The sequence below is a fragment of the Methylibium petroleiphilum PM1 genome (assembly GCF_000015725.1).
Classification (GTDB): domain Bacteria; phylum Pseudomonadota; class Gammaproteobacteria; order Burkholderiales; family Burkholderiaceae_C; genus Methylibium; species Methylibium petroleiphilum.
Window position 1 is genome coordinate 3302742 of the sequence record NC_008825.1, and the last position, 55537, is coordinate 3358278.

At 67.3% G+C, this 55537-nt stretch carries 60 protein-coding genes (2 of these 60 only partly in view); 28 read left to right on the top strand and 32 right to left on the bottom strand.

All coding sequences use genetic code 11. From position 1 onward, the window contains the following. From MPE_RS15660 to MPE_RS15710, 11 genes are all read right to left on the bottom strand, one after another. Positions 1-504: the 5' end (the start) of a glutamate synthase-related protein gene (locus MPE_RS15660; protein WP_011830679.1), read on the bottom strand. It extends 4236 nt beyond the left edge of the window; the window shows 504 of its 4740 coding nt (coding positions 1-504); the start codon lies at positions 502-504; its stop codon lies off the left edge, out of view. Between the two features lie 126 nt (positions 505-630). Next, complete coding sequence (locus MPE_RS15665; protein ID WP_158304626.1) at positions 631-1287, bottom strand: transposase; 657 nt, start codon at positions 1285-1287, stop codon at positions 631-633. 97 nt (positions 1288-1384) lie between these two features. Beyond that, on the bottom strand, positions 1385-2656 hold the full coding sequence (locus tag MPE_RS15670; protein ID WP_036231366.1) for a porin: 1272 nt from the start codon (positions 2654-2656) through the stop codon (positions 1385-1387). Positions 2657-2799: 143 nt separating this feature from the next. Beyond that, positions 2800-3966 (bottom strand): deoxyguanosinetriphosphate triphosphohydrolase, encoded by a 1167-nt coding sequence (locus tag MPE_RS15675; protein ID WP_011830682.1) that lies wholly within the window; start codon positions 3964-3966, stop codon positions 2800-2802. A 19-nt stretch (positions 3967-3985) separates the two neighbouring features. Continuing rightward, entirely contained in the window at positions 3986-5098 is a 1113-nt protein-coding gene (aroB, locus tag MPE_RS15680; protein WP_011830683.1) for a 3-dehydroquinate synthase, read from the bottom strand. Between the two features lie 31 nt (positions 5099-5129). Then, on the bottom strand, positions 5130-5684 hold the full coding sequence (locus tag MPE_RS15685) for a shikimate kinase (RefSeq protein ID WP_011830684.1): 555 nt from the start codon (positions 5682-5684) through the stop codon (positions 5130-5132). Between the two features lie 59 nt (positions 5685-5743). Continuing rightward, complete coding sequence (locus MPE_RS15690; protein ID WP_041929720.1) at positions 5744-7936, bottom strand: type IV pilus secretin PilQ; 2193 nt, start codon at positions 7934-7936, stop codon at positions 5744-5746. Further along, positions 7933-8478, bottom strand: coding sequence for a pilus assembly protein PilP (locus MPE_RS15695; protein WP_011830686.1), 546 nt, complete (start codon positions 8476-8478; stop codon positions 7933-7935). Before MPE_RS15695 ends, MPE_RS15690 begins: the two co-directional genes overlap by 4 nt. Beyond that, complete coding sequence (locus MPE_RS15700; protein WP_011830687.1) at positions 8475-9197, bottom strand: type IV pilus inner membrane component PilO; 723 nt, start codon at positions 9195-9197, stop codon at positions 8475-8477. Before MPE_RS15700 ends, MPE_RS15695 begins: the two co-directional genes overlap by 4 nt. A gap of 10 nt (positions 9198-9207) precedes the next feature. Next, a complete protein-coding gene (locus MPE_RS15705) occupies positions 9208-9852 on the bottom strand; it encodes a PilN domain-containing protein (RefSeq protein WP_011830688.1) in 645 nt (214 codons plus the stop codon). Beyond that, positions 9852-10907, bottom strand: a complete 1056-nt coding sequence (locus tag MPE_RS15710) for a pilus assembly protein PilM (RefSeq protein WP_036229403.1) — start codon at positions 10905-10907, stop codon at positions 9852-9854. The genes MPE_RS15705 and MPE_RS15710 overlap by 1 nt, the downstream gene beginning before the upstream one ends. Positions 10908-11169: 262 nt before the next feature. Between MPE_RS15710 and MPE_RS15715 the strand changes: the two genes are divergently transcribed. Continuing rightward, on the top strand, positions 11170-13551 hold the full coding sequence (locus MPE_RS15715) for a penicillin-binding protein 1A (RefSeq protein ID WP_011830690.1): 2382 nt from the start codon (positions 11170-11172) through the stop codon (positions 13549-13551). Positions 13552-13588: 37 nt separating this feature from the next. Here MPE_RS15715 and cyaY read toward each other — a convergent pair whose 3' ends face one another. Further along, positions 13589-13954, bottom strand: a complete 366-nt coding sequence (gene cyaY / locus MPE_RS15720; protein ID WP_011830691.1) for an iron donor protein CyaY — start codon at positions 13952-13954, stop codon at positions 13589-13591. A 15-nt stretch (positions 13955-13969) separates the two neighbouring features. Between cyaY and lptM the strand changes: the two genes are divergently transcribed. Continuing rightward, positions 13970-14149 carry an LPS translocon maturation chaperone LptM gene (gene lptM, locus MPE_RS24990; protein ID WP_148210971.1) on the top strand — a complete coding sequence of 60 codons (180 nt, stop codon included), beginning with the start codon at positions 13970-13972 and terminating at the stop codon, positions 14147-14149. Continuing rightward, entirely contained in the window at positions 14146-15420 is a 1275-nt protein-coding gene (lysA, locus tag MPE_RS15725; protein WP_011830692.1) for a diaminopimelate decarboxylase, read from the top strand. The genes lptM and lysA overlap by 4 nt, the downstream gene beginning before the upstream one ends. A gap of 19 nt (positions 15421-15439) precedes the next feature. Here the strand turns inward: lysA and MPE_RS15730 are convergent, their stop codons facing one another. Genes MPE_RS15730 through MPE_RS15755 form a run of 6 tightly spaced genes read right to left on the bottom strand, consistent with a single transcriptional unit; the run spans position 15440 to position 21302 of the window. Continuing rightward, the gene (locus tag MPE_RS15730) at positions 15440-16435 is read right to left on the bottom strand and encodes an ABC transporter ATP-binding protein (RefSeq protein WP_011830693.1); all 996 of its coding nucleotides are present in this window, start codon (positions 16433-16435) and stop codon (positions 15440-15442) included. Continuing rightward, positions 16432-17421 (bottom strand): ABC transporter ATP-binding protein, encoded by a 990-nt coding sequence (locus tag MPE_RS15735; RefSeq protein ID WP_011830694.1) that lies wholly within the window; start codon positions 17419-17421, stop codon positions 16432-16434. Before MPE_RS15735 ends, MPE_RS15730 begins: the two co-directional genes overlap by 4 nt. A 13-nt stretch (positions 17422-17434) precedes the next feature. Then, the gene (locus tag MPE_RS15740) at positions 17435-18349 is read right to left on the bottom strand and encodes an ABC transporter permease (RefSeq protein ID WP_041929721.1); all 915 of its coding nucleotides are present in this window, start codon (positions 18347-18349) and stop codon (positions 17435-17437) included. A gap of 16 nt (positions 18350-18365) precedes the next feature. Next, entirely contained in the window at positions 18366-19349 is a 984-nt protein-coding gene (locus tag MPE_RS15745; protein ID WP_011830696.1) for an ABC transporter permease, read from the bottom strand. Between the two features lie 54 nt (positions 19350-19403). Next, positions 19404-20195, bottom strand: a complete 792-nt coding sequence (locus MPE_RS15750; RefSeq protein WP_011830697.1) for a DUF3047 domain-containing protein — start codon at positions 20193-20195, stop codon at positions 19404-19406. Positions 20196-20255: 60 nt separating this feature from the next. Further along, positions 20256-21302, bottom strand: a complete 1047-nt coding sequence (locus tag MPE_RS15755) for a porin (protein WP_041929722.1) — start codon at positions 21300-21302, stop codon at positions 20256-20258. A 287-nt stretch (positions 21303-21589) separates the two neighbouring features. Between MPE_RS15755 and coq7 the strand changes: the two genes are divergently transcribed. Continuing rightward, positions 21590-22228, top strand: coding sequence for a 2-polyprenyl-3-methyl-6-methoxy-1,4-benzoquinone monooxygenase (gene coq7, locus MPE_RS15760; protein ID WP_011830699.1), 639 nt, complete (start codon positions 21590-21592; stop codon positions 22226-22228). Between the two features lie 28 nt (positions 22229-22256). Here coq7 and MPE_RS15765 read toward each other — a convergent pair whose 3' ends face one another. Beyond that, positions 22257-22679 (bottom strand): OsmC family protein, encoded by a 423-nt coding sequence (locus tag MPE_RS15765; protein ID WP_011830700.1) that lies wholly within the window; start codon positions 22677-22679, stop codon positions 22257-22259. A 313-nt stretch (positions 22680-22992) separates the two neighbouring features. Here MPE_RS15765 and ilvA point away from each other — a divergent pair, with 313 nt between their 5' ends. Both ilvA and MPE_RS15775 read left to right on the top strand, forming a co-directional pair. Further along, positions 22993-24573, top strand: a complete 1581-nt coding sequence (gene ilvA, locus MPE_RS15770) for a threonine ammonia-lyase, biosynthetic (RefSeq protein WP_011830701.1) — start codon at positions 22993-22995, stop codon at positions 24571-24573. Between the two features lie 113 nt (positions 24574-24686). Beyond that, a complete protein-coding gene (locus MPE_RS15775; protein ID WP_011830702.1) occupies positions 24687-25784 on the top strand; it encodes a nicotinate-nucleotide--dimethylbenzimidazole phosphoribosyltransferase in 1098 nt (365 codons plus the stop codon). A gap of 30 nt (positions 25785-25814) precedes the next feature. Here MPE_RS15775 and MPE_RS15780 read toward each other — a convergent pair whose 3' ends face one another. Beyond that, complete coding sequence (locus MPE_RS15780) at positions 25815-26375, bottom strand: hypothetical protein (RefSeq protein WP_011830703.1); 561 nt, start codon at positions 26373-26375, stop codon at positions 25815-25817. Between the two features lie 65 nt (positions 26376-26440). On the opposite strand from MPE_RS15780, the gene gspG reads away from it, so the two are divergent. The 11 genes from gspG to gspF all read left to right on the top strand — a co-directional run bounded on the left by gspG (position 26441) and on the right by gspF (position 37207). Continuing rightward, positions 26441-26884, top strand: coding sequence for a type II secretion system major pseudopilin GspG (gspG, locus tag MPE_RS15785; protein WP_049820831.1), 444 nt, complete (start codon positions 26441-26443; stop codon positions 26882-26884). 1 nt (position 26885) lies between these two features. Further along, entirely contained in the window at positions 26886-27389 is a 504-nt protein-coding gene (locus tag MPE_RS15790) for a prepilin-type N-terminal cleavage/methylation domain-containing protein (RefSeq protein ID WP_011830705.1), read from the top strand. Then, positions 27376-27771: a type II secretion system minor pseudopilin GspI gene (gene gspI / locus MPE_RS15795; protein WP_011830706.1), complete on the top strand. Its 396-nt coding sequence runs from the start codon at positions 27376-27378 to the stop codon at positions 27769-27771. Before MPE_RS15790 ends, gspI begins: the two co-directional genes overlap by 14 nt. A 2-nt stretch (positions 27772-27773) precedes the next feature. Beyond that, positions 27774-28421, top strand: coding sequence for a PulJ/GspJ family protein (locus MPE_RS15800; protein ID WP_011830707.1), 648 nt, complete (start codon positions 27774-27776; stop codon positions 28419-28421). Beyond that, positions 28418-29416, top strand: coding sequence for a type II secretion system minor pseudopilin GspK (gspK, locus tag MPE_RS15805; RefSeq protein ID WP_011830708.1), 999 nt, complete (start codon positions 28418-28420; stop codon positions 29414-29416). The genes MPE_RS15800 and gspK overlap by 4 nt, the downstream gene beginning before the upstream one ends. A gap of 161 nt (positions 29417-29577) precedes the next feature. Next, on the top strand, positions 29578-30762 hold the full coding sequence (gene gspL, locus MPE_RS15810) for a type II secretion system protein GspL (RefSeq protein WP_237706332.1): 1185 nt from the start codon (positions 29578-29580) through the stop codon (positions 30760-30762). Further along, positions 30759-31265, top strand: coding sequence for a type II secretion system protein GspM (gene gspM, locus MPE_RS15815; protein WP_011830710.1), 507 nt, complete (start codon positions 30759-30761; stop codon positions 31263-31265). The genes gspL and gspM overlap by 4 nt, the downstream gene beginning before the upstream one ends. 114 nt (positions 31266-31379) lie before the next feature. Continuing rightward, on the top strand, positions 31380-32228 hold the full coding sequence (locus MPE_RS15820) for a type II secretion system protein N (RefSeq protein ID WP_231497486.1): 849 nt from the start codon (positions 31380-31382) through the stop codon (positions 32226-32228). A 2-nt stretch (positions 32229-32230) separates the two neighbouring features. Further along, the gene (gene gspD / locus MPE_RS15825; protein WP_148210972.1) at positions 32231-34435 is read left to right on the top strand and encodes a type II secretion system secretin GspD; all 2205 of its coding nucleotides are present in this window, start codon (positions 32231-32233) and stop codon (positions 34433-34435) included. Positions 34436-34445: 10 nt separating this feature from the next. Further along, entirely contained in the window at positions 34446-35870 is a 1425-nt protein-coding gene (gene gspE, locus MPE_RS15830) for a type II secretion system ATPase GspE (RefSeq protein ID WP_011830713.1), read from the top strand. A 122-nt stretch (positions 35871-35992) separates the two neighbouring features. Next, positions 35993-37207 carry a type II secretion system inner membrane protein GspF gene (gene gspF / locus MPE_RS15835; RefSeq protein ID WP_011830714.1) on the top strand — a complete coding sequence of 405 codons (1215 nt, stop codon included), beginning with the start codon at positions 35993-35995 and terminating at the stop codon, positions 37205-37207. Positions 37208-37263: 56 nt separating this feature from the next. On the opposite strand, the gene MPE_RS15840 is transcribed toward gspF, so the two are convergent. After that, positions 37264-37557 (bottom strand): hypothetical protein, encoded by a 294-nt coding sequence (locus tag MPE_RS15840; RefSeq protein WP_011830715.1) that lies wholly within the window; start codon positions 37555-37557, stop codon positions 37264-37266. A 302-nt stretch (positions 37558-37859) separates the two neighbouring features. Here MPE_RS15840 and MPE_RS15845 point away from each other — a divergent pair, with 302 nt between their 5' ends. The 4 genes from MPE_RS15845 (at position 37860) to MPE_RS15860 (ending at position 41261) form a co-directional block, all read left to right on the top strand. Beyond that, a complete protein-coding gene (locus MPE_RS15845) occupies positions 37860-38870 on the top strand; it encodes an AAA family ATPase (protein ID WP_011830716.1) in 1011 nt (336 codons plus the stop codon). A 52-nt stretch (positions 38871-38922) separates the two neighbouring features. Then, complete coding sequence (locus tag MPE_RS15850; RefSeq protein WP_011830717.1) at positions 38923-39819, top strand: 5'-nucleotidase; 897 nt, start codon at positions 38923-38925, stop codon at positions 39817-39819. A 23-nt stretch (positions 39820-39842) separates the two neighbouring features. Beyond that, entirely contained in the window at positions 39843-40136 is a 294-nt protein-coding gene (locus MPE_RS15855; protein WP_011830718.1) for a hypothetical protein, read from the top strand. 153 nt (positions 40137-40289) lie between these two features. Further along, complete coding sequence (locus MPE_RS15860) at positions 40290-41261, top strand: tripartite tricarboxylate transporter substrate-binding protein (protein WP_011830719.1); 972 nt, start codon at positions 40290-40292, stop codon at positions 41259-41261. 70 nt (positions 41262-41331) lie between these two features. Here the strand turns inward: MPE_RS15860 and MPE_RS15865 are convergent, their stop codons facing one another. The 5 genes from MPE_RS15865 to MPE_RS15885 form a co-directional block, all read right to left on the bottom strand. Further along, the gene (locus tag MPE_RS15865; RefSeq protein WP_011830720.1) at positions 41332-41952 is read right to left on the bottom strand and encodes a hypothetical protein; all 621 of its coding nucleotides are present in this window, start codon (positions 41950-41952) and stop codon (positions 41332-41334) included. Positions 41953-42031: 79 nt separating this feature from the next. Next, a complete protein-coding gene (gene dtd, locus MPE_RS15870; protein ID WP_011830721.1) occupies positions 42032-42490 on the bottom strand; it encodes a D-aminoacyl-tRNA deacylase in 459 nt (152 codons plus the stop codon). Beyond that, positions 42487-43377 carry a cation diffusion facilitator family transporter gene (locus MPE_RS15875; protein WP_011830722.1) on the bottom strand — a complete coding sequence of 297 codons (891 nt, stop codon included), beginning with the start codon at positions 43375-43377 and terminating at the stop codon, positions 42487-42489. Before MPE_RS15875 ends, dtd begins: the two co-directional genes overlap by 4 nt. Before the next feature lie 42 nt (positions 43378-43419). Next, on the bottom strand, positions 43420-43881 hold the full coding sequence (locus MPE_RS15880; RefSeq protein WP_041929723.1) for a hypothetical protein: 462 nt from the start codon (positions 43879-43881) through the stop codon (positions 43420-43422). Further along, entirely contained in the window at positions 43871-44161 is a 291-nt protein-coding gene (locus MPE_RS15885; RefSeq protein WP_011830723.1) for a PepSY domain-containing protein, read from the bottom strand. The genes MPE_RS15880 and MPE_RS15885 overlap by 11 nt, the downstream gene beginning before the upstream one ends. Positions 44162-44321: 160 nt before the next feature. Between MPE_RS15885 and MPE_RS15890 the strand changes: the two genes are divergently transcribed. Together MPE_RS15890 and MPE_RS15895 are read left to right on the top strand one after the other, a co-directional pair. After that, positions 44322-44987: a response regulator transcription factor gene (locus MPE_RS15890; protein WP_036229494.1), complete on the top strand. Its 666-nt coding sequence runs from the start codon at positions 44322-44324 to the stop codon at positions 44985-44987. Beyond that, on the top strand, positions 44977-46299 hold the full coding sequence (locus MPE_RS15895; RefSeq protein WP_011830725.1) for a sensor histidine kinase: 1323 nt from the start codon (positions 44977-44979) through the stop codon (positions 46297-46299). Before MPE_RS15890 ends, MPE_RS15895 begins: the two co-directional genes overlap by 11 nt. Before the next feature lie 27 nt (positions 46300-46326). Here MPE_RS15895 and tyrS read toward each other — a convergent pair whose 3' ends face one another. Next, positions 46327-47505, bottom strand: coding sequence for a tyrosine--tRNA ligase (tyrS, locus tag MPE_RS15900; protein ID WP_237706334.1), 1179 nt, complete (start codon positions 47503-47505; stop codon positions 46327-46329). Positions 47506-47784: 279 nt separating this feature from the next. On the opposite strand from tyrS, the gene MPE_RS15905 reads away from it, so the two are divergent. Together MPE_RS15905 and MPE_RS15910 are read left to right on the top strand one after the other, a co-directional pair. Continuing rightward, positions 47785-49167 carry a M23 family metallopeptidase gene (locus MPE_RS15905; RefSeq protein ID WP_011830727.1) on the top strand — a complete coding sequence of 461 codons (1383 nt, stop codon included), beginning with the start codon at positions 47785-47787 and terminating at the stop codon, positions 49165-49167. Positions 49168-49239: 72 nt separating this feature from the next. Continuing rightward, on the top strand, positions 49240-50343 hold the full coding sequence (locus MPE_RS15910; RefSeq protein WP_011830728.1) for an anhydro-N-acetylmuramic acid kinase: 1104 nt from the start codon (positions 49240-49242) through the stop codon (positions 50341-50343). Positions 50344-50423: 80 nt separating this feature from the next. On the opposite strand, the gene erpA is transcribed toward MPE_RS15910, so the two are convergent. From erpA to rplM, 5 genes are all read right to left on the bottom strand, one after another. Next, on the bottom strand, positions 50424-50789 hold the full coding sequence (gene erpA / locus MPE_RS15915; RefSeq protein ID WP_011830729.1) for an iron-sulfur cluster insertion protein ErpA: 366 nt from the start codon (positions 50787-50789) through the stop codon (positions 50424-50426). Beyond that, positions 50786-51238 carry a bactofilin family protein gene (locus tag MPE_RS15920; RefSeq protein WP_011830730.1) on the bottom strand — a complete coding sequence of 151 codons (453 nt, stop codon included), beginning with the start codon at positions 51236-51238 and terminating at the stop codon, positions 50786-50788. Before MPE_RS15920 ends, erpA begins: the two co-directional genes overlap by 4 nt. A gap of 36 nt (positions 51239-51274) precedes the next feature. Then, on the bottom strand, positions 51275-52000 hold the full coding sequence (locus MPE_RS15925) for a DUF6776 family protein (RefSeq protein WP_036229444.1): 726 nt from the start codon (positions 51998-52000) through the stop codon (positions 51275-51277). Positions 52001-52142: 142 nt separating this feature from the next. Beyond that, positions 52143-52535: a 30S ribosomal protein S9 gene (gene rpsI, locus MPE_RS15930; RefSeq protein ID WP_011830732.1), complete on the bottom strand. Its 393-nt coding sequence runs from the start codon at positions 52533-52535 to the stop codon at positions 52143-52145. A gap of 9 nt (positions 52536-52544) precedes the next feature. Next, positions 52545-52973: a 50S ribosomal protein L13 gene (gene rplM, locus MPE_RS15935; RefSeq protein ID WP_011830733.1), complete on the bottom strand. Its 429-nt coding sequence runs from the start codon at positions 52971-52973 to the stop codon at positions 52545-52547. A 288-nt stretch (positions 52974-53261) separates the two neighbouring features. Here rplM and MPE_RS15940 point away from each other — a divergent pair, with 288 nt between their 5' ends. From MPE_RS15940 to MPE_RS15950, 3 genes are all read left to right on the top strand, one after another. Then, on the top strand, positions 53262-53990 hold the full coding sequence (locus tag MPE_RS15940) for a GNAT family N-acetyltransferase (RefSeq protein ID WP_011830734.1): 729 nt from the start codon (positions 53262-53264) through the stop codon (positions 53988-53990). Positions 53991-54117: 127 nt separating this feature from the next. Next, a complete protein-coding gene (locus MPE_RS22855) occupies positions 54118-54837 on the top strand; it encodes a DUF2726 domain-containing protein (RefSeq protein WP_011830735.1) in 720 nt (239 codons plus the stop codon). 87 nt (positions 54838-54924) lie between these two features. Continuing rightward, positions 54925-55537 carry the 5' portion of a serine/threonine protein kinase gene (locus MPE_RS15950; RefSeq protein WP_011830736.1) on the top strand. 404 nt of this gene lie beyond the right edge of the window, so 613 of the gene's 1017 nt are visible here — the first part of the coding sequence; its start codon is at positions 54925-54927; its stop codon lies off the right edge, out of view.

A 55537-nucleotide genomic window follows, 5' to 3' on the forward strand; every position in this document is an offset into this window, starting at 1 on the left:
CACGTCGGCGCCACGGCCGATGAAGATCTGACGGATCACCGGCTCCTTGGCCCGCACCGTGGGCGACATCGGCATGGCCCGGTCGACCGGCACGTCGCGCCAGCCCAGCAGCACCTGCCCTTCGGCGTGCACGGCGCGCTCCAGCGCCTGCTCGCAGGCCAGTCGCGAGGCGTGTTCCTTGGGCAGGAAAATCATGCCGACACCGTACTCGCCGGGCGGCGGCAGTTCGATGCCCTGGAGAGCCATCTCGGCGCGGTAGTACTCGTCGGGAATCTGGATCAGGATCCCAGCGCCGTCACCCATCAGCTTGTCAGCCCCGACCGCGCCACGGTGATCGAGGTTCTCCAGGATCTTCAGCCCCTGGCCGACGATGCTGTGTGCCTTGAGGCCCTTGATGTGCGCCACGAAGCCGACGCCGCAGGCATCGTGTTCATGGGCCGGATCGTAGAGGCCTTCGAGGCGAAGGGTGTCGATGTCTTGCTGGCTTGGGGCGGACGAGGTCACGGCGCTCTCCTGGCGGGAAACGGCCAAGAGATTACGGCAGCGCAGCAAAACTGACAATCAAAAAATTCAGGGTCAGATTCTTATTATTGAGCGCTCGACACTGGTGCGAAATTAAATGGTGACATATCAAATTTGGTGCGCCGGCCGAATCTTCGGTGGTCGGCCTCTGGGCCTCGGCGCGACCGGTCGTGACGAGGCCGAGGCCAGTTGCGCGACGAAACGGTCGGATCCCAGCGCCCAGCCCCCCCGCAGTGCCGCTTCGATGGCCTGCACCTGGCGGTCCGGTAACGCGTGCTCGAGCATGCTGCCGTAGGCCATCTCTCGCTCGAAGGGTGTGTTGCCAAGCGCCCAGTACGCCGCCGGATGCACCAGGAACGGGTCCGCAGCGTGACCGCGGTGGGCCGCTTCGCTGGAACACGGCAGCGACACGGCTGCTGCCGCCTGAGCGCCATGCCCCAGTCGTTCGACATACACCATGCAAGGCAGCAACCACGAGGTCGGTTCGATGACGGCCGCCCGGAAGCGGCCTTCCCACAAGCCGCCAACACGGCCGTGGCGTCGGTTGAAGGCCGACGCATGCCGGCGCGCCACCGATTGCATGACCAGGCTCAGACCACTCGCCTGCTCGGGCGTAGCCACCAGATCGAGACGCGACTCGAGCACCGAGTAGGCGTGGATTGCGACGTGATGCTGCGCCGCCACCTCGCGCAGCAACTGCATCAATGACTGGCGGTCGGTGTCATCCTGCACCATCGTCTGGCCGTGCTGCGCGCGCTGGCTCACCACGTGCGGCAGCGCCGGAACGATCAAGCGGGGCAATCGGGCCATGGCGCGCGAGGGTACACCGCGGCAGCGGCGCGGGCCGCCGGCCGCAGGGGACTCAGAAGCGGTGGCGCAGCGCCAGCGCGATGTTGTGAGCGCCCTTGCCCGCCTCGGAGGTCACACCGCCGAAGAATCCGCCGCCGCCCGGGGCGGCCTGAGCGTTGTCGTCATTGTCGAAGCGGGTCAGCACGAAATTGACGTCGGTGCGCTTCGAGAGTGCATAGGTGTAGACAGCGCCGTAGGACTGAACGTCCGCATCGGCGATGGTGCGATCGTCGTAGTGGTTGTAGGCCACCGTCACGGTGCTCGGGCCGAAGTTGAAACGATAGCCCACGTGGAACAAGCGGGAATCCTGGCGCAACGCACGCTCGAAAGCATTGCCGATCAAGGTGGCGAGCGGCGCAAATGCGGGGCTCGGGTTTTGTGCGATCAAGCCCGCAGTCACGTCCGCGCCAACGCCAGGATTGTCGTCCTTGAAGGTTGCATAGAGCGTCGACAGCTTGCCGGGACCCAGGTCCACTGAAGCACCCAGCAGCACATCCGTCAGAGCCTTGTCGCCGACGGCATTGTTGTTGGTGCCGTAGGCCGCCCCCACCGCGAAGCCGTTGCCCTTGTAGTACGCGTTGGCACTCATGTAGCGGTTGTTGGAGGTGGAATCACCGGTTTCGCCGAAGGCATACATCAGCGTGGCCGTGAAACCATCCTTCTGCAGTCGATAGGCCAGGGCGTTGCTCTTACGGATGTCGACTGCCGCCGGCAGCGTGGCGATCTGTGCGGCCGACAGGCTGGAATCGGTCTGCATCGAATCGAACACGTAGAACATCTCGTAGGCCGGCGTGTACTGCCGACCCGCCAGCACGGCACCGACCGGTGTGACGAGACCGACGAACGCCTGCCGGTCGAAGACGTTGTTGGTCAGGTTCACGCCGATCTGGCTGCCCAGTTGCGCGCCGACCTGGTTCACGACGGTCTGGGTCGTCACGCCCGGGGCCAGCGGGATCAGCGGCACGCCGAGAAACTGCAGATCGAGAAAGCGGTCCGGGACTTGGATGCCCGATGCCGCCCGATTGCTGATGGCGCCGGTGTCGGCCTCGAAACGGCTTTCGAGCACGAAGAGCGCGCGGTAGCCACCCCCTAGATCTTCATTGCCCTTGAACCCCCAGCGCGAGCCTTCCATGATGCCGCTCGCCAATCGCGTCTTGGCGGCGTCCTGACCCGAAACGTAGTTGATACCGGCATCCACGCTGCCGTATAGCGTGACCGAGTTCTGTGCCTGAGCCGACGCGGCGAAAACCGATGTCGCGGCCAATGCGATGAGGGTCTTGTTCATGGGAAACGTCTCCTGCAGATTCTCGAATCGGGCCATCGTGGCGCTGCCTCGACAACCTCTGCAAATGACTGTATCGACGCCCCCCGGAGCCCCGTAGCGGGTCAACACGGGGATGTTGCGATTTGCTCACAAGGGAGTAGAGACTACCCTCCAGACAGCCGTCCGTGGTCTTCGAAGACAGTGCGGCCCGTGATGCGCCGGTGCTCGCTGATCGCGAAGCGATCCGTCATGCCCGCCACATAGTCGGTAACAGCGCGGAACGGCGTGGCGCTTTCGGCCGCAGCCGACGGCAGCTCGGCAGCTCCCGTCACGTAGGCCTCAAACAGTTCGCGTACCACGCATCTTGCGCGGTGCGTCGTGCTCTCGACCTGCGGGTGGCGGTAGAGCTGCGCGAACAGAAAGCGCTTCAGTACCAGGCTCTCGTCCCGCATCGCCGGCGTGAACTGCACCAGCAACGGCGACATCCTCACATCGGACACCTTCTCGATGCGATGCTGCCGCAGCGCGTCGCGAGTGGCATCGATCACGTCGTAGACCTGGGCGGACAGCAAGCGCCGCAAGGTTTCGAACAAGAGCCTGCGGCCCTGGAGGCCAGGATGCTCACGTCGAGCGGCATCCATGTGGGTTGCCACCAAGGGCACTTCGCGAAGCTGCTCGAGACCGATCAAACCCGAACGCACGCCGTCGTCGACATCGTGTGCGTTGTAGGCGATCTCGTCGGCGAGGTTGCACAACTGCGCTTCCAGGCTGGGCTGCGTGCCATCGAGAAAACGGCGCCCGACACCGCCCGGCTCCTGCAGCTCGAGCGCCTGCGCGTTGCGTCTGGAGCAGTGCTTGAGGATGCCTTCCCTTGTCTCGAAACTGAGATTCAATCCTTCGAAGCTAGCGTATCGTTGTTCGAGTCGGTCGACGACCCTCAGCGACTGAAGGTTGTGCTCGAACCCCGAGCCCTGCGGATCGATGCGTCGCAAGCAGCCGTTCAACTCATCCTGCCCCGCATGTCCGAACGGGGTGTGTCCCAGATCGTGCGCGAGCGCGATGGCTTCCGTGAGGTCTTCGTTGAGCTGCAGAGCACGGGCGATCGAACGCGCGAGCTGCGCCACCTCGAGCGAGTGCGTGAGCCGCGTCCGGAACAGGTCGCCCTCGTGGTTGAGGAAGACCTGGGTCTTGTAGACGAGGCGTCGGAACGCGGTGGAATGAACGATGCGATCGCGATCGCGCTGGTAATCGTCCCGGGTCGGTGCGGGCGCTTCGGCGTGAAGGCGGCCACGGCCGCTGGCCGGATCGCTGGCGTAGGACGCGAGCGACATCGTCAGCGCATCGCGGGGATCACGTACAGCGCGAAGCGAGGACCTGACGCAAGGTTGCATCCGGCACGCTGCGCAGCACGGCATGCCCGATGGCGTCGAGCAGCACGAACTTGATTTCGCCGGCTTCCGCCTTCTTGTCGAGGCGCATGAGCTCGAGATAGCGATCCGCCCCCAGGTCCGGCCCCTTCACCGGCAAACCCGCACGATCGATGAGCCGGATCAGGCGCTCCGCGTCCCCCTCGGGCAGCAGGCCCAGTCGCGCCGAGGTTTCGGCTGCCATCGCCATGCCGCAACCGACAGCCTCACCATGGAGCCACTCTCCGTAACCCAGACCTGCCTCGATCGCATGACCGAAGGTATGGCCGAAATTGAGAATGGCCCGCAAGCCGGCCTCGCGCTCGTCCTGACCGACGACGGCCGCCTTGATCTCGCACGACCGTCGCACGGCATGGCGCAGGGTGGCCACATCGCGAGCAAGCAATGCATCCAGGTTGGCTTCGACCCAACCCAGGAAGCTCGCATCGGCGATCGGCCCGTACTTGATGACTTCGGCCAGGCCGGCGCGCAACTCCCGCATCGGCAGCGTGCTCAGCGTCTCCAGATCGACGACGACGCAGACCGGCTGATGGAACGCGCCGATCATGTTCTTACCGCGCGGGTGGTTGATACCCGTCTTGCCACCCACGGAGGAATCGACCTGCGCCAGCAGCGTGGTGGGGACCTGAACGAAGGGCACCCCGCGCATGTAGCTGGCTGCGGCGAAGCCGGTCATGTCGCCGACCACCCCACCGCCCAGCGCATAGAGGATCGTCTTCCGATCGGCGCCTCTGGCCAGCAGCGCGTCGAAGATCAGGTTCAGCGCGGCCCAATCCTTGTGGCTTTCGCCGTCGGGCAACGTGATGAGCTCGACCTGCGCGTGCCTCCCGCGCAGAGCGTCCCGCAGGGACTGCGCATAGAGCGGCGCCACCGTGGTGTTGCTGACGATGACGGCCAACGGGCTGCGCGGGACGCCTGCAAAACTTTCGGGCGCGCGCAGCAAGCCGGAGCCGATGCGTATGGGATAGCTCCGCTCGCCGAGGGCGATATCGATGGTCTCGATGCCGGAGAGAGGAGTCACAGAGATCGATGACATGCCCGAAGTGTACGGGCCCAGTTCGAGCGTCCTAGCGCGGCGGCTCGACGGCGGAGGGCACCCGGTTCGCATCGACGATCCCGGCCAGCTCGAGTTGCATCAGGATCATGCCCACCAGAGTCTGGACCGTCGGCCTCCCCGTCTCGACGACAAAATGCGCAGTCTCGCGGTACAGCGGATCGCGCTCGCGATAGAGCTGCTGCAACCGGGCCCGAGGATCCTTGACCTGCAACAACGGCCTTTGCGTGTCGTGACGCAGGCGCCGGTGCAGTTCTTCCGGCGAGGATCGCAGGTAGAGCACCGTGCAGTCCTCGTGCAGAACGCGGCGATTGACCTCCCGCAAGACGGCACCTCCGCCCGTGGCCAGTACGCCGAGCCGGCTGGCACAGAGCTCGCCGATCACCTGCTGCTCAAGATCGCGAAATCGGCCTTCGCCCTCGCGCTCGAAGTAGGAGCGGATCGGTTCCCCGATCCGCTGTTCGATCACCGTGTCGGAATCCGTGAAACTGACGCCGAGTTTCCGCGCCAGCACGCGGCCGACCGAAGACTTGCCTGAACCGGGGAGCCCGACCAGTGCCAGCCGCATTGCAGCGTCCGGCTGCTGCCCGTCAACGGGCCGTCGTCGGTTTGCCGCGACGCCCTCGATCAACGTGCAGCGGCAGTGCGGTCGGTCACGACCTTGGGCGTCAGGAACACCAGCAGTTCGGTCTTGTTCGACGTCCGGGTCTGGCTGCGGAACAGCGCACCGAGCACCGGCACATCGCCCAGCAGCGGCACCTTGGTGTTGTCGATCTGCTCGGTCTGCTCATAGATGCCACCGATCACCACCGTCCCGCCATTGTCGACCAGCACCTGCGTCTTGACGTGCTTGGTGTTGATCAGGATGCCGGCCGCCGTGGTGGCTCCGGGGCTGTCCTTGTTCACGTCGACGTCGAGGATGATGTTGCCCTCCGGGGTGATCTGCGGGATCACTTCGAGCTTCAGCGTCGCCTTGCGGAACTGGATCGCCGTCGCGCCGCTGGAGGTCGCCGTCTGGTACGGAATCTCCGTGCCCTGCTCAATGAGCGCCTTGACCTGATCGGCCGTGACCACACGCGGACTGGACACGATCTTGCCCTTGCCGTCCGCTTCCAACGCGGAGATCTCGAGATTCAGGAAGCGATTCATCGCCGAATTGAAGATCGACACCGCGAACGTGGCCGCGTCGTAGCCGTTCTGACCGACGGCGGGCAGATTGACGAAGTAGCTGTTCGTCGACGGTGTGCCTGTGGTTAACCCGCTGCTGTTGATCGGAGGCGCCTGCCCGGTGGCGGCGCCGATACCGAGGTAATTGCCGCCGATGCCGGCGTTCACCTTCGACGACGGTGCGACGGTCGCACCGAGCTTGGCTCCGAGCGAGCGGCCGAAGGTATCGGTCGCCTCGACGATGCGTGCCTCGATCAGTACCTGACGGACCGGGATGTCGATACGGGCAATGATCTGCGCCACCTCTTCGAGCTTCGAGGGAATATCGCTGACGAAGAGTTGGTTGGTGCGCGTCTCGTACACGATGCTGCCGCGCGGCGACAGGATGCGACTGTTGTTCGATCCGCCGCCCTGTCCACCGTTACCACCTTGCCCGGCCTGCTGCCCCGTGAGCCCCTTCGATACTTCCTCGGCCTTCACATAGTTCAGCTGGAATGCCTGAGTGCGGACTGGCTCCAGAGACGCAATCTGCGCCTTGGATTCCAGTTCGAGCTTCTCCTTCGTGGCAATCTCATCCTTCGGCGCGATCCACAAGACGTTCCCGCTCTTGCGCACACCCAGACCCTTGGCCTGCAGGATGATGTCGAGCGCCTGATCCCAAGGAACATCCTTCAAGCGCAGCGTGACATTGCCGGTCACCGTGTCGCTGGTCACCACGTTGAAGTTGGTGAAATCGGCGATCACCTGCAGCAGCGCACGAACCTCGATGCTCTGGAAATTCAACGAGAGCTTCTCGCCGGCATAGCCCGGACCTTGCGTCAGCTTGTTCGGATCGATCTTCTGCGGACGCACCTCGAGCACGAACTGGTTGTCGGTCTGGTAGGCACTGTGTTCCCACACACCGGTCGGCTCGACCACCATCCTGACCTTGTCGCCGCTCTGAAAGGACGACACGGTCCGCACCGGGGTGCCGAAGTCGGTCACGTCGAGACGGCGACGCAGGCTCTCCGGCAGGCTGGACTTCAGGAATTCAACCACCAGGTTCTGGCCCTGCTGGCGAATGTCGACACCCACCTGGTTGCTGGGCAGATCGACCACCACGCGACCGGCACCGTCCTGGCCGCGGCGGAAATCGACGGCGCGCAGCACCTGCGGCGCGTCATTGAGGCTGTCGGCAAAATGGACCGGGGCCGCCGTCGCTGGGGCGGCGACGGGAGCGGCTGCCGTGGGCGCGGCCGCAACATTGCCACTGGTCTGCAGCGTCAGCACGAGAGTCTTGCCGTCGAGCGTCGCCGAGTAATTGCCTGGTTGCTTCAGGTTCAGCACGAGACGGGTCCGATCGCCCGCCTGAGCGACGTTGACGGATCGCAGGTTGCCTTGGTTGACGTCGACGCTGGAACGGCCCAGCGCGTTGCTCACCCCCGGAAGATCGATCGCGATGCGCGGCGGCGTCTGGACAGCGAACCCTGCCGGCACGGCCCCCAACGCTTCGCTCAGTTCGATGCGCACCACGTCGGCCGCGCCCTGCTGGCTGCTATTGATCGCCTGAATCGCGTTCTCCGCCCACGCGGACACCGCGGAGAAGAACAGCGCGAGCGCGATGGCTGGTGCTCGCCATTGGTTCATGGTCGTGATCTCCCGAATTTTCGTCATCGCGCCTTCTCCTGCAGCTGGAGGGCAGAGGGACGCTCTATCCATTCACCCGCGGCATCCTGAACAACTTCCCGCACGCCCACCTCGGTCTCAGAGATCTTTGTGATCTTTCCGTAGTTTTGACCGAGATAGTCACCCACCTTGACCTGGTAGAGCAGGTTGTCGACTCGCAACAGTGCGAACTGACGCCCTTGCTTGGACACACTGCCGACCATGCTCATGGAGTCGAGCGGATAGGCCTCCAGCGGCTCCTTGCGGCGGTTCATCTCGCCCGCCAGCAGTGAATTCGGCTGACGCGCCTCCTGCTTGAGGGCCACCGCGAGCTTTTGGCTGCTGAACGGTTCTACCGCACGAGCCTGCTCATAAGGTTGCGGATCGAAGCGCTTCGGTGGGGACAGCGGTGCGATGCTAGGGCGGACTTCACGACGCTGCTGGTCCATCCAGGACTGAAGTTCTTCCTGCTCGGCGCCGCAGGCCGACAGCAGCATCAAGGCTGCCATCGCGGACATCAGCAGCGCAGTGCGTTGCAACGGCCTGGTCATTTGTTTGCCCCCGCTGCAGCCTTCTGGCTGGCTTCCCGCGCCTTGCGCTGAGTCTCCACTTCGCTCGGATCCAGGTAGCGATAGGTGCGCGCCAGGGCGTCCATGCTCAAGTTGCCGGTCCCCGCACTGGCTGCATTCTGCGCGCCACCGGGTCCGACGCCGGAAATGTTGAGGTTGTGCAAGGTCACGATCCGGGACAGGTTTGCCACGTCTGCAGCGAAGGAGCCTATGTCGTGGTACCGACCCGTGACGCGGATCGCGATCGGCAATTCGGCGTAATAGTCCTTGACCGCCACCTGCCCAGGCCGGAAAAGCTCGAACTGCAAACCACGGCCCAGACCGGCCTGATTGATGTCCGACAGCAGCGCATCCATCTCGGCCTTGCCCGGCAACTGCTTCTCCAGTTGCGTGACGTACTCCTGAACCTGGATCTTCTGCTTGCGCAGTTCGCCGAGGTTCACTGCCTGGGCCAGCTTGGCGCGGTAGTCCTGCCGCAGACCTGGTTCGCGGTCGCGCTCGGCCTGCAACTCGTCGGCCGTCGCCGACAGCAGAACGAACCAGGCCACCACCACCAACGCGGCCGCCACGGCCACGAAGGTCACCAACTTGGGCAGCCACGGCCACTGCCCGGGCTCATTGGTATTCAGCCCACGGAACTGCCCGGAAAGATCTTGCAGGACGGAGTTCAGATCGAGTGCGGGGTTCTTTTTCGTTGCCATCTGAGCGTCCTCAGGAACGGGGCACCGACGCGGCCGCCGCTGGAACCGAGGCCCCCGCAGCGCCGGGGACCGCCGATTTGTCCGGCGTCTCCACTTGAGGACGCTTGAGACCGACCTTCACCACGAAATCAAACAATCGCTTCTGCTCGCGGTTGGGCGTCGTCAGGCTGGCCGCCTTGATCTCCACCAACTCCGGCTTCTCGAGCCAAGTCGAGTTGTAGGCAGTGTTGCGCAGAAACTCGGAGACGCGTTCGTTCGTCTGCGCAATGCCGTTGATTGCCACCACCTGACCATCCTGCTTGATCGTGGTCAGGTACACGCCTTCGGGCGTCTGCTTGACGAGTTCGTTCAGAAGGTACACAGGGATGTTGCGATCCGTCTGCAGATCTTCGACGGCCTTCTGACGCGCCTTCAGGCTGTCGATCTCGGCCTTGAGCGTCGCGATGTCCTTGATCTGCTCCTCGAGCTTCTTGATCTCGGCTGTCAGGTAGGCATTGCGCTCTTGCTGGGTGCTGATCATCTGTTGCAGCACCAGGTACCAGAGCGCCGCAATGGCGATACCGGCTGCAGCCGCAACACCCAGCCCGACGAAGAAGGCCTTCTTGCGACGCTGCCGCCGCTCTTCGCGATGCGGCAGGAGGTTGATCAAGATCATTACAGGAACCTCCGCATCGCCAGGCCGCACGCGGTCAGGTAGGCCGGGGCTTCACGGCGCAGCTTGCTCTCGCGCACAGCGGACCCGAGGCGCATGCCTTCGAAAGGATTGACGACCATCGACGCAAAGCCCGTCAATTCGGTCACCCGCTCCTTCAAGCCAGGCAAGGTTGCGGTGCCACCACCCAACATCACGTAGTGCACCTTGTGATGCGGTGTGCTGGTGAAGAAATACTGCAATGCCCGACCGATCTCCTGCGCCAGACTGTCGACAAACGGCACCAGCAGACTCGATTCGTAGTCCTCCGGAAGATCACTGGCCAGCTTCTTCTGCTCGGCCTCTTCGAACGAGAAGCCATACTGGCGCGAGATCATTTGTGTCAGCTGCGACCCCCCGAAGGCTTGGTCACGGTCGTAAAGCAGTTCCTCGTCGCGAAGCACCTTGAGGCTGGTGGTTTCGGCGCCGATCTCGAACAGCGCCACCAACGCGTCACGCCCTTCGTTAGGCAAGGCCGAGACGATGCGCATCATGGCCAGACGAGAGGCATGTGACTCGATATCCAGCACGACCGGCTTCAGCCCGGCGGCCTCGGCGAGGCCCTGGCGATCCTGCACCCGATCTTTCCGCGACGCAGCAATCAGCACCTCGACGTCGCCGACCGAGGACGGGCTCGGCCCGACGACACAGAAATCCAGGCTCACCTCATCCAGCGAAAACGGAATGTACTGATTGGCCTCGGACTCGACCTGGAGTTCGAGTTCCTCGTCACGCAAGCCGGCCGGCAGCATGATCTTCTTCGTGATCACTGCCGACTGTGGCATCGCCATCGCCACCCGCTTGGAACGGGTACCGCTCTTGCTGACGACACGGCGCACCGCGTCGGCCACTTCATCGAATTTCTCGATCTGGCCGTCAGCGATCCAGCCTCGCTCGAAACTCTCGGTGGCAAAACGTTCAAGCACGTACTGGCCCGAGGCGGACTGACCCAGCTCGACGAGCTTGACGCTCGAGGAGCTGATGTCCAGCCCGACGAGCGGCGCTTGCTTGCCTCCCATCAACCCGTCTAGAAAGCCCACACGGTCTCCCGCTCGCCGCTGCACGGCTGTTAAGAAGTTACTTCAATGCTAGCAGTAAAGCCTTTGTGTCCCAATGCTTTCGGGCTGCGCGTCGGCGACCACGCGACAAGCTGACGTTGCAAAACTCACGGTCCGGGCGAGCACCTAGTCCCTCGCACACCGGGCACCGGTGGGCATGCCGGGATGCGATCCATGTCGGTCGGAGCGCATTTCTATAATCGCCGGGTCCTGCTGGAGATTCATGAGCGCCAAAGATCGCAAGCCCTCGCCGACGGCGTCCACATCTTCCCGTGCCGGTTTTCTATCCAACCTGCCCGCCGCGGCCCGGTGGCCCCTGCTGGTCGGCGGGTCAGCACTGGCGCTCGTCGTATCAGGACTGCTGGGTGGCTTGGCGCTGCTGGCGATCGCGTTGGCCGTGGCCTACCCGAACCTGCCCGAGATCAGCAGCCTCACCGATTACCGGCCCAAGCTGCCCCTGCGCGTCTTCTCCGCCGATGAAGTACTGATCGGCGAGTACGGCGAAGAGCGTCGACTGTTCGCGCCGATCGGTCAGATTCCGAAGGTGATGCGCGAGGCGGTGCTGTCGATCGAGGACGCGCGCTTCTATCAACACGGCGGCGTCGACTACATCGGGATCGTGCGCGCGGGGCTCGCCAACGTAGGCGAATCCCGCAGCCAGGGTGCCTCGACGATCACGATGCAGGTGGCACGCAACTTCTACCTGCCGACCGAGAAGACCTTCATCCGCAAGGTGTACGAGATCCTGCTGGCGCTGAAGATCGAAAGCCAGCTCAGCAAGGACCAGATCCTCGAGGTCTACATGAACCAGATCTATCTGGGGCAGCGCGCCTACGGTTTCGCGGCCGCCTCGGAGATCTACTTCGGCAAGCCGCTGAAGGACGTGACGGCCGCCGAGGCGGCCATGCTCGCAGGTCTGCCGAAGGCGCCGTCGGCCTACAACCCGGTCGCCAATCCGACGCGGGCGCGACAGAGGCAGCAGTACATCATCGAGCGGATGTACGAGAACGGCTACCTGACCGAGGAACAGGCCGAGGCTGCCAAGGCTGAGCAGCTCAAGTACCGCAGGGACATTTCGGTCCCACTGCACGCCGAGTACGTGGCCGAGACGGCTCGCCAGCTGATCTTCAGCCAGTACGGCGAGAGCGCCTACACCCGCGGCCTGAACGTCTACACCAGCGTGCGCGCGGTCGAGCAGGAAGCGGCCTACCGGGCGCTGCGCCGAGGCATCACGGACTACGAACGACGGCAGGTGTACCGGGGACCAGAGGGCTATGTGGACCTGCCCGCGGACCCCAAGGCGCTCGACGCCCGGGTCGCAGAAGCGCTTGACGAGCATCCAGACAATGACGAAATCAAGGCGGCGGTCGTGCTCGAAGCCAGTTCCAAGCAGGTCGTGGCCGTGCTGCAGAGCGGCGACACCCTGACGATCACCGGCGAAGGCCTGCGTCCGGCGACCTCGGGACTGTCGCCCAAGGCCGGCCCCAAGGTCCAGATCCGTCGAGGCGCGGTGATCCGCGTCATCAGGGGGGCGAAGGACGTCTGGTCGATCACCCAGGTGCCCGAGGTCGAGGGCGCCTTCGTCTCCATCGACTCGCGCACCGGCGCGATCCGCACCATGGTTGGTGGCTTCGACCATGCGAAGAGCAAGTTCAACCATGTGACCCAGGCCTGGCGCCAGCCGGGTTCGAGCTTCAAGCCCTTCATCTACTCGGCCTCGCTCGAGAAGGGCTTCACACCGGCCACGGTGATCAACGACGCGCCGCTGTTCTTTGACGCGGCCGCTACCGGCAGCCAGCCCTGGGAGCCGAAGAACTACGACGGCACATTCGACGGCCCGATGTCGATGCGCCGCGCGCTGGCGAAGTCGAAGAACATGGTGTCGATCCGCATCCTGGAGGCGATCGGCACCGACTACGCGCAGAACTGGATCACCCGCTTCGGCTTCGACGCCGACAAGCACCAGCCCTACCTGCCGATGGCGCTGGGAACCGGCTCGGTCACGCCGCTGCAGATGGCCGCGGGCTATGCGGTGTTTGCCAACGGCGGCTACCGCGTCAACCCGGTGCTTGTCACGCGGGTCACCGACAACCGCGGCCGCATCCTGGCGCAGACCGAACCGGCACCGCTGGACGAGTCGGCGCGCGTGATCGACGGTCGCAATGCCTTCGTGATGAGCAGCCTGCTGCAGGAGGTCACGCGCTCAGGCACCGCAGCGCGTGCCCAGGCCACCCTGAAGCGAACCGACGTCTACGGCAAGACAGGGACCACCAACGACTCCCAGGACGCGTGGTTCGCCGGCTACACGCCGAACCTGGTGGCAGTGGTGTGGATCGGCTACGACCAACCGCGCAAGCTCGGCGACCGGGAAACCGGTGGCGGGCTGTCCCTGCCGGTGTGGATCGATTACATGAGCGTGGCACTCAAGGGCGTGAAGGTGACCGAACTCACACCTCCGGAAGGCCTGCTCAATGTCGGCGGCGAGTGGTACTACGAAGAATACGGCCCGGGCAACGGCGTCAGCAGCCTTGGGCTCGACACACCTGCGGCTCCCGCGCCCACTGAGGAAGAGCGCAAGAGCATCCTCGACCTGTTCAAGAACTGATCGTCATCCCGGCAGGTGCGTCGCCGGCGCCATGCCGTCAGATCGTCGGCGGCGCGAAGTTCAAGGGTCGGCCCGCCTGCTCGCTCGCGCAACGCGACAGCGTGACAAAGAAGTCCTCCTCGGTCTTGGTGTCGCACCAGGTGCCTGCCACATGGCGATAGTGAAAGCCGCCGCTGCGTGCCGCCAGCCAGATCTCCTGCAAGGGCGGCTGGGTGTTCACGACGATCTTGCTGCCATTCGGAAAGCTCAGCTCGAGCAAACCGCCGGTGCGCGCTGCATCGATATCGACCACATCGTCCTGCAGCCAGCGATCGACCTGCAGTTCGATGCCGCCCAGCACGGCTCTCGTCAGCGCCTGGTAGTCGGCGTCGCTCAGCGCAGAGGCGGGGGTCGCGGTGCTCATTCGTAGAATCCGATGATGTTGAAACCTGCTTCGATTCTAGGCAGCCGCATCTCCGTGATCGCGGTGTGTGCTTTGCTGGGCGGACTGACCCTGGGCGGCTGCGGCCAGAAGGGCGCGCTCTACCTGCCGGGATCGTCGAAGCCCGCGCCGGCTCCCGGCCAGGCCGCCTCTGCGCCCACCGGGGTCGCCCGATGACGCTGCCCGGCGCCCCATTCGTCGCCTACCGCGGCACGGAGTTGTTCATCGACGGTTGCGCGGCAAGCGAGCTCGCGGCACGCTTCGGCACCCCGCTTTACGTCTACAGCCGCCGCGCCATGCTCGCCGCGCTGGCGCCGTACCAGCGGGCGCTGGCCGGGCGGGAGCACCTGATCTGCTACGCGATGAAGGCAAGTTCGAGCCTGGCGGTGTTGCAGACCTTCGCCCAGGCCGGATGCGGCTTCGACATCGTCTCGGGTGGCGAACTAGATCGCGTACTGGCGGCCGGCGGTGACCCGGGCAAGGTGGTGTTTTCAGGGCTCGGCAAGACGCGTGCAGAGATGCGGCGTGCGCTCGAGATCGGCGTGCGCTGCTTCAACGTCGAAAGCGAGGCGGAGTTGGACGTGCTGTCCGAGGTGGCGTTGTCGCTCGGCCGGGTCGCCCCGGTCAGCCTGCGCGTCAACCCCGACGTCGACGCGAAGACCCACCCCTACATCTCCACCGGACTGAAGGGCAACAAGTTCGGCATCGCGCACGACCGGGCCGTCGCGGCCTACCGTCGCGCGGCGCAGCTCCCCGGGCTCAAAGTGGTGGGGATCGACTGCCACATCGGCTCTCAGATCACCGAGATCGCGCCCTATCTCGATGCCGCCGACCGCGTTCTGGACCTGGTCGAGGCGATCGAATCGAGCGGCCTGCGGATCCACCACCTCGACCTCGGCGGCGGCCTGGGCATCCAGTACACCGATGAACGACCGCCAGCCGCCGACGCCCTGATCGGCGCACTGCTGGCGCGCCTCGACGCCCGGGGGCACGGTGCGCGCACGCTGGTATTCGAGCCGGGTCGCTCGCTGGTCGGCAATGCAGGTGTGCTGCTGTCCGAGGTGCTGTACCTGAAGCCCGGTACGCACAAGAACTTCTGCGTCGTCGATGCCGCCATGAACGACCTGATGCGTCCTGCCCTGTACGAAGCGACGATGAGCATCGTGCCCTGCCGACTGCGGGACGGCGTGCCTGTCGTCTACGACGTGGTCGGCCCGGTGTGCGAATCGGGTGACTGGCTGGGCCGCGACCGTGCGCTGGCACTGCAGCCGGGCGATGCCGTCGCGGTCCTCAGCGCCGGAGCCTATGGCATGAGCATGGCCAGCAACTACAACAGCCGCCCGAGGGCCGCCGAGGTGATGGTCGATGGCGACGTGGCCACGCTGATCCGTGAACGCGAACCCGTCGCGGAGCTGTTCCGCGGAGAACATTTGCTGCCCGCTGACTGACGTCCTCCGGCGGGGCAGCTCAAAGCCGCCCTTCGCTCACGGCGTGGCAGGCCACGCGGATGCCGTCGATCGCGTGCCAGGCCGGCCGCTCGCGCCGGCAACGCTCGTCGGCATGCGGGCAGCGCGGATGGAAACTGCAGCCGCTGGGTGGCTGCAAGGGGTTGGGCACTTCACCCTGGACCGGTATGCGCGGCCGCCCGCTCATCTGCAGATCGGGCACCGCATCGAGCAGCATGCGCGTGTACGGATGCCGGGGCCGACCGAACAACGTGCGCTTCGGCGCCAGTTCGACCAGCCGGCCGAGGTACATGACACCGACCTGATCGGCAACGTGTCGCACGACCGCGAGGTTGTGCGAGATGAACAGGTAGGTCAGACCGCGCTCGCGCTGCAGGTCCTTCATCAGATTGAGCACTTGGGCCTGCACCGATACGTCGAGCGCCGAAGTCGGCTCGTCGCACACCAGGAAGTCCGGCGACGTGGCCAGTGCCCGCGCGATCGAGATGCGCTGGCGCTGACCGCCCGAGAACTGGTGCGGGAACTTGCCGGCGTCTGCTGCGGCCAGCCCCACCGACGCGAGCAGCACACCCACGCGCTCGCGCAGAGCCGCGGGCCGGCGTTCCACGCCCTGCTCGATCAGCGGCTCGGCCACGATGGACTGCACGCTCCAGCGCGGGTTGAGACTGGCGTAGGGGTCCTGGAAGATCATCTGCAGGCGGCGCTGTGGCCCGGCCAGCACGCGCGACAGGTCTTCGCCGCCGAACTGCACCGACCCACTACTGGGCCGGTGCAGGCCGACCAGCAGCCGCGCCACCGTGCTCTTGCCGCAGCCCGATTCGCCGACCAACGCCAGCGTCTGGCCACGCTCGATCACGAAGTTCACGCCGTCGACGGCCTGGACGGTCTGTCGCGGGCGGCGCTGCAGCACACGCTCGACCCACGGAGGGGAGACGTCGAAGTGCTTGACCAGGTCACGCGCCTCGACCAGCGGCAATGCCTCGCCCGGTGCGCTCATGCCGGACGCTCCGGGACGGATTCGACCAGCCAGCAGGCCGCCCGCGTGCGGCCCGCGTCCGCCAGCATCGGCCGCTCGGTGCGGCAGCGATCGAAGGCGTGTGGGCAGCGCGGATGGAAGGCGCAGCCGACGGGGATCGCGTCCAGCCGCGGCATGCTGCCGTCGATCTGCGCGAGCCGCTCGCGGTCTTCGTTCATCGACGGGATCGAGCGCATCAGCCCGACCGTGTACGGATGCCCCGGCGCGTGCACCACGTCGCGCACCGTGCCGATCTCGACGATGCGCCCCGCGTACATCACCGCCACTCGATCGCAGGCCTCGGCGATCACGCCCATGTCGTGCGTCACCAGCATCACGGCGGCGCCCTGCTCCCTGCACAGGCGCTTGAGCAGGTCGATCACCTGGGCCTGGATCGACACGTCGAGCGCGGTGGTCGGCTCGTCAGCGATGACCAGCTCCGGGTTCGCGGCCAGCGCCAGCGCGATCACGACCCGCTGGCGCATGCCGCCGGAGAACTGGTGCGGGTAGTGGTCGATGCGTGCCTCGGGCGCCGGGATGCCGGTGTCGCGCAGCAACTCGACGGCACGCGCCCGCGCGGCGCGTGCGTCGAGCGGCAGGTGGGTGCGGAGGGTCTCGACCAGTTGCTGGCCGACGGTGTACAGCGGGTCGAGCGAGGTCAGCGGATCCTGGAAGATCGCGCCGATGCGCCGGCCACGGATGCGGCGCAATGCGGCCGGCGGCAGGTCGTCGATGCGCTGGCCCGACAGGCGGATCTGTCCGCCGGCGATGCGCCCCGGTGGCGCCAGCAGTCCGATGATGGCCGCGCCGGTGAGCGACTTGCCGGCCCCCGATTCGCCGACCACGCCCAGGATCTCACCGGGCGCAATGTCGAACGACAGGCCATCGAGCGCCCGCAGCGTTCCGCGACGACCGGGAAACTCGACCACCAGATCGCGCACCTCGAGCAGGCCGGGCGGCTTCAGCATGGCAGCGGATGGCTCATCTCAGCCTCGGATTCAGCGCGTCGCGCAGCCAGTCGCCGAGCAGGTTCACGCTCAGCGCGATCAGCACCAGCATCGCGCCGGGAAAGAGCGCGATCCACCACTCGCCGCTGAACAGAAAATCGTTGCCGATGCGGATCAGGGTGCCCAGCGAGGGCGAGGTCGGCGGCACGCCGACGCCGAGGAAGCTCAGCGTCGCCTCGGTGATGATGGCCGTGGCGACCTGGATCGTCGCCAGGACGAACACCGGCCCGAGCACGTTCGGCAGCACGTGGCGACGCATGATGCGCACCGGCGACACGCCGATCACGCGTGCCGCCTGCACGTACTCCTTCTGTCGCTCGACCAGGGTCGACCCGCGTACTGTGCGCGCGTAAGGCACCCAGCCGGTCAACGAGATGGCGAGGATCAGCACACCGAAGGCCAGCGCCTCGTGGGCCGCGGGGAAGACCGCGCGACCCACGCCGTCGATCATCAAGGCCACCAGGATGGCAGGAAAGGACAGCATCACATCACACACGCGCATGATGAGAGCATCGACGCGACCGCCGGCGAAGCCCGACACCAGACCCAGCGTCACGCCGACCAGCATCGACAGCAGCACCGAGGCAATGCCCACGGCCAGCGATATGCGTGCGCCGTACATCACGGCCGAAAGGATGTCTCGGCCCTGGTCGTCGGTACCCAGCAGGTAGGCGCTTTTGCCCTCGGCCATCCAGGCGGGCGGCAGGCGCGAGTCGCCGAGGTCGAGCGTCGCGAGATCGAAGGGATCGTGCGGCGCCACGAGCGGCGCCAGCAACGCGCTGAGCAGACAGGCCGCGGCGATGGCCGCCGCCAGCATGGCCACTGGCGAGGCGCGAAAGCTATGCCAGATCTCGCTGTCCACGAACCGATGACGGGCGTCTGCGTTCATCTCACGATCGTCTGCGTCACCCATGCGCGACTTCGCGATCAGGGCGCAGGCGCGGATCGACCACGAAGTAGAGCAGGTCGACAGCCAGATTGATCGCCACGAAGATCAGCGCGACGAGACACAGGTAGGCCGCCATCACCGGCACGTCGGCAAAGCTCACGGCCTGGATGAACAGCAGGCCCATACCCGGCCACTGGAACACCGTCTCGGTGATGATCGCAAACGCGATCAGTGAGCCCAATTGCAGCCCGGTGATCGTGATCACCGGCACGAGCGTGTTCTTCAGGGCATGGCCGAAGTGCACCGCGCGATCGCTCAGGCCACGCGCCCGCGCGAAGCGGATGTAGTCGCTGCGCAGCACCTCGAGCATCTCGGCGCGCACCAGCCGCATGATCAGCGCAAGCTGGAACACCGCGAGCGTGATGGACGGCAGCACCAGGTGCTGCCAGCCGCTGACGGTGAACCAGCCGCTCGTCCAGCCGCCGATGCTCAGCACCTCGCCGCGGCCGAAGCTCGGCAGCCAGTGCAGGCCGACGGAGAACACCAGGATCAGCAGGATGCCGATCAGGAAAGTGGGCAGCGAGACGCCCAGAAGCGACACCGTCATCAGCAGCTGAGACAAGACGCTGCCCCGCCGCAGCGCCACGATCACGCCCATCGGCACGCCGATCCCCAGGGCGAGCACCGCAGCCGTGATCGCAAGTTCCAGCGTCGCCGGCAAGCGCTCGGCGATCAAGGTCGACACCTTGCGTCCCTGGCGCAGGCTCAGTCCGAAGTCACCCCGCACGGCGTTGCCGACGAAGCGCGCGAACTGCCAGGGCACGGAGCGATCCAGGCCGAGGTCGGCGCGCAACTGCGTGCGCTGCTCGGGCGTCGCGTCCTGCCCGAGCAGATGGGTCACCGGATCGCCGACGTGCTGGAACAGCATGAACGAGATGAAGGCCACGGCCAGCATCACGATCACGGCTTGGAGCAGGCGACGAACCAGGAAGGCGAGCATGTTATGGGGTTTCGCGCGGCCATTGTGGCCGCTCGCCAGGCGTGCCGCCGCCGATCAGTTCGGTGTGGAACTCAGCGGCACGCCGCTGAGGCAAACCGCGCCGTACCAGGCGGTGGCCGACGTGCCGGTGTTGTCGGCATCGGTCATGAGCCCGATACCGATCAACGCCCCCGGTGCCTCGCCGAAGGCACGCCGGTAGTCTGCGGAAATATCGCGCTCGTGCTCGCGCCACTGCCGCAGATGCGCCGGGCCGGACTCGACGACGATCTTTCGGATGCGGTCGCTGCGCGGATTGATCACCACGCTTTCGAGCGGCGCGCCGTTGTCCCACACGTACATCAGCGTCGCAAAGGGCGGGCGCTCGCCGGTCACGAGTTCGGCCAGTTCGAACAGCGAGCGGTCCTTCAGCGGCAATACGCCATGATCGCCGTCGAAGGCGAGCACGATGCGCGCCGGTGAGTCCTCGGACTCGCGGCGCCGCACATCGGCGCGGTCGATCAGTGCATTGACACGCCAAGAGAACCGCAGCGTCTGCAACGCGTCGGGCTCCAGGCGCACCCGGTAACGCAGCATGCTGGCCGAGGCATCGGCCCGCGCGCGCACCACGGCCTGTCCGGCGTCGGTGCCGAGGTCGTAGCGTGTCCCGCGCTTGCCGGGAAGCGCGTGCGGTTGCCAGGCCGGAACGCAGTGCGGGGACCACGGCGCACCGGCTGGGGCCTGCAGGACCAGCGGGTCGCGGTTCGGAACCTGCGCGCAGGCGCCGAGGGTGCAGAGCACCCCGAGAGCCAGGCGTCTCATCGGGAGGGACACGGCGGAATTCGGTCGGTCATCGTCGAGCACGGCCATTCTCGATCGGCCAAAAAAGAAGCGCCCCGCAGGGCGCTTCCTTCAGGCGTACAACTCGATTCAGAAGTTGTGGCCGATACCGACCAGGAACTGGTCCTTGCCAGTCAGGTTGAACGTGTCGTCGTTGTCCGACTCGCGGTGCAGGTAGGCACTGTAGATCGTGGTCCGCTTCGACAGCGCGTAACGGAGCGAAGCGCCGTACTTGTCGTTCTTGTTGCTGCCACCCGCATCCAGATCAGCCTTCGAGTGCGTGTACTGGGCACGGAACTCGAAGCTGCCGAACGGCACGAGCACGCCGACGTTGTAGGCATCGACATCATTGATCACAACCGACTCGCCAGCGTTCGAGCCGAAGTCGCTGGTCTTCTGATAGCCCAGGCCCAGCGTCGCGACGCCGAAGTTGTAGCTGCCGCCCGCGGTGAACACCTTGTTGTAGGCGCTGCCACCGCCGCCCGGGGCGTCGTCGTACTCTTCGTACGACAGACCTGCCTTGATCGGGCCAGCCGCATAACCCAGCAACAGACCTTGCTGGCGAGCCGTGGCGCCTTCGCCAGCGGCGACCAGCGCGCGCACCTGGAAGCCACCGAAGCTCGGCGACAGGTAGACGACCGAGTTGTCGACGCGGGTGCCGAAGTTCTGGAACAGAACGCGACCGGTCGGGGCAAGAGCCGTGCCGGCTGCAAAATTACCGTCCACGACCGTGATTTCGCCTTCAGCGGTCAGGTCCGAGCCGTAGCCGAGGTTCAACTGACGGGTCAGCGTGTCGTGACGACCGAGGCGGATTTCGCCGAGGCTGGCCGAGCTCAGGCCCACCCAGGCGGCGCGGTCGAATAGCTTGGCATTACCAGTGCCGTCGTCGGAGTTGAAGCCCGACTCCAGCGTGAAGTTGGCCTTCAGGCCACCACCCAGGTCTTCGCTGCCCTTCAGGCCCCAGCGCGAACCACCGATCGGCTGGTGGTTGTTCAGCGTGAAGCGGTCTTCGGCGATCGTGCTGTCAGTCCAGGTGACAGCAGTGTCCAGACGGCCGTACAGGGTGACCGACGATTGCGCCGAAGCGGCACCGGCGAAAGCACCCAGAGCGGCCAGAGCGAGTACTGATTTTTTCATTGCAACTATCTCCAGAGTTGAACATGTGGTTTCGGTGAAGCCGGAACCTCGGATGCTGTGTGCGACACCCGAAGCTGCTCGCCGTCCCAACTGAGGAGCGATTCCACCAGACCGTTGCGCCCCCCGCCAGCACTGAGCTTGTTCTATGCTTATTCTGTTGCGGGACGACAACTTTGATGCACTTAATTGGTGCATAAATGCCCTGACATACGACTGTCATGGATGGAATCGTTCACGAACAGCGCCCATTCAACCTCTGAAGACCCTCTCACCGCACCGCTTCGACCATGCGTTCACTCAGCCGCACCGATCAGGTGATTTCTTCGCTGGACAAGGCCTTGAGCACGGTGTTCGCAGCTCACTCGGCATCCCGGCCAGCACCCAAGCCCGCCGTCGATCCCGGCTTGGCCATGACTCCACAGGACAAGTCATTGTCTGCGTCGCTGATGCGCGTGAACCATGTCGGCGAGGTCTGCGCCCAGGCCCTCTATGCCTCACAGGCGCTGGGCACGCGGAACGAGACACTGCGAGCCCAGTTCGAACATGCGGCACGCGAGGAGACCGACCACCTCGCATGGACCGAGGCGCGGCTCGCCGAACTGAACGGACGCACCAGTTGGCTCAACCCGCTGTGGTACGCCGGGGCTTTCGGGCTGGGGCTGATCGCCGGGCGACTCGGCGACGCAGCCAGCCTCGGCTTCGTGGTCGAGACCGAACGTCAGGTGGAGCAGCACCTGCTGCAGCATCTCGATCGATTGCCAGTGGCCGATGTCGAGTCGCGGGCCATCGTGGCTCAGATGCGCGAAGACGAAGCCCGGCATGCCGCCGCCGCCGAGCACGCTGGTGCCGCCACGCTGCCGGTGCCGGTGCGGTGGATGATGCGTGGCATGGCCAAGCTCATGACCTCGACCGCGCACCGCATCTGAGCGCGCCGCCCCGGTGATTGCCGACGGGTCAGACCTCGACGATCTCCACCCCGGTCGTCATCGCGGCGGTCTTGCCCAGCATCGCGCTCGCCGAGCAATATTTTTCGTGGGACAGCGCGACAGCGCGCTCCACCGCCGCGGCGGGCAGGCCGCGACCTCGAACGACGAATTGCAGGTGGATCTTCGTGAAGACTTTCGGGTCCGCGGTCGCCCGCTCCGCGTTCAGTTTCACTTCGCAGCCCCGGATGTCATGGCGTCCACGCTTCAGGATCAGCACCACGTCATACGCGGCACAGGCGCCGGTGCCGGCGAGTACCGTCTCCATCGGGCGCGGCGCCAGATTGCGCCCTCCGCCATCGGGGGCCCCGTCCATGGACAACAGGTGGCCGCTGCCGGTCTCCGCGTTGAACGCCATGCCGGCCTCGGGTTGCCAGCGAACGGTGCACTCCATGCCTGAAACTCCTTTGAAAGACGTGCCGATTGTGCCGAGTCGCACAAATCTGGAGCCGTCCCCCTAGAAAAAGAACGCTCGTGCTTGTTGCGGCGCACCATCCTCCGTTGTATGATGACTCATCGATTGGAAGCGTTCTGACCCAATCACCGCTTGTCTCCTCCACCCTCCTCCAAAGGTGGATTCAGCCCAGGGCCTCACGGCCTTGGGCTTTTTTATTGGTGTGTCCGCGACGCCCTTGCTGCGCCGCAGCGATCGACTGTTCGGCGCCGGGGCCTGACTTATGATCGCGCGCTTGTAACAAGGAGACTCCATGGCCCGCGCCGCGCCGCGCCCCGCCCCCCGCACTTCCGTCGCCAAACCCGCTCTCCGCAAGGCTGGGGCCAAGCCCGACTACCTGCAGCGCATCCTGACCGCGCGGGTCTACGACGTGGCCATCGAATCGGCACTGCAGTTCGCACCGCAACTGTCGGAGCGGATGGGCAACCAGGTCTGGCTCAAGCGCGAGGATGAACAGGCGGTCTTCAGCTTCAAGCTGCGCGGCGCCTACAACAAGATGGCGCACCTGAGCCCGCAGCAGCTGGGGCGCGGCGTGATCTGCGCTTCCGCCGGCAACCACGCTCAGGGGGTTGCCCTGTCGGCCCGCAAGCTCCGCTGCCAAGCGACGGTCGTGATGCCGGTCACCACGCCGCAACTCAAGATCGAGGCTGTGCGGGCGCTCGGCGGCAAGGTCGTGTTGCACGGCGAGAGCTATTCCGATGCCTATGCCCATGCACTGAAACTCGAACGGGAGCACGGGCAGACCTTCGTGCATCCTTTCGACGATCCCGACGTGATCGCCGGTCAGGGCACCATCGCCATGGAGATCCTGCGCCAGCACCAGGGGCCGATCGACGCCGTGTTCGTGGCAGTGGGCGGTGGCGGGCTGATCTCGGGCATCGCTGCATACATCAAGGCGGTCCGGCCGGAGATCCAGGTGATCGGCGTCCAGACCACCGATTCCGATGCGATGCTGCGTTCGGTGCGCGCTGGCAAGCGCGTGACGCTGCACGACGTGGGGCTGTTCTCCGACGGCACCGCCGTCAAGCTGGTGGGCGAAGAGACCTTTCGCCTGACGAAGCAGTGGGTCGACGATTTCGAAGTGGTCGACACCGACGCGGTCTGCGCGGCGATCAAGGATGTGTTCCAGGACACCCGCTCGATCCTGGAGCCGGCCGGCGCGCTGGGCGTGGCGGCCATCAAACAGTACACGGCACGCACCGGCTGCAAGGGCAAGACCTTCGTGGCGATCACCTGCGGCGCCAACATGAACTTCGACCGATTGCGCTTCGTTGCCGAGCGGGCCGAGGTGGGCGAGGAGCGCGAGGCGCTGTTCGCCGTCACTATCCCGGAGGAACGGGGTTCCTTCAAGCGCTTCTGCGAGTTGCTCGGCCCGCGCAGCGTCACGGAGTTCAACTACCGCATCTCGGACGCGCAGACCGCGCAGGTGTTCGTGGGCCTGTCCACGCGGGAACACGGCGAATCGGCTCGCATTGCCGAGCGGTTCGAGAAGCAGGGCTTCGCGACGGTCGACCTGACACACGACGAACTGGCCAAGACCCATATCCGCCACATGGTCGGCGGCCGCTCCGAGCTGGCCCGCGAGGAGCGACTGTTCCGGTTCGTCTTCCCGGAGCGTCCGGGAGCGCTGATGCGCTTCCTGACCCGCATGCACCCCGACTGGAACATCAGCCTGTTCCATTACCGGAATCAGGGTGCCGATTACGGTCGCATCCTTGTCGGCCTGCAGATTCCCCGCGGCGCGCAGCGCGCACTGCGAGAGTTCCTGTCCACACTGGATTACCCCTGCGTCGAGGAGACCGACAACCCGGTCTACCAGCTCTTCCTGCGCTGACTCGACCGCGTCGGGGGCTTCTTGGCAACGGTGAGCCCGACCGTCGTCCTCTGTGATTGTCCCGACATCGGCGCAGGGCTCACAATCTCAAGGCACCAACCCACCACGCCGCCATGTCCGTCCAGCGCTCCCTCATTGCTCCCACCGCGCATCCGCGACTCGAAGATGCGCTGCGGCAGAAGCTGCAGCACCGCGCCGAGACGGCCGGCAGCCTGGGTGAACTCGAACCCTTGGCGGTGCGGCTGGGGCTGATCCAGAACTCGCTGAAGCCCCGGCTGAAAAGCCCGCAGTTGGTGGTGTTCGCCGGCGATCACGGGCTGGTCGTCGACGGACTGTCGACGCGCGGTGATTCGACGTCGCAGCAGGTCACGCACCTGCTCGCCGGACGGCTGCCGATGGCCGTGTTCTCGTTCATCCAGGGCATGGGCCTCACGGTCGTCGATGCCGGCCTGGCCGAGACGATGAGCCCCTACCCCAGCCTGCTCCAGCGCAAGATCGGTTTCGGCACCCGCAGTGCGCGGTCCGGCCCGGCGATGTCGATCGACCAGGCGCACGCCGCAATCCGCGCCGGCATGGAGATCGCCGACTCGCTCAGCGGCAATGTCCTGGCCTGCGCCGGCATCGGCGTCGGAGCCCACGAGAGCGCGTCGCTGGTGCTGTCGCGGCTGGCGGACATCCCGCTACGGGACCTGACCATTTCCGGCCCCGATATGCCGCCCGATGCGCTGGCGCAGACGATGGTGGTGCTGCAGAGCACCCAGGGTCGCCACCGCGACGTGACTGATCCGGTCGAGGTGCTGGCCGCCTTCGGAGGCTTCGAGGTGGCGACGATGGTCGGCGCGATGCTGGTCGCGGCCAGCAAGCGGCACCTGATCATGGTCGATGGCCTGCCAGCGTGCGCAGCCCTGCTGGTGGCGGCCCGCATCTCGGCACCGGTGACCGACTATGTCGTGTTCTGCCGCAGCCATGGCCACCGCGGCCTGGACCATGCGCTCAACCTCTTCCGCGCCAGCGCTCTGCTCGAGCTCGGCATGGAAAGCACCGACGGGACAGGATCTACGCTGGCCTGGCCACTGGTGCACAGCGCGGCCGCCCTGCTGACGCAAGTGGCCGAAGGCGAGGATGCAGGTCCAACGCTGCCCTCGACGACCACCCTCCCCACGCTCGACACGCCGGTCGAAGCCGATTTCGGCTCCAGCACGCGACCCTGAAGCGCTGCGAGTCCGTTCGTCAGCGCGGGCTCACTGGCGATTGATCGGGGCCCGCGGTGGACTGGCCGGTGCCGGGGCCATCGGCACCGCCGTTGCAGGCTCGGCGGCCGGCGGCGCCTGAAGCAGGCCGGCGGCCGGTGGCAGGCTGCCGGTGGCGGGCAACGGCAGCGGCGGCAGGTCGAGTTGAACGGCAGGAGCTCCCTGGGAAGGGCCGAGGGTGGCGCTGCGCCGCGCCACCGACTGCAGCACAAGCGCATTGTCGATGCGCGCGCCGACGCGGTAGGCACGGGGCGGTTTCTCGTCGACGGCGATCAGCGCGATGCCCTGATCGTGGCCACGATCGCCGTCCTTCGGTGCCATGACGCCGATCAGCTTGAAGCGGCTGGCGAGTCCCGGCTCGGTCACCGGGGTCGCCGCCGTCGGCACGGCAGCGAACAGCCGCGTCACGTCGCCGCGCAGGCTGTCCGTCGCGGATACCGGTTGCGTCTGGCTCGGTGCCGGCCGCGGCGTCACGAGGATGCGCAGGCCCCAGAAGGCCACGCAGGCCGCGACGGCGGCCCAGACGACGAACGCAGCAATACGGGCTGGCATGACTGACGATTATGATGGAAGCGAATCATCGCCCCGCGACGGTGCACCCCGTCCCCCAAACCCAGATGCCCAATTCCTCCGCATTGAACTCGTCGCCGCGCTCCGCGCGCGGCTTCACGCTGATCGAACTGATGGTCGTGCTCGTGATCATCGGCGTGCTGGCCGCGCTGATCGTGCCCAATGTGCTCGATCGGGCCGACGACGCACGGGTCACCGCGGCGCGCACCGACGTGAACAACCTCATGCAGTCGCTCAAGCTGTACCGCCTCGACAACCAGCGGTACCCGACCGGCGAGCAGGGCCTGCAGGCTCTGGTCGCCAAGCCGAGCGCCAGTCCGGTGCCGCCCAACTGGAAGCCTTATCTCGACAAGCTGCCCAACGACCCGTGGGGGAACGCCTACCAGTTCGCGAATCCCGGCGTGAAGGGCGAGGTCGACGTGTTCAGCTTCGGTGCAGATGGCCGGGCCGGCGGCGAAGGCAAGGACGCGGACATCGGTTCCTGGCAATGACATGAGCGGGCTCACGGCCAGCGGCCGAACGGGCCTGCGCCACGCGACGGACCGGTCGCGCGGCTTCACGCTGATCGAACTGCTCATCGTCGTGAGCCTGATTGCAATCGTTTCGGCCGTTGCCTCGCTGGCGCTGCGCGACCCGGCAGCCACCCAGCTCGAGCGCGAGGCCGCCCGGCTGGGCGCATTGCTCGAAGCAGCGCGTGCCGAGGCCCGAGCCGCCGGCGTGGCGGCGTTGTGGGTGCCCTCCGAGACCGGTTTCCGTTTCGTCGGGCTGCCCAGCGAACTGGCCCTGCCGAGCCGCTGGCTCGCGCCGGCCGGCATCAGCGCAGAGGTGCGGAACGGCCGAGGCCGGATGCAGGCGGCGGTGCTGGGGCCCGAGCCGGTGATCGGGGCCCAGCGCATCGTGCTGCGCCTCGAAGCCCAGACCGTGGCGCTCGCGACCGACGGCTTCGGGCCGTTCGCTGTCGTCGACGACGAGGCCTCCCCAAATGTCGCGCGCTGAGTTCCGGGCGCACTGCTCCGCCAGCCGCAACGTTCGCGGCATGACCTTGATCGAGGTACTGGTAGCGCTGGCCATTGTGGCGGTCACGCTGGGGGCTGGGCTCAAGGCCGCCGGGGCGTTGACCGACAACGCTCAGCGCCTCACCGACGTGACGGTGGCCGAGTGGTGCGCGGACAACCAGCTCACCGCCTTCAAGCTCATGCGGCAGTTTCCCGGTATCGGCGACAGCGAGTTCTATTGCGAGCAGCTCGGTGTGGTCTATCAAGGCAAGATGGTGATCCGCCCGACCCCGAACCCCAATTTCCGACGCGCCGATGCGGTGGTCTTCACCCCCAGCGGCCAGACCATTCTGACGCTGTCGACGGTGCTGTCGAGGTACTGACGATGCGCAGTCTCTCCCGTCACGCCGCACAGGCCGGCTTCACGCTGGTCGAGGTGCTGGTGGCGCTGCTGATCATGGCCATCGTTGCCGCCTTGTCCTGGCAGGGCATCGATGCCATCGTCCGCTCGCGCGACATCAGCAGCCAGCGGCTCGAGCAACAACTTCGACTGCAGTCGGTGATCGCGCAATGGGAGGCCGATCTCGCCGAAATACAGGACAGTGGCATCGTCCCGGCGCTGCAGTTCGACGGCGCGAGTCTGAGACTGACGCGGCGCCAGGCCGCCGGCCTGCAACTCGTCGTCTGGTCGTTGCGCGGGGACAGCTGGACGCGATGGGCCGGCCCGGCGGTGACGCGGGGCGCGGACTTGCGCGAAGCCTGGCTGCAGTCGCAGCAACTGCTCGGCAATGAAGCCGAACAGTTGCGCGCATTGAGCGGCATCGCCAACTGGCAGCTCTATTACTGGCGTGGCAACGCCTGGACCAACGCCCAATCGAGCGGGGACGCCGCGCCGGCGACTGCTGCAACGCCGACGCTGGCGACACGACAGGCGCTGCCGGGTGGCGTGCGCCTGGTCCTTGCCTTCACCGAGGGCAGCGGCCGGGTCGGTGCCCTGACCCGCGACCTGCGCCTGTCCCCGCAGGGCTCATGACTTCGATTCTTCCCAGATGCCGCCGCATTGCCGGCCAACGCGCGAACCGTCAGCGCGGTGCCGCCCTGCTGACCGCCATGGTCATCGTCACATTGGTGGCCACGCTGGCCAGCGCCATGGTCTGGCAGCAATGGCGCGCGGTTCAGGTGGAAGTGGCCGAACGCGCGCGTGCGCAGGCCCTGTGGATCCTGACCGGTGCGGTCGACTGGGCGCGCCTGATCCTCCGGGAAGACGCGCGCACCGGCGGCGCCGACCACTTGGGCGAGCCCTGGGCAGTGCCGCTGGCCGAGGCCCAGCTCTCGACCTTCCTGGCCGTCGATCGCGACAACACCGATGACGCGCCAGAGGCTTTCCTGTCCGGCTCCATCACCGACGCGCAGTCCCGCTACAACCTGCGCAACCTGGTCGAGGCCGGCTCCGGGACGGCGAGCGCCGCCGAGGAACGCGTGCTCCAGCGCCTGCTCGATGCCGTCGGCGCACGCTCCGATCTCGCTCCGATGATCGTGCGCGGGCTGCGCGCCGCCACGCTCGCCAGCGGTCAGTCGAGCGGCGCGGAACTCAGCACCGATCCACCTCTGATGCCGGAGCGCATCGAGCAACTCGCCTGGATCGGACTCGATGCTGAGACCCTGGCGCTGTTGACTCCCTACGTCTCGCTGCTGCCGGTGCGCACCACCGTGAACGCCAACACCGCGCCCAAGGAAGTTCTGGCGGCGGTGATCGAGGGCCTGGACCTGGCCAGCGCCGACCGGCTGATCCAGGCCCGGCAGCGCAATCCGTTCCGCAATGTGGCAGAGCTCGACGCGCTGCTGCCGCAGGGCGTGAGCGCCGCCACCGAGCGGGTTTCGGTGACATCGTCCTTCTTCGAGGTGCGCGGCCGGCTGCGCCTGCAGGACCGCAGCGTGGAGGAACGCGCGCTGGTCGAGCGCCGCAACCTGGACATCGTGACCCTGCGGCGCGATCGGGTTGCGTCGGTCGAGAGCCTCGGCCGATAGAGCACACATCCGGAAACCGCCCCCCGTCCCGAATCCCGGCTGTCGCCGCTGAGCCACACCTACAATCTCCGCGCACCCCTGGCCCCATGACAACGCTCGTCGTCTCCGTTCCGCCGCGTCCGCGTCTGCGTCCCGGCGCCTCAGCGCCCGCTCCGCGGGCGATGGCGGAGTTCGCCTACGCGTTCAGCATCGACGGGTTGACGGTCGATCGCGAGGGCCAGGCGGCGCCCGCACTGTTGCCCAAGGCCGACCAGGTGGTGGCGATGCTCGCCGCCACCGATGTCAGCTGGCACCACATCGTGTGTCCCAAGGCCCCGGCGGCCCGCCTCGGTGCGGCGCTGGCCGGCGTGCTGGAAGAAGCCCTGCTCGAAGACGCTGGCCAGCTGCACCTGGCGCTCGCGCCCGGCGCCAAGGGCGGCGAGCGGGTCTGGGTGGCCGTGACCGACCGCGCCTGGCTGGCCGGCGAGATCGCCACGCTGGAAGCCGCCGGGCAGCGGGTCGATCGTGTCGTGCCGGCGGCATGGCCGGATACACCACCGAACGGGCACTTCACGGCCACCCACGAAAGCGGTGCCGACGGCATCGGGGGACTCTCGCTCGTGCTCACCTGGGCCCATGCCGACGGCGTGGCCAGCTGGCCGCTGCAAGGCGGGCTGGCGAGGGCCCTGCTGCCGCAGCCGCTGCCCTCCGATGTGCGTTTCACCGCCACCCCGGCGGTCGCCGCGCCAGCCGAGCGATGGCTTGGCAGCACGGTGCGGGTCCAGTCGGCTGCCGAACATGCCTTGCAGGCGGCTCGCTCGCTTTGGAACCTGCGGCAGTTCAGTCTGGCACCGCGCCACCGCGGCCTGAACGCCCTGCGGGAGGGCTTGCGACGCTTCCGCAGTTCGGCGTGGCAGCCGGTCCGCCTCGGACTGGCCGCGCTGGTCATCGTGCAGTTGATCGGCCTGAACGTCGCCGCGTGGCAGCAGCGCGGCACGCTCGAAGCCAGACGCCTGGCCATGACCTCGCTCCTGCGCGACACACATCCGCAGGTCCGCGCCGTGCTTGACGCACCGGTCCAGATGCAGAGAGAAACCGATGCCTTGCGAGTGGCCGCCGGCCGACCCGGCGAAGCGGACCTGGAGTCTGCGCTGCAGGCCGCGGCCAGCGCCTGGCCGGCCCAGCAACCGGTGCAGACACTCGGCTACGAGAACGGCCTGCTGACGCTGGCCACGCCCGGCTGGACCGAGCAGCAGGTCGGGGCCTTCCGCAACATCCTGGCGCCGAGCGGCTGGCAGGTCGAAGCTGTCGATGACCGTGTGACCCTGCGTCGCGTAACGGCCGTCGCTGCAGGCCCCCGTACATGAAGACGGCACTGCCGCCGGCCCTGGCCGCGATGAGCGAGCAATGGCGAGCGCGCTGGCGCCGCATGGCGCGGCGTGAACGCCGGCTCATCACTGCAGCCGCCATAGTGGTCGGCGTAGCGCTCGTCTGGATGCTGGGCGTGCAGCCAGCCTGGCGCAGCCTGCGCGACACGCCCGCGCAGATCGACGCGGTCGAGTTCCAGTTGCAGCAGATGCAGCGGCAGGCGGCCGAAGCCCGCGAACTACGCAAGCTGCCCACCGTCAAGCCGGCTCAGGCAGAAGCCGCGCTGCGTGGTGCCACTGAGCGACTGGGGACCAACGCACGACTCACGCTGCAGGGTGACCGCGCCACCCTCACCCTCAGCGGCGTCCCCGGCGAAGCGTTGGCCGCGTGGCTGGGTGAGGTGCGCAGCGCCGCCCGCGCGCGCCCCGACGAAGCCAAGCTCTCGCACGGCCCCAACGGTTACAGCGGCAGCGTGCTGCTTACGTTGCCGCGACCGGGCTGACCGACACGCACCTGCACGCGCACGCACCCCATGGCCCGCTCCTTCTCAGCTTCCCAGTGGCGTCCGTCGACCTGGCGCGTGTCCCTGCTGCGTCGGCCGCGGGATGCCGGGGCCGTGTCACGGACGAGTGAATGGGGCGAATCCACCTACGAGGGGCTGCGCTGGGAACGCGCTCGCCACGCCGGGCGGCGCTGGGCCCTTTGGGGAGCGGTGCTCGGGGGCCTGCTCGGCGTCATCGCCTTTGCGCCGGCCGCCTGGTTCGCCGCCTGGGTGGAGCGCGCCAGCGCCGGACACGTGCTGCTGGCCGACGCGCGCGGCAGCCTGTGGCAAGGCAGTGCCGTCGCAGTGTTGAGCGGTGGCGCGGACAGCCGGGGTGCCCGCTCGCTGCCGGGCCGGCTGCAGTGGACCCTCCGGCCGGCCGGTCTGGCGCTCTCTCTTCAACTGGAGCATGCCTGCTGCCTCAACGGCCGGCCGAGCGTGCGGCTTACACCCGGTTTCGGCACCGTCACCGCGACCCTGCAGGGCTCGCCCACCTGGATCGGCCAGTGGCCCGCCGAGTGGCTGGTCGGCCTGGGAACGCCCTGGAACACGCTGCAGCTCGGCGGCGTGCTGCGCCTGAGTTCACCGGGTATCAGCCTGCAGACGGTGCAGGGGCGCTGGCGCGTGACCGGCCAGGCCGCGCTCGACGTGGCAAATGCCGCATCCCGGGTGTCGACACTGGAACGGCTGGGCAGTTACCGTCTGGAGATCGGCAGCGACCCGGGCAACTCCGGGACCGCACAACTGACCCTGAGCACGACCGAGGGCGCGTTGCAGCTGTCGGGGCAAGGCACGCTGGGTGCCGGAGGCCTGCGTTTCCGTGGCGAAGCAAGCGCCGCGGAGGCCGACCAGCCGGCGCTGACGAACCTGCTGAACATCATCGGGCGGCGCGACGGCGCGCGGTCCGTCATTTCGATCGGATGATCATGAGCCTGACCACTTCACCGAAGCCCGCCCGCCGCGCCACGGCGCTGCGCGCGCTGGCTGCGGCCTGTGCGGTCAGCGTCGCGCTCGGCAGCCTCGCGCCGCCGGCCCTGGCGCAGAAGACCAAGACGCGCGAGCCGGTGACGCTGAACTTCGTCAACGCCGAGATCGAGGGCGTGGCGCGGGCCATCGGCGCCATCCTGGAGCGGCAGATCGTGATCGATCCGCGCGTGAAGGGCCAGATCACGCTGTACAGCGAGCAGCCCCTGTCGCCGCGCGAGGCCTACCTGAACTTCCTGGCTGCGCTGCGCGGCCTGGGCTTCACGGTGGTCGAGGTCGCCGGCCTGCTGAAGGTGGTGCCCGAGGCGGATGCCAAGCTGCAGACCGGCACCGTGTCGGTCGGCAACGTCACGCGCCAGGGCGATCAGATCATCACGCAGATCTTCCGGCTGAACCACGAGAACGCGAACAACCTGGTGGCCGTGCTGCGTCCGCTGATCAGCCCGAACAACACCATCAACGCCAATCCCGGCAACAACTCGCTGGTGATCACCGACTACGCCGACAACCTGCAGCGCATCGCCAAGGTGATCGCGACGGTGGACGTGCCGGCGGGGACCGATGTCGAGGTGATCCCGCTGCAGCATGCGGTCGCCTCCGACATCGCGGTGCTGGTGCAGCGCCTGTCGGACGCGTCAGCGGCAACGGCGGGCGCCCCGGCGACCGCGGCTAGCGGCGGCGCTCTGTCGGTGATCGCCGACGCCCGCACCAACTCGCTGCTGGTGCGCGCCGCCAACCCGGCCAAGCTGGCCCAGGTGCGCTCGCTGGTCGGCAAGCTCGACCAGCCCGGCGCCGCAGGCGCCGGCGGCAGCAACATCTACGTGGTCTACCTGAAGAACGCCGATGCGACGCGTCTGGCCCAAGTGCTGCGCGCGGCCTTCACCAGCAATACCAGCAGCAGCAGCAGCGGCTCGGTCGGCGGCGCGGCGAGTCCGGTCACGAACCTGTCCAACCAGGCGAATGCCCAGCTCGGCAACCAGACCTCGGGCACGGGTGCTGCACCGCAGACGACCAACCCCGTCAGCGGCGCTGCCCAACCGTCGACCGGCGGCTTCATCCAGGCCGATCCGGCCACCAATGCGCTGATCATCACCGCGGCCGAGCCGCTGTACCGCCAGCTGCGCTCGGTGATCGACCAGCTCGATGCGCGCCGCGCCCAGGTCTACGTCGAGACGATGCTGGTGGAGGTCAACGCCACCAAGGCGGCAGACGCCGGCATCCAGTGGCAAGGCCTGATCGGCAAGGACGGCGACAAGACCGGCCTGATCGGTGGCACCAATTTCGGGACCGGCGGGGACAACATCATCAACCTGTCGATCGCCGCGGCCCAGGGCGGCACCGCCGTCAGCGGCAACCTGCCCTCGGCGGGTCTGAATCTCGGCGTCATCCGCCGCTTCGCGGGTGTCTACACGCTGGGTGCGCTGGCGCGCTTCCTGGAGACCAACGCCGACGGCAACATCCTCTCGACGCCGAACCTCGTCACGCTGGACAACGAGGAAGCCAAGATCGTCGTCGGCCAGAACGTGCCTTTCGTCACCGGCTCGTTCACGAGCACGGGGACCGGCAGCGGTGCGACCAATCCGTTCCAGACCATCGAACGCAGGGATGTCGGCATCACGCTGCGCGTGAAGCCCCAGATCGGCGAGAACGGCACCGTGCGCATGACGATCTACCAGGAAGCGTCGAGCGTCGTGAATCAGAACGTCTCGCAAGGCGTGGCCGACGCCACCGCGGGGCTGGTGACCAACAAGCGCTCGATCGAGTCGACGGTGGTGGTGAACGACGGCGACATCCTGGTCATGGGCGGCCTGATGCAGGACCAGTTCCAGGACAACTCCAGCCGCGTGCCGGGCCTGGGCCGGCTGCCCGGCATCGGCGCGCTGTTTCGCAGCGACAACCGCACCCGCACGAAGAGCAACCTGATGGTCTTCCTTCGCCCGCAGGTGATGCGCAGCGCCGAGAGCAGCAATGCGCTGTCGCTCGACCGCTACGATCTGATCCGGGCCCAGCAGCAGAACAGCCAGCCCGAATCGCGCGTGCTGCTGCCGAACTTCGACACGCCGGTGCTGCCACCGCTGCGTCCGCCGCCGGGTGAGCCGATGCAACCCGCGCCCACGCCGCCGGCCTCGCCGCCGCTGCAGAACTGAGCGTTTCGGCATGGCCACCCGCCACCCGCTGCCCTACGCCTACGCGAAGGCCCACTCGCTGCTGCTCGAGGACAACGGCAGCCAGCTCGTGCTGTGGGCCGGCGACGCCGTCTCGCCGTCCGTGTTGAGCGAGGTGCTGCGCCTCTACGCCGTCGACGCCCTCGAGCGCGAAGCGCCGGCCGCACTGTCGCAACGCATCGCCAGCGTCTATGCCGGCGGCGAGTCGAGCGCCGCTGCGGTGATCGGCGAAGTCGAGAGTGGCGTCGACCTGTCGCGCCTGATGCAGGACCTGCCGGCGGTGGAAGACCTGCTCGAGGCCGCCAACGATGCACCCATCATCCGCATGCTCAACGCGCTGCTGACGCAGGCCGCGAAGGACGGCGCGAGCGACATCCACATCGAGCCCTACGAGCGCAGCTCGGCAGTGCGCTTCCGCGTCGACGGCACGCTGCGCGAGGTGGTGCAGCCGAACAAGGCGCTGCACGCCGCGCTGATCTCGCGCCTGAAGATCATGGCCGAGCTCGACATCTCCGAGAAGCGCCTGCCGCAGGACGGCCGCATCTCGCTGCGCATCGGGGGCCGGGCAATCGACGTGCGCGTGTCCACGCTGCCCAGCGCGCACGGCGAACGTGCGGTGCTGCGGCTGCTCGACAAGGGCGACAGCACGCGCTTCACGCTCGAATCGCTGGGCATGAGCGGCGAGACGCTCACCAAGTTCAAGCGCCTCACGGCACAGCCTCACGGCATCGTGCTCGTCACGGGACCGACCGGCTCGGGCAAGACCACCACGCTGTACGCCGGCCTCGGCCAGGTCGACACGCAGACGACCAACGTGCTGACGGTCGAGGACCCGATCGAGTACGAGCTGCCGGGGATCGGGCAGACGCAGGTCAATCCGAAGATCGACCTGACCTTCGCCAAATCGCTGCGCGCGATCCTGCGCCAGGACCCAGACGTCATCATGATCGGCGAGATCCGCGACTTCGAGACCGCGCAGATCGCGATCCAGGCCTCGCTGACCGGCCACCTGGTACTCGCCACGCTGCACACCAACGACGCGCCCAGCGCCGTCACGCGACTGACCGACATGGGCGTCGAGCCCTTCCTGCTCAGCAGCTCGCTGCTCGGTGTGCTGGCGCAGCGGCTGGTGCGCAAGCTCTGCCCGGACTGCAAGAAGCAGGACGACAAGGGGCGCTGGCACCCGGTCGGCTGTCCCACCTGCGGCAGCACCGGCTATAAGGGTCGCACCGGCGTCTACGAATTGATGGTCGCCGACAGCGCCCTGCAGAGCCTGATCCACAGCCGTGCCGCCGAGTCGCAATTGTTCGTCGCTGCGGAACGGGGCGGCATGAAGACGATGCGCGAAGACGGCGAGCGGTTGGTGGAGAGCGGGGTGACATCGCTGGAAGAGCTGTTGAGGGTGACGAGGGAATGATGGGCGGCCCGGGGTGGTTCGAGCGCTCTCGCGACGCGGGCATTGAGCCCGCGCCGCTTGCCGAGCGCTGCGCTGGCCGATCTCCGTAGACGGAGCCTCTCGGCCTTCGCTCCACGTTCTCTATGCCCGCTTACAAATTCGAAGCCCTCGACGCTGCCGGCAAGCCCAAGAGCGGCCTGCTGGAGGCCGACAACGCCCGCGCGGCGCGGGCCCAGCTGCGGCTGCAACAGCTGGTGCCGCTGGAAGTGAAGCCGGTTCTGGGACAGGCGGCGAACAGGGGCAGCTTCCAGCTCGGCCGGCGAGTCTTCAACAGCACCGGATTGGCGATCTGGACGCGCCAGCTGGCCGGCCTGGTGAGCGCCGGCCTGCCGCTCGAACGCGCGCTGACCGCACTGACCGACGAGGCCGAGGACCCACGCCAGCGCGAACTGCTGGCCCACCTGCGTGCCGAGGTCAACGCCGGCTCACCGTTCGCCCGTGCGCTCGGCAATGCGCCGCGCGAGTTCGACGACGTCTACCGGGCAGTCGTCGGCGCCGGCGAACAGACCGGCCAACTGGGCCTGGTGCTCGAGAAGCTCGCCGACGACCTGGAAGAGCGCCAGGAACTGCGCAGCAAGTTGATCGGCGCAGCGCTCTATCCCGCCATCGTGTCCCTGGTAGCGATCGTGATCGTGGTCTTCCTGGTCACCTACGTCGTGCCGCAGGTGGCCAGCGTGTTCGCGGGCGGCAAGCGCGCCCTGCCCTTCCTCACCAGCGCCATGCTGGCGATCAGCGCCTTCCTGCGCAGCTGGGGCTGGCTGCTCATGCTCGGCCTGGCCGGCGGCGTGGGCACGCTGCTGTTCATGCGTCGCAACGAGGTCTTCCGCGAGCGCTTCGACGCCTTCTGGCTCACGCTGCCGCTGATCGGGCGCCTGTCCCGCGGCTACAACGCCGCACGCTTCGCCGGCACGCTGGCGATGCTGGCCGGCGCCGGGGTACCGATCCTGAAGGCCCTGCAGGCGGCCGCCGAAACCCTGAGCAACCGCGCCATGCGGGCCGACGCGATGGCCGCGCTGATCCAGGTGCGCGAGGGTGCGCCGCTGGCCTCGGCCCTGGCCGGCAAGCGACGCTTTCCCGGCCTGCTGGCGATGTTTGCCCGCCTGGGCGAGCAGACCGGCCAGCTGCCCGTGATGCTGCAGCGGGCCGCTGCGCAGCTCGGCACCGAAGTGCAGCGCCGTGCGCTGGCGCTGGCCACCATCCTCGAACCCCTGCTGATCGTGGTGATGGGCGCCGTGGTGATGCTGATCGTGCTGGCCGTTCTGCTGCCGATCATCCAGCTCAACACCTGGGTCAAATGAAAAAGGCCGGCCCCACAGGGCCGGCCTCCATTGCCGAACGACGTCGCTGCGCCGAATCAGAGCACGGTCGCCTTCGACGATGCGCGCTGGTTCAGGGCGCTCGCGTCGCTGAGCGGCGTGCCGGCCTGCTTCAGCGACACGAAGGTCGACGGATGCAACTCGGACAGACGCGACGCTTCGATCTGGCGCACGAAGTGCCAGCCCGAAGGCGTCTTGACGTAGGCAAAACCCGTCGGCAGATCGACGAACACGCCGAAATCCTCGACCGGCAGGGTCGTTTCGGCCTGCGCGGGCAGCAAGGCCGCCGCAACCAGGGACAGGGTAATCAGGGGGCGGAACAGGGTCTTCATGACGAACCTCTAACCAAGCAGTCGATCGACGGCAGCCTCGTAGGTCACCGTCACCGTCGTTTCTGAAGCAGTCGATCGACGGGGTTTAGCCCGTCACCGTCACACTAGGGTAAACCATTATATCCGGATCTGTGTCTGCCTGCACAGAACCTGTTGCAGTGCGGCATCGGCTTGCTCTTCCCGATCCCCCCGGCACGTGGGTTGCATGCGATCTGCTCGGGGTTTGCCCCGTTGATCCGAGGCTGGCTTGCGGCAGGCTTTGCTGCAATGCATCTCAATGGGTTGTCGTCTGGAGGATCTGAATGCCATCCACCGCCACAGAACTCGTGACCGTGCCGACCGGGCTGCCGCGATCAGGCTTGCCCATCGCCCACATGCGCAGCGTCTACCGCCTCGGTGACGTTGAGCGCCGGCTCGAGAAGCTGCCACCCAAGGAACACGAGAGCCTGCGTGCCACCTACGAACGCATGCTCGAAAAGGGCGCGGAGCGCTTCCAGGTCAAGCCCTCGGGCGTGCCGGCGATGGATCATCTCTACGAGCAACTGCCCAATTTCCACGACGTGCTCGACGACGTGAAGCGCCAGCTGGCGCTGTGCCACGACAGCCGCGACGCGCTCGAGATCACGCCGATGCTGCTGTTGGGTCCCCCGGGTGTCGGCAAGACCCATTTCGCGCGCGAGATGGCGCAGTTGCTCGGCACCGGCCTGGGCTTCCTGTCGATGAGTTCCCTGACAGCCGGCTGGGTGCTCAGCGGCGCCTCCAGCCAGTGGAAGGGTGCGCGGCCCGGCAAGGTGTTCGAGACCCTGGTCGACGGTCAGTACGCCAACCCGGTGATGGTGGTGGACGAGATCGACAAGACCGGTGGCGAGCACGCTTACGACCCGCTGGGCGCGCTGTACGGCCTGCTGGAGCACGACACCGCCGGCAGCTTCACCGACGAGTTCGCGGAGGTCGCGATCGACGCCAGCCAGGTGATCTGGGTCGCCACCGCCAACGATGCACGGGCGATTCCCGAGCCCATCCTGAACCGCATGAACGTGTTCGAGGTGCAGATGCCCGATGCCGCCGCGGCGCGTGCGATCGCTGCGCGCCTGTACCGCGGCATCCGCGCCGACCATGACTGGGGCAGCCGCTTCGCGCCGGAGCCCGGCGACGACGTGCTCGATGCGATGGCCGAGCTGGCGCCGCGCGAGATGCGGCGCGCCTGGATGACGGCCTTCGGCAACGCCAAGCTCGCCGGCCGTGCGGCGGTCGAGCCGCGCGATCTGCCGGAAGCGCACGGCCGGAAGGCCGCCATCGGCTTCATGCAGTAGCGCTCTTCGCTGCGGGCCGGCGCAGCGCACGCCGCCCGGCTAGCATCGGTGCATGTCCGTTTCCCTTGCCGGCCAGCTGGTCGTGGCCATCTCCTCGCGCGCGCTGTTCGACTTCGAAGAAGAGAACACCATCTTCGAAGGCAACGACGACCGCGCCTACATGCAGCTGCAACTGCAGCGGCTCGATCGGCCCGCGCGTCCCGGCGTCGCGTTCTCGCTGGTGCACAAGCTGCTCGCCTTCACCACACCTGAAGCGCCGCGCGTCGAGGTGGTGATCCTGTCGCGCAACGACCCGGTCTCCGGCATGCGGGTGTTCCGCTCGGCCCAGCACTACGGCCTGCCGATCCAGCGCGGCGTGTTCACGCGCGGCAGTTCGCCGTGGCGCTACCTGAAGCCGCTGCACGCCAACCTGTTCCTGAGCGCGAACGACGCCGACGTGCGCTCGGCGCTCGAGGCCGGCGTGCCGGCGGCGCGCGTGCTGCCGCATGCGGCGCGCGCCTCGGAGGCGCACCCGAACGAGGTGCGCATCGCCTTCGACGGCGACGCCGTGCTGTTTTCCGACGAGGCCGAGCAGGTGTTCCAGAGCGGCGGCCTCGACGCCTTCCAGCGCCACGAGGCCGATCGCGCTGCCAGTCCGCTGGCCGCCGGGCCGTTCAAGCCCTTGCTGCATGCCCTGCAGCAACTGCAGCAGGCCAGTACCGAGCGCATGCGTCTGCGCACCGCGCTGGTCACCGCCCGCAGCGCGCCCGCCCACGAACGCGCGATCCGCACGCTGATGGACTGGCACATCGAGGTCGACGAGGCCATGTTCCTCGGCGGCCTGCCGAAGGGCGAGTTCCTGCGCGAGTTCGAGCCCGACTTCTTCTTCGACGACCAGACCCGCCATGTGGAGAACGCTGCGCACCACGTCCCTTCGGGACATGTGGCCTCGGGCGTCTCCAACCCCTGACACCACGATGGCCGGAGCCTGCCATGCCCGATGACTTCTTCGCGCCACCGGCGTTCAAGGCCGACGAGGCACTCGCCGCGCTCAAGCGCCGCCTGCGCGAATGGCGGCTCGTCGAGCGCGAGGGCCGTTTCGAACTGCAGGGTCGCGCGATCGCGGAGCTCCAGTTGGAGGGTGGCGCGATCCGCGCGCGCACCGTGCGCATGCCGGCCATGTCGCCCCAATGGGACGAGACACGGCTGCACAACAGTGCCGATGTCCGGCGCTTCAGCGAGGCGCTGCAGCAGCGCCTCACGCGCTGGGCCGACCGCGACGAGTGAGCAGCGACGGCTCGGGGTTTTCCCCCCTGCCACCACGTCATTCCGCAGGCGCGCACGAGCTCGCCGCTGCGCTTACGTAGTTTCCGGCATGGCTGCTGCCGCGGGAGCCTCTAGCATCGCTCACCGTTTGACGTTTCCCCCAAGGAGTTCTGCATGAAGCGCATCCTGCTCACTGCTGCCGCCGCCCTCGCCGTGACCGGCGCCCTGGCCGAGTACCCGGAGAAGCCGATCACCATCGTCGTGCCGTTCTCCGCCGGCGGCCCGACCGACAAGGTGGCACGCGACTTCGCCGAAGCCGTGCGCAAGCCGCTGGGCGGCGCGACGATCGTGATCGAGAACGTCGGCGGAGCGGGCGGAACGCTGGGTGCCGCCAAGGTTGCGAAGGCCTCACCCGACGGCTACACGCTGCTGCTGCACCACATCGGCATGGCCACCTCACCGGCGCTCTACCGCAACCTGCAGTACAAGACGCTCGACGACTTCGAGTACCTCGGCCTGATCAACGAAGTGCCGATGACCCTGATCGGCAAGCCGACGCTGCCGGCCTCGAACTACGCCGAACTGCTGAAGTGGCTGGACGCGAACAAGGGCAAGGTCAATCTCGCGAACGCCGGCCTGGGTGCGGCCTCGCACCTGTGCGGCCTGCTGTTCCAGTCCACGCTGAAGGCCGATATGACCACCGTGCCCTACAAGGGTACCGGCCCGGCGATGACCGACCTGATCGGCGGCCAGGTCGACATCATGTGCGACCAGACCACCAACACCACCGCCCAGATCGAGGGCGGCAAGGTGAAGGCCTATGCCGTCACCACGCCCAAGCGTCTGACGACGCCGGCGCTGGCCAAGCTGCCCACGCTCGACGAGTCGGGCATGAAGGGTTTCAACGTCAGCATCTGGCATGGTCTCTACGCGCCGAAGGGAACGCCGAAGGCGGTGCTCGACAAGGTCAACGCCGCACTGAAGACCGCACTGCATGACGCCGACTTCCTGAAGCGCGAGGAGGCTCTGGGCGCGGTGGTCGTGAACGACGCACGCACCAGCCCGGCCGAGCACAAGAAGTGGGTCTCGTCGGAGATCGACAAGTGGGGCCCCGTCATCAAGGCCGCCGGACAGTACGCCGACTGAGGCAAGACCCGCGGCCACGAAGGCCAAACTCAGCAAGCCACTCCTCGGAGTGGCTTTTTTGCGTCGGCGCTCAGCTGAATCGGCAATGCAGGCTCGTGTCGCCGACCTGCGCCAGCCACACATGCCCGCCCGGCTGCAGCAGCGCGTTGCGCAACACCCAGCCGCCCGCATCGGCCTGCAGGCCCAGGCGCAGCAGGTCGCCCATCACGGCATCGGAGTCGCGCAGCCCGAGCGGCAGGTCGGGCGTGCGCCGCCGTTCCTCGCGCCAGGCCGCGGCGCATTGCGAATACGGCAGCCGGCCCTGCGCCACCGCTTGCGCCAGCGGGCTCTCCGGTGGAGGGAAGGGCCGCAGCGACGCGTCGAAGCACTCGCGTCCGAAGCGGCCGAACTTCGGGTCGCCGTCGAGATACCACTGGCTCAGCAACTTGGCGCGCCGCTGCGGCAGATCGAACACGAACTCCCAGCGCCGGGCTGCGCCGTCCCGGGCCACGCCCTGGGGCGCCAGCACATGCTTCAGCCGCGCGTCGGAATCGAACTGGTGGGCCGTCTTCACGGCCTGCTCCAGCGCGTGCGAGACGAGGCAGGGCACGCCGCCGCCGGGCGGACGCTCGTTTCGGGTCAGTGGCTCGTGCAGGCTGTTGCGATCGAGCCGACGATCGATGCTGTTGAGTAGACGGCGCAGAGCGGTCACGCGGCCCTCCTCGAAAGGGCCCGCGTCGTCACCAGATCACAGCGCTCGCGGCGACGGCAAGGAGAGTACAGGCGGTGCGTCATGGTCTCAGTTTGTCATGTCCGACGACGAGCGGGATCGTCACCGGCCCGTCGTTGACCAGGAGCACTTGCATGTCGGCACCGAATTCTCCACATTCGACCGGGGTGTGCCGAGAACGCGCCGTGGCCAGCAACCTTTCATAGAGCACCCGGCCTTGCTCCGCAGGTGCAGCGCCGCTGAAGCTGGGGCGGTTGCCACCCGAGCAATCGGCCGCCAGCGTGAACTGGCTGACGATGAGCAGACCGCCGCCAGCCTCCACCACGCTGCGGTTCATCTTGCCGGCATCGTCGGAAAACACACGCAGCTTGAGCAGGCGCTCGACCAGCTTGTCGGCCACGGCTCCGGTATCCGAGGGCTCCGCGCACACCAGCACCAACAAGCCCGGGCCGATCTCGCCGACTCGGCGGCCACCGACCTCGACCCGCGCCTGGCTGACACGCTGCAGCAACGCGATCACAGCAAGTCCCGTTCGTCGTCGAAATGCGCCTCGACGTCGCTCGGCAGCAGCTGGATGGTGGCACGCAGGCCCGGCACTGCGCTCATCAGCGCCTGCTCGACCGAGGTGCGCAGCGCCGCAGCCCGGCCCAGCGTCCAGCTGGCCGGCATGTGCATGTGCAGATCGACGAAGCGCCGCTGACCGGCACGCCGGGTGGAGACGTGGTCGAACCGAATGGTGTGATGTCGGAAGCTTTCGAGCACGCCCTCGATGTCGTGCAGCACCTCCGGCTCGAGGGCCTGGTCCATCAGGCCGTCGGCCGAGCGGCGCACCAGCGACGTCCCTTCGCGCAGGATGTTGAGCGCCACCAGGATGGCCATCGCCGGGTCAAGCCACAGCCAGCCGGTCCACTGCACGGCCACCAGCGCGACCACCACACCGGCCGACGTCCAGACGTCCGTGATCAGATGGCGCGCATCGGCCTCCAGCGCCATCGAGCGGTGTTCGCGAGCCTTGCGGAACATGGCCCAGGCGAGCGCTCCATTCATCGCCGAACCCACCACCGACAGCGCGATGCCGAGGCCGATTGCATCGATCGGCTGAGGTTCCAGGAAGCGGTGCGCCGCGGCCCAGATGATGCCCAGCGCTGCCGCGAAGATCAGCACCCCCTCGAAACCGCTGGAGAAGTACTCCGCCTTGTGGTGACCATAGGGATGGTCGTCGTCGGCCGGTCGACGGGCCACCGTGACCATCAGCAGCGCGAACATCGCGCCAGCCAGGTTGACCAGCGACTCCAGCGCGTCCGACAGCAGGCTCACCGAATCGGTGAACCACCAGGCGCCGGCCTTCAGCGCGATGGTGGCCAGCGCAACGGCGATCGAAAGCTTGAGGTAGGTGCTGACCGACATGCGCCGATTGTCGTCGGCTGATCGGTCAGCGGTCGCCGCTCGCTACGGCTGCCGTCTGCGCCAGCGCAGCAACAGTTCGCTGACGGCGTGCAGCCCCAGCAGCCCGGGCAGCGCGCCGGCCATCGCCTCGTGCACGTCACCGACGATGCTGCGATCCCCCCAGGTCGCGTCGCCCAGCAGGACGCCACTGGCAGCGACCAGCGACACCGCCAGCACCAGCCCCCAGCGCAACGCAGTGCGCACCGGCTGCCAGGCCGGACGCGACGCCCGACGGGCGGCGCGCACCACACCCAGCGTGCCGGCGGTCACCAGCCACAACCCGAAGACGCCGGCTGCAGCCAGCCCCAGCCCGGCGTGCGAACCGGGGTGCGCTTCGGCACCCAGCCAGGCCACGGCCAGCACCGCAGCCAGTGCGCCGTGCAGCAGCACGGCGGCAAACACGTGAGCTCGCCGGAAGCCCGCGGGGTGGGTCGTGCCGATGTCCGCGGTCGCGTCAATGCCCATGGCGGCCGGGCTGCAGGCGCTGCAGCGTCTTCGGATGGAAATAGGCCTCGACCTTCCAGCCGTCCTTGTCGAGCGCTTCGACTTCATAGCAGCCGTCGTCGACCTCTATCTTCTCGATGCGCCAGCCCTGGCCGTTGAGCTGTTGCTCGAGCTCGGCCATCGGTCGCCATTGATCGCGCGGTCCGGCACCGCAAAGATCCTTGCTGCCGGCGTGCACCGGTGCGCTCACCAGAAGGGCGGCGGCCGCCACAGCGGCCAGCGACAGGGAGAGTCTGTTCATCGAAGCTCCTTTCGAGGGGTTGGAAATAGGCAGGCCGCCAGCGCGACCCCATGGCAGGCATGCTGCGCGCCACCCGTGAACCGAAGCTGAACGCGGTGCGATCCCCGTTCAGCCCCGGTTCAGGCAACGCCATCAGGCTGCAGAATCCATGTTCAACGCCATGCAACTGCTGCTCCTCGAAGACGACATCGATCTCGGCCAGGCGGTGGTCGACCACCTCGAAGCCCAGGGCCACACCGTCACGTGGATGAAGCTGTGCGCCCAGGCCGAGGCCGCGCTGCGCGGCGATCCCGCAATCGAACTGGTGCTGCTCGACCTGCAACTGCCCGACGGCGAGGCGCTCGACCTCTTGCGCCGCCTGCGCGCCGGCGGCGAGCGGCGCCCGGCGATCGTGCTGACGGCGCGCGACCAGGTCAGCGATCGCATCCGCGGCTTGCAGGCCGGCGCCGACGACTACCTGGTCAAGCCCTTCGACCTCGAGGAGATGCTGGCACGCATCGACGCCGTCGCCCGCCGCAGTGGTGTGACCGATCCGCAGGCCGTGCGCGCCCAGGCCACCTCGCTGGACTTCGAGGCCAAGCGCGCGCTGCGCGACGGCGATCCAGTCACGCTGACCGCGATGGAATGGGCGCTGCTGGGACGGCTGGCGAGCCGCCCGGGGCGCATCTGGAGCCGGGCCGAGCTGGAGCAGGCCTTGCACGCGCAGGCCGGCCGCGACGAGGTGGAGAGCAACTCGCTCGAGGTCATCGTGAGCCGGCTGCGCCGCAAGCTGGGCGCCACGTTGATCAGCACCCATCGCGGCCTGGGATACCGGCTTGAAGCCTGAACCGGGCGCCCCCCCGTCGCCGCCGTGGCGCCTGGAGCAGCGGCTGCGGCGTCAGCTGCTGCTGGCGCTCGCGGTGCTGTGGCTGGTCGGTGCGGTGACGGCGCTGGTCGGCCAGCAGCACGAGCTGCACGACGTGCTCGACGACGCCCTGGAAGACACCGCGGAGCGCGCGCTGAACCTGCCGCTGCGCAGCGACGCGGCCCCTGAAGCGCCACAGGGCGACGATGACGACGAGCACGCGCGCCTGCAGATCTTCGACCGCGATGGCCACCTGCTGTGGCGCTCGGCCGAAGCGCCGCTCACCCCGCTGGCTGACCTGCGCCGCAAGGGCACACGCAGCGAGGGCGGTTGGCGCGTGTCGGTGCAGCGCCGTGACGACGGCAGCCGGCAGGCGGTGGCTGCCGAGCCGCTGGAAGTCCGCCATGAGGCGCTAGGCCAGGCCGCACTGTGGCTGCTGACGCCCTTGCTCGCTCTGCTCCCTCTCGCTGCGCTGCTGGTTCACCTGGTGCTGCGGCGCGGCTTCCGACGACTGGAACCGCTGCGCGCTGGTCTGGCCCGGCGCGAAGGCGCCGACCTGTCGCCGCTGCCGCTCGATGGCCTGCCGGGTGAGCTGAGGCCGCTGGTCGAGACCTTGAACGCCTTGCTTGCCCGGGTGAGCGCGTTGCTGCAGGCGGAGCGGCAGTTCGCGGCCGCCGGAGCTCACGAGCTGCGCACCCCGCTCGCGGCCGCCCGCGCGCAGGCGCAACGCCTGGCCCAGGAGGCGCGTGACGTCGGCCTGACCGAGCGTGCCGATGCACTGGTGCGGCAGCTCGATCGACTCGCTGCGTTGGCCAGCCGCCTGCTGCAGATCGCACGCATCGAATCGGGCGTGGCGTTGAAACGCGAGCCGGTCGACCTGGCTCAGCTGGCCACGCTGGTGGCCGACGAGTTCCCCGAGGCACGGCCCGGCGGGCGCCTGCGAGTCGAGGCCGGGCCGGTGGTCATCGTCGCGGCCGATACCGACGCCCTGGGCATCGCGCTGCGCAACCTGATCGACAACGCACTCAAGCACGGTGGCCCAGCCGCCCAGGTCACGGTGCAGGCCGGACCGGGCTCGATCAGCGTGCGCGACGACGGTCCCGGCGTGCCGCCCGACAGCCTGACGCGCCTGGTGCGCCCCTTCGAGCGCGGCGCATCGGCGGCCGAGGGCAGCGGCCTGGGGCTCGCGATGGTCGAGACGATCGCCCGGCAGTCGGGAGCGCAACTGGAGCTGAGGTCGCCGGTCGCCGGCGGACACGGCTTCGAAGCCACGCTGCGTTTCGCAGACCCCTGAGGCGGGCCTCACCCGCGCGTCGGGCGCTCAGCGGAGCGTCACGCGGGCGAACTTGCGCTTGCCGACCTGGACGACGTAGGTCCCGGCCTCGAGCTTCAAGCCCTTGTCGCTGATGGCGACGCCATCGATGCGCACGCCCCCCTGCTCGACCATCCGCAGCCCTTCGCTGCCCGAGGTCACCAGGTTGGCCTGCTTCAGCAAGGTGCCGATCCCGAGCGGTGCGCCGGCCAGCGCCACGTCGGGCAGTTCGTCGGGCACACCGCCCTTGGCACGGTTCTGGAAGTCCGCCTCGGCGGCTTCGGCAGCCGCCGCATCGTGGAAGCGCGTGGTGACCTCCTTGGCCAGCAGCACCTTGGCATCTTTCGGGTTGCGGCCCGCATCGACCTCGGCCTTCAGCGCGGCGATCTCGGCCTCGGAGCGGAAGCTGAGCAGGGTGAAGTACTTCCACATCAGCGCGTCACTGATGGACAGCATCTTGGCGAACATGCTGTTGGCCGGCTCGGTGATGCCGATGTAGTTGTTCTTGCTCTTCGACATCTTCTCGACGCCATCCAGGCCTTCGAGCAGGGGCATGGTCAGGATGCACTGCGGCTCCTGACCGTACTCGGCCTGCAGTTGCCTGCCAACCAGCAGATTGAACTTCTGGTCGGTGCCCCCGAGCTCGAGGTCCGACTTCAGCGCCACCGAGTCGTAGCCCTGCATCAGCGGGTAGAGAAACTCGTGCACCGAGATCGGCACGCCGGCCTTGAAGCGCTTGGTGAAATCGTCGCGCTCCATCATCCGAGCGATCGTGTAGCGCGACGCCAGCTGGATCATGCCGCGCGCGCCGAGCGGGTCACTCCATTCGGAGTTGTAGCGGATCTCGGTCTTCGACGGATCCAGTACGAGGCTGGCCTGCCGATAGTAGGTCTGGGCGTTCGACTCGATCTGCTCGCGCGTCAACGGCGGCCGCGTGGCATTTCGGCCGGACGGGTCGCCGATCATCGAAGTGAAATCCCCGATCAGGAAGATCACCTGGTGCCCCAGATCCTGGAGCTGGCGCATCTTGTTCAGGACGACGGTGTGGCCGAGGTGGATGTCGGGAGCCGTCGGGTCGAGCCCCAGCTTGATCCGCAGTGGCACGCCGGTTGCATTCGACCGTGCCAGCTTCTGCAGCCAGTCGTCCTGGGGCAACAGTTCGTCGCAGCCCCGCAGGCTGACGGCCATGGCGGCCCGAACTGCATCGTTCACAGGGTACTTGGCGACAGAAGCCGGCCGTTCGGGGAGTTTTGCGGCACTAACCTGATCGGCAGGGTCGGACATGAGCAGGATTTGGGTTTTTACGCCGGGCCACTACGGCCCCTCGATACAATCGTTGCGTTTGCAGAGTGACGGGATTCTAGAGGGGCACAACCCCCGGCATCGTCGACTGCCCACGCCAGACTTGCCGCATGTGTCCCCGCCAGCGGGATTGCTCGGGTCGTTCGCTTTTCAGGATCGTTGGGATTGAACACTTCTGCTTCCTTGCTTCGCCTCGTCGAGCGTACCGACGCGCTGTTGCAGCGCCATCCACGCCGGCTCACGGCAGCCGTCGTGACATTGCTGCTGGGCTCGGCAGTCACCGCCTTCGGCGTGGCGCCGATGGCCCCCGATGCAGCCGACCTGCCACGCCGGGTTCTAACGGAAAGCGTCACCCCGCTTGCGCTCGACGCACAGTTGCAAGCACTTGAAACACACTCGGTAGCGCTCTACCGCAGCGAACTCACCCGCAGCAGCGACACGGCCGACACGCTGCTCCAGCGTCTCGGCATCGATGATGCGGAGGCAGCAGCCTTCCTGCGTCGCGATGCCACAGCGCGCGCGCTGCTCGAAGGCCGTGCCGGGAAGATGGTGCAGGCACTCGCCACCAACGGCCGGTTGAGCCGGCTCATCGCCCGCTCTCCCGCCGAAAGCACAGCTCAGTTCTCGACGCATTTCACGCGGCTCACCATCGAGCGCGACGCGATTGGCCTGCGAGCGCGCACCGAGCAGGCGGCGCTGTCCAACGAGGCCAAGCTCGGATCCGGCACCATCCAGAGTTCGTTGTTCGCGGCCGCGGACGACTCGCGACTGCCCGACGCAGTGACCATCCAACTCGCCGAGCTGTTCGGCACGGATATCGACTTCCGCCGCGAGCTCAAGCGCGGCGACACCTTCACGGTACTGTACGAGGCGCTCACCGCCGATGGCGAGCCGGTGACGTGGAACCAGGCATCGGGTCGCGTGCTGGCGGCTCAGTTCATCAACGATGGGCGCACGCACGATGCCGTGTGGTTCGAGGAAACCTCCTCCACGGGCAAGACCAAGGGCGGCTACTTCGGACTCGACGGTCGCAGCAAGAACCGCATGTTCCTCGCATCGCCGATGGCCTTTTCTCGTGTGACCTCCGGCTTTTCGATGCGATTGCACCCGATCCTCAAGACCTGGCGCGCCCACCTGGGAGTCGACTATGGCGCGCCGACCGGCACGCCGGTGCGCGCCGTCGGCGACGGCGTCGTCGAGTTTGCCGGCTGGCAGAACGGCTACGGCAACATCGCCATCATCCGCCACGCCGGTGACCGCGAGACCCGCTACGCGCACCTCAGCCGCCTCGATGTGAAGCGTGGTCAGCGCATCGACCAGGGCCAGCTCGTCGGCGCCGTGGGAGCTACCGGCTGGGCCACCGGCCCTCACCTGCATTTCGAGTTCCGCGAGCGCGGCCAGGTCCAGGACCCGCTGAAGATCGCGCGCGCGTCCGAGGCCCTCACCATCTCGCCTGCCGCGCGGGCGCAGTTCGACGAAATGGCGGCCGCCGCCCGGTCGCAGCTGACCGTCGCCTCTGCCGTGAGCCCGGTGGCACGCTTCGAGTGAGGCGCCCGCCGCACCGCGGAACGAGCCCGCCACGGCGGGCTTTTTCACGCCCCCGGGGCTTAGGATGCTGCAATGGGTGAGAACTACATCGGCCTGATGTCAGGCACCTCGATCGACGGCGTCGACGGTGTGCTGGTCGAGTTCGACGGTGAACGCATGCAGGTGCTGGCGCACGCGCACCGGGCGTTCGACCCCGCACAGCGCGCCGAACTGCTGGCGCTGAACACCCCGGGCGACAACGAATTGCACCGCGCTGCCCTGGCGGCGAACGCCCTGGCCCGGACGTACGCCCAAGTCGTGACCGAACTTCGCAAACGCGTGCCCGGCCCGGTACGCGCCATCGCAGCGCACGGCCAGACCGTGCGGCATCGGCCCGGTCAATTCGACGGCATCGGCTACACGCTGCAGCTCAACGCACCGGCCCTGCTGGCCGAGTTGACCGGCATCGCGGTCGTGGCCGACCTGCGCAGCCGCGATGTCGCGGCCGGCGGCCAGGGCGCTCCCCTGGTCCCGGCCTTCCACCGCGCCCGCTTCGGTCGAGACAGCGAAGCCGTGGCCGTGGTCAACATCGGCGGCATCAGCAACCTGACGCTGTTGCCCGGAGACGCTCGCCCGGTTCGAGGCTTCGACTGCGGTCCCGGCAACGCTCTGATGGATCTGTGGTGCCTGCGACATCGTGGCCTGCCATACGACGACGGTGGACAGTGGGCCGCTGGCGGGACCGTCGCGCCCGACCTGCTCGCCGCCGCCCTGCGGGACCCGTACTTCGCCCTGCCGCCACCGAAAAGCACCGGACGCGACGACTTCCATGGCGCGTGGCTCGATGGCCTGCTGGCAGAGAGGCCGGGCCTCCATCCGCAGGACGTGCAGGCGACGCTGTGCGAGCTGACCGCCCGGGTCATCGCCGACGATCTGGTGCGCCACCTGCCCGCCACGACCGTCCTGCTGGTGTGCGGCGGCGGTGCGTTGAACCGGGAGCTGATGCGCCGGCTGCAGGCCGCGCTACCGGGCACGCCGGTGCAATCCAGTGCGGAACGCGGCTTGCCACCGCTGCAGGTCGAGGCTGCGGCATTTGCCTGGCTGGGCCGGGCCTGCCTGCACGGCCGCAGCGGTTCCCTGAAGGAAGTGACCGGCGCCGCAGGATCGCGCGTGCTGGGGGCGCTCTACCCGGCTTGATCGGATCCGGGAAACGAAGAAGCCGCCCGAGGGCGGCTTCTGGGTGATGCAGCTGGTGCGGGAGAGCCCCGCACTACGCCTCAGGTCGAGAAGCTCGAACCGCATCCGCAGGTGGTGGTGGCGTTCGGGTTCTTGATGACGAACTGCGCGCCTTCCAAGTCTTCCTTGTAGTCGATCTCGGCGCCTACCAGGTACTGCAGGCTCATCGCGTCGATCAACAGCATCACGCCGTTCTTCTCCATCTTGGTATCGTCGTCATTGACGATCTCGTCGAAGGTGAAGCCGTACTGGAAGCCGGAGCAGCCGCCGCCCTGTACGAAGACGCGCAGCTTCAGCTCGGGGTTGCCCTCTTCCTCGACCAGTTCCTTGACCTTGCCGGCCGCACTGTCGGTGAAGACGATCGGGGCGGGCATCTGGGTGGCAATGTGTTCTGCAACGGCGCTCATGGAGACTCCTGTGACTCGCGATCCGGGATCGCCCTCGTATTGTGACCGACTGCGCTCAAGACCGCATTGGCCGCCAGTCGCAGCGCAGGTTTGTCCTCCGACGCCAGCGGCCGCAGTTCCCCGTTCACCTGTGCGCCCTGGTGCATTTCCAGGCGCTCGTAGCGCACATTGCCCTCTATGCGAGCCTTGGGCTGCAACTCCAGCAGTTCATCCGATTCCAGCGGGCCGCGGACTTCGCCATTGACGATCACGTGACCCGCCTTGACCCTGCCGGCAATGCTGGCTTTCTCGCCGATCACGAGCAGGTTGCGTTCGTCGCCGAGGGCCAGCACATTGCCCATCACCCGCCCGTCGATGCGGAGACCCTCGCTGAAGCGGATCTCGCCCTCGATCACCGTGCCCTCGCCAACGAGTGTGCGGATGGGAGGTTGCTTGCGCATTCCGAACATGTTTCATCTCCTAGGAAAGGCGTGCCATGCCGCGCGCTAGAGGCTCACATCCTGGCTGGCGCGCACACCGCCCTGGGCGTCCAGCACCCGGACCTGCAGGGCGTCGACCACGGCCAGCGCGGGAAAATTGAGCGTGCCGTCCACGCGCTGGTACTGGCGGAACTGCAGCACACGCGGCGCTCCGGATGGCGATTGCGACCACGTCTGGCCTTCGAGCTGACCCTTCAGCGTCAGCTCATAGCGTCCCTTGAACTCGGCTGGTGACTTGCCCTGCTGCATCACCAGCAACTGGTAGCGCAATTGTCCGTTGCCGACGACTTCGGCCTGCAGCCCGCGCACCACCAGTTCCGATTTCCCGCTGGTCGGCAGCAGGCGCTCAAAGAAGCCGAGGTCCCCTTTGAGCGCCAGATTCTCGGCCTCCAGCGCCTTGATCTGGCTCATGAGTCGCTCCTGAGTCGTGCGCTCCGTCTTGAGCAGGCTCTCCGCGGTGTTGGCGATGCTCTGCGCCTTGTCGCGCTCGCTGCGCAACTGCTCGAGGTCGATCGCATCCGCCTCCTTCGACGGCGTCGCCACCGGCACCCGATCGAGCCGGTCGAGGCCGGCGATGTCCTTGCCGAACTCGAAGGCCCACAGAGCCAGCGCCGCCGAGAATCCAAGGGCCAGCGCCAGAACCGCCCAGCGCAGCGGCCATGGCAGATGACTGCGCACGATCATGCGCGGCGCACTGATCGACAAGCGGCGGCGCAGCAGCTTCCAACGCATGGGGTTCCGGAAAGCCCAAAAGTCCATTCTAGGCAGCCACCCCGTGGCCGCCAGCGCGCAATGTGCAACCGGACGATGAACTTGCAGCACAAATGAAAAAGCCGCCCGAAGGCGGCCTTTTGTCGCGGACTGCGCAGAAAGATCAGCGCTTGCTGAACTGCTTGCGGCGACGCGCGCCGTGCAGGCCGACCTTCTTGCGCTCGACCTCACGCGCATCGCGCGTGACGAAACCGGCACGGCTGAGCTCGGACTTAAGCGCCGCGTCGTAATCGATCAGCGCCCGCGTCACGCCGTGGCGCACAGCGCCGGCCTGACCCGATTCGCCGCCACCGTGAACGTTGACCTTGATGTCGAAGGCCTCGACATTGTTGGTCAGGAACAGCGGCTGCTTGACGATCATGATCGACGTCTGACGGCCGAAATATTGTTCGACCGGCTTGCCGTTGACCGTGATCTGGCCGCTGCCCTTCTTGATGAACACTCGTGCCACCGAAGACTTGCGGCGGCCGGTCCCGTAATTCCAATTGCCAATCATCGCCGCTCCTTAGACTTCCAGAGCCTTGGGGCTCTGGGCGGTGTGCGGGTGCGTGGCACCGGCATAGACCTTCAGCTTCTTGATCATCGCGTAGCCCAGCGGCCCCTTGGGCAGCATGCCCTTCACGGCCTTCTCCAGGGCGCGGCCGGGGTGCTTGGCCTGCATGTCCTTGAACTTGGTCGCGTAGATCCCACCCGGGAAACCCGAGTGCCGGTAGTACACCTTGTCGGTGGCCTTGTTGCCCGTGACACGGAGCTTTTCGGCGTTGACGATGACGATGAAATCGCCGGTATCGACGTGAGGCGTGTAGATGGGCTTGTGCTTGCCACGCAGACGGAGGGCCACTTCGCTGGCAACCCTTCCGAGGACCTTGTCGGTCGCGTCAATCACAAACCACTCGTGCGTCACTTCGGCCGGTTTGGCGCTGAAGGTTTTCATGACTTTGAAACAGAGTGGAAATCCCGGCTCACATCGCTTTCGCGGTCGGTGCCCCTTGTATGCCATTCCTTCGGACGAGCCGTCGAACCGGCGTGGGGCCTCTTAGGCGAAATACCGACCACCCTGGGGTGACCGCTTCTCCCGGAGCCAGAAAGCGGGAAAGTCAAGCAGTATAAGCCAGATCATTCCGTCGGACGGCGCAGGAGTCGAAGTCGGCCGTGGCGGCGCATTCCCCTCCCCCACCACAAGGTCAAGCGAGATCGCCACTAAAATATAAGGGTAAACCCCATGGCCGCCGATCCCTTTCCCCCTGCTGCCCGCCCGAGCATGTCTGCGGCCCCCTCCGCCCAGCCCGCCTCGCGACGCGCGCATCGCAGTGCCTTGCAATGGGTGCCGATCCGCTCGCTCGCCGAACGTCACCGGGAGCGGATCGTCGCCCATCTGGTTGCTCTCCCGCCGCGCGACCGCTATCTGCGCTTCGGCCACGCCGCAAGCGATGAGCAGATCGCGCAGTACGTGGACAGCATCGAGTTCGCGCGCGACGAGGTCTTCGGCATTTTCAACCGCCGGCTGGAATTGGTGGCGATGGCGCACCTCGCGTATGAGCGCGCGCCGCAACTCGACAGCCATCCCGCGATGGTCGAGTTCGGGGTGTCGGTGCTGCCGCAGGCGCGTGGGCGTGGCTATGGAGCCCGCCTGTTCGATCACGCGGTCATGCACGCCCGCAACCGCGGAACGGAGACCCTGTTCATCCATGCGCTGAGCGAAAATACCGCCATGCTGAAGATTGCACGCAACGCCGGTGCCAAGGTGGTGCGCGACGGCAGCGAGTCGGAAGCGTGGCTGAAACTGCCGCCCGACACCCTGGGCAGCCAGGTCGAGGAGATGGTGGAAACCTATGCCGCCGAGGTGAATCACCGCCTGAAACGTCACGCGCTGCAACTGGAGCACTGGTTCGATGCCGTGAACGAGGTCCGGGCCCGGTTCGCCAAGGGACTGGTCGTCGCCTCGGAGTAGCCCGCGGCCGTCGCCGCGGGGCGACAAGCACTCACCTGAGGGGATGCCGCCCAAGCCCGGCGGTGACTAGCATGCCGGACCGCCCGCGCCGTGCCGCGGCGAAATCTGCCACGCCACTGTATCCCTCATGACGCTGCCCCTCTGGCTGTATGCGCTGCTCGCGGGCATGGCCCTGGTCTGCGCATTTGCCGTCGGGCGCTACTCGCTCGCCCGCCGACAACGCCGTTCGCTGCCGAGGCAATGGCTGCTGATGGCACGGCCGGTCCTCAATTCCGACGAACGCCGCACCATGCGCATGCTGCGCGAGGGGCTGCCCCAGTACATCGTGCTGGCGAAACTGCCGCTGGTCCGCCTCTGCCAACCGCGCGACCCGCGGCGGGTGCGCTACTGGTTCGACCTGCTCGGAAGCCTGCACGTGAGTTTTGCCGTCTGCAGCCCCAACGGCCGGGTCATCGCCGTCATCGACCTCGAGCCGGAGCGCGGCGTGTCGCGGCGCGCCAGCAAGATCAAGCAATCGGTACTGGATGCGTGCCGCATCCGCTACCTGTCGTGCAAGGCCGAGAATCTGCCCCCGATGAGCGAACTGCAATTGCTGCTTCGCCCCCAGGGCGCTGCACCGCGCCAAGCGCCGCTCGCCGCCGCGCCACCGAAAAACTTCCAGCAGGCACGCAGCACCTTGTCCGACACGGTCCGCACGCGCCGCGCCGAGCGCTCGGCCCGCTGGGCGGACTCCGGCTTCCCGCAGGATTCCTTTTTTGCGCCGGACAGTCGACTCGACGGCCCGAGCAGCGAGTTTGCGCCACTGGCCGCGGCAGTGCCCGACTCGCTCTCGGGTTCTCTGCGCTGAACACTCGCCCGCCTCGGAAAGGCGCCGTCGCAGATCCGATCCGCCAGCGTTCCCGGCCGGGGTACGCCCGCATGCGAGCATCGCGGCATGGATCATGCCGCACCGCCCCAGCCCTTTGCCGATCTGACACCGCACGCGGTGCTCGACGCGATGGCCGACATCGGCCTTTACGGCGATGGTCGGCTGCTGCAACTCAACTCCTACGAGAACCGCGTGTTCCAGGTGGCGCTGGAGGACGGCAACACCGTCGTCGCGAAGTTCTATCGCCCCGCGCGCTGGAGCAACGAGCAAATCCTCGAGGAGCACGCCTACGCGCTCGAGCTCGACGCCGCCGAAGTGCCGGTCGTCGCCCCGCTGGTGCTGGATCCCCGGCAAGCGCGCGGTGCATTGCGATGCCTCGGTGCGCCTCCCACGCTGGCAACGCTCGGCGGCATGCGTTTCGCCGTCGCGCCGCGCCGCGCCGGCCGGGCGCCGGAACTCGACGATCCCGAGGTGCTGGAATGGATCGGCCGCTTCATCGGTCGTCTGCATGCCGTTGGGCGACAGCGGCCGTTCGAGCACCGGCGCACGCTTGACATCGATACCTTCGGCCATGCTCCGCGGAAGTGGCTGCTCGACACCGACAAGGTCACCGCCGCAGAGCGCCCGCGCTGGTCAGACGTGTCGGAGCGGGCGCTGACGCTGGTGGCCCAGCATTTCG

Bases quoted from the DNA above. Each gene is read 5' to 3' on its own strand.
- MPE_RS15880 (WP_041929723.1), bottom strand. From the start codon at position 43,881: ATGGGCATTGACGCGACCGCGGACATCGGCACGACCCACCCCGCGGGC.
- MPE_RS15840 (WP_011830715.1), bottom strand. From the start codon at position 37,557: ATGAAGACCCTGTTCCGCCCCCTGATTACCCTGTCCCTGGTTGCGGCG.
- MPE_RS15860 (WP_011830719.1), top strand. From the start codon at position 40,290: ATGAAGCGCATCCTGCTCACTGCTGCCGCCGCCCTCGCCGTGACCGGC.
- rplM (WP_011830733.1), bottom strand. From the start codon at position 52,973: ATGAAAACCTTCAGCGCCAAACCGGCCGAAGTGACGCACGAGTGGTTT.
- MPE_RS15800 (WP_011830707.1), top strand. From the start codon at position 27,774: ATGCGCAGTCTCTCCCGTCACGCCGCACAGGCCGGCTTCACGCTGGTC.
- ilvA (WP_011830701.1), top strand. From the start codon at position 22,993: ATGGCCCGCGCCGCGCCGCGCCCCGCCCCCCGCACTTCCGTCGCCAAA.
- MPE_RS15765 (WP_011830700.1), bottom strand. From the start codon at position 22,679: ATGGAGTGCACCGTTCGCTGGCAACCCGAGGCCGGCATGGCGTTCAAC.
- MPE_RS15925 (WP_036229444.1), bottom strand. From the start codon at position 52,000: ATGCGTTGGAAGCTGCTGCGCCGCCGCTTGTCGATCAGTGCGCCGCGC.
- erpA (WP_011830729.1), bottom strand. From the start codon at position 50,789: ATGAGCGCCGTTGCAGAACACATTGCCACCCAGATGCCCGCCCCGATC.
- cyaY (WP_011830691.1), bottom strand. From the start codon at position 13,954: ATGAGCACCGCGACCCCCGCCTCTGCGCTGAGCGACGCCGACTACCAG.
- lysA (WP_011830692.1), top strand. From the start codon at position 14,146: ATGACGCTGCCCGGCGCCCCATTCGTCGCCTACCGCGGCACGGAGTTG.
- MPE_RS15855 (WP_011830718.1), top strand. From the start codon at position 39,843: ATGCCCGATGACTTCTTCGCGCCACCGGCGTTCAAGGCCGACGAGGCA.
- MPE_RS15710 (WP_036229403.1), bottom strand. From the start codon at position 10,907: ATGGGAGGCAAGCAAGCGCCGCTCGTCGGGCTGGACATCAGCTCCTCG.
- gspI (WP_011830706.1), top strand. From the start codon at position 27,376: ATGTCGCGCGCTGAGTTCCGGGCGCACTGCTCCGCCAGCCGCAACGTT.
- MPE_RS15735 (WP_011830694.1), bottom strand. From the start codon at position 17,421: ATGCTGAAGCCGCCCGGCCTGCTCGAGGTGCGCGATCTGGTGGTCGAG.
- gspD (WP_148210972.1), top strand. From the start codon at position 32,231: ATGAGCCTGACCACTTCACCGAAGCCCGCCCGCCGCGCCACGGCGCTG.
- gspE (WP_011830713.1), top strand. From the start codon at position 34,446: ATGGCCACCCGCCACCCGCTGCCCTACGCCTACGCGAAGGCCCACTCG.
- MPE_RS15745 (WP_011830696.1), bottom strand. From the start codon at position 19,349: ATGCTCGCCTTCCTGGTTCGTCGCCTGCTCCAAGCCGTGATCGTGATG.
- MPE_RS15700 (WP_011830687.1), bottom strand. From the start codon at position 9,197: ATGGCAACGAAAAAGAACCCCGCACTCGATCTGAACTCCGTCCTGCAA.
- MPE_RS15690 (WP_041929720.1), bottom strand. From the start codon at position 7,936: ATGACGAAAATTCGGGAGATCACGACCATGAACCAATGGCGAGCACCA.
- gspM (WP_011830710.1), top strand. From the start codon at position 30,759: ATGAAGACGGCACTGCCGCCGGCCCTGGCCGCGATGAGCGAGCAATGG.
- MPE_RS15675 (WP_011830682.1), bottom strand. From the start codon at position 3,966: ATGTCGCTCGCGTCCTACGCCAGCGATCCGGCCAGCGGCCGTGGCCGC.
- rpsI (WP_011830732.1), bottom strand. From the start codon at position 52,535: ATGATTGGCAATTGGAATTACGGGACCGGCCGCCGCAAGTCTTCGGTG.
- MPE_RS15890 (WP_036229494.1), top strand. From the start codon at position 44,322: ATGCAACTGCTGCTCCTCGAAGACGACATCGATCTCGGCCAGGCGGTG.
- lptM (WP_148210971.1), top strand. From the start codon at position 13,970: ATGTTGAAACCTGCTTCGATTCTAGGCAGCCGCATCTCCGTGATCGCG.
- MPE_RS15875 (WP_011830722.1), bottom strand. From the start codon at position 43,377: ATGTCGGTCAGCACCTACCTCAAGCTTTCGATCGCCGTTGCGCTGGCC.
- MPE_RS15670 (WP_036231366.1), bottom strand. From the start codon at position 2,656: ATGAACAAGACCCTCATCGCATTGGCCGCGACATCGGTTTTCGCCGCG.
- MPE_RS15920 (WP_011830730.1), bottom strand. From the start codon at position 51,238: ATGTTCGGAATGCGCAAGCAACCTCCCATCCGCACACTCGTTGGCGAG.
- MPE_RS15715 (WP_011830690.1), top strand. From the start codon at position 11,170: ATGAGCGCCAAAGATCGCAAGCCCTCGCCGACGGCGTCCACATCTTCC.
- MPE_RS15740 (WP_041929721.1), bottom strand. From the start codon at position 18,349: ATGAACGCAGACGCCCGTCATCGGTTCGTGGACAGCGAGATCTGGCAT.
- MPE_RS22855 (WP_011830735.1), top strand. From the start codon at position 54,118: ATGACGCTGCCCCTCTGGCTGTATGCGCTGCTCGCGGGCATGGCCCTG.
- gspF (WP_011830714.1), top strand. From the start codon at position 35,993: ATGCCCGCTTACAAATTCGAAGCCCTCGACGCTGCCGGCAAGCCCAAG.
- coq7 (WP_011830699.1), top strand. From the start codon at position 21,590: ATGCGTTCACTCAGCCGCACCGATCAGGTGATTTCTTCGCTGGACAAG.
- MPE_RS15775 (WP_011830702.1), top strand. From the start codon at position 24,687: ATGTCCGTCCAGCGCTCCCTCATTGCTCCCACCGCGCATCCGCGACTC.
- MPE_RS15850 (WP_011830717.1), top strand. From the start codon at position 38,923: ATGTCCGTTTCCCTTGCCGGCCAGCTGGTCGTGGCCATCTCCTCGCGC.
- gspG (WP_049820831.1), top strand. From the start codon at position 26,441: ATGCCCAATTCCTCCGCATTGAACTCGTCGCCGCGCTCCGCGCGCGGC.
- gspL (WP_237706332.1), top strand. From the start codon at position 29,578: ATGGCGGAGTTCGCCTACGCGTTCAGCATCGACGGGTTGACGGTCGAT.
- gspK (WP_011830708.1), top strand. From the start codon at position 28,418: ATGACTTCGATTCTTCCCAGATGCCGCCGCATTGCCGGCCAACGCGCG.
- MPE_RS15940 (WP_011830734.1), top strand. From the start codon at position 53,262: ATGGCCGCCGATCCCTTTCCCCCTGCTGCCCGCCCGAGCATGTCTGCG.
- MPE_RS15705 (WP_011830688.1), bottom strand. From the start codon at position 9,852: ATGATCTTGATCAACCTCCTGCCGCATCGCGAAGAGCGGCGGCAGCGT.
- MPE_RS15910 (WP_011830728.1), top strand. From the start codon at position 49,240: ATGGGTGAGAACTACATCGGCCTGATGTCAGGCACCTCGATCGACGGC.
- MPE_RS15755 (WP_041929722.1), bottom strand. From the start codon at position 21,302: ATGAAAAAATCAGTACTCGCTCTGGCCGCTCTGGGTGCTTTCGCCGGT.
- MPE_RS15845 (WP_011830716.1), top strand. From the start codon at position 37,860: ATGCCATCCACCGCCACAGAACTCGTGACCGTGCCGACCGGGCTGCCG.
- MPE_RS15730 (WP_011830693.1), bottom strand. From the start codon at position 16,435: ATGAGCGCACCGGGCGAGGCATTGCCGCTGGTCGAGGCGCGTGACCTG.
- MPE_RS15750 (WP_011830697.1), bottom strand. From the start codon at position 20,195: ATGGCCGTGCTCGACGATGACCGACCGAATTCCGCCGTGTCCCTCCCG.
- aroB (WP_011830683.1), bottom strand. From the start codon at position 5,098: ATGTCATCGATCTCTGTGACTCCTCTCTCCGGCATCGAGACCATCGAT.
- MPE_RS15790 (WP_011830705.1), top strand. From the start codon at position 26,886: ATGAGCGGGCTCACGGCCAGCGGCCGAACGGGCCTGCGCCACGCGACG.
- MPE_RS15685 (WP_011830684.1), bottom strand. From the start codon at position 5,684: ATGCGGCTGGCACTGGTCGGGCTCCCCGGTTCAGGCAAGTCTTCGGTC.
- MPE_RS15695 (WP_011830686.1), bottom strand. From the start codon at position 8,478: ATGACCAGGCCGTTGCAACGCACTGCGCTGCTGATGTCCGCGATGGCA.
- MPE_RS15885 (WP_011830723.1), bottom strand. From the start codon at position 44,161: ATGAACAGACTCTCCCTGTCGCTGGCCGCTGTGGCGGCCGCCGCCCTT.
- tyrS (WP_237706334.1), bottom strand. From the start codon at position 47,505: ATGGCCGTCAGCCTGCGGGGCTGCGACGAACTGTTGCCCCAGGACGAC.
- MPE_RS15780 (WP_011830703.1), bottom strand. From the start codon at position 26,375: ATGCCAGCCCGTATTGCTGCGTTCGTCGTCTGGGCCGCCGTCGCGGCC.